Here is a 57,671-nt window from a genome sequence, read left to right as displayed (position 1 = left end):
GTGGTTAAAATCGGGGCCGGCCTCGATCCAATCTCTGCCTGCAGTATCGCACCAACCGTTCCTGAAACAATACAATGTGCACAAGGGTATTCAGGATGCATCGGCGTCTCAATGTATGGCAACCAGGATGAATCCCGTTGCGTGGCCTCATTACCATCAGTATCACCGTTACGGATTGCAGTAACAGGCCGCCAGAAATTATAATGGTATTTGGCATCAAATACCGCAATCAAAGCATCGTTGGTTGCCTGAGTCACAGCGGCAAATAAACGCGCGTTCTGTGTCACTTCACGTCCAGGACTCTCGGCAACAGAACGTACGATGCCATGATAGATTGGCGGCATGACTTCTTCCCAGAAACGGGCAATGTCGGTCTGCTCTATCGTGCGGTGTGTACTGTTCTTGCCACCCAGGTTCTTTACCTCATCGTAATCGCGCGCCCATCGCTCACTCGTCAGCGCCGGTGGCGGACCGGGGCGGAATTGATCTGCACCAGTCATCAACCAAGGTTGCATGCCTCCCCAATACGGTGCTTCTGGAATAACCGTCGGCACATAACTACCCGGAGTAGTATAAGGGCGGTATTGTTCATCTGCCTCAGAACCATCGTTTGCACGCATTGCCAATATTAACCGCGCGGCTTCTTCACCTGCTGTGATGCCACCGGCTTTCATTGAACTATCCGGTATTTTGGCCAGCGCTGCCTGATAAGCAGCAATAATCACTGCTTGCTGGCTGGGCACCAGCTCCGCCAGTACCCTACGATTAGCAGCCGCAATGGCCGCATCCACTGAGGCATCTGATACTGCTTTCAATTCTAAGTCACTTACTGGATAACGCTGGGTAATCGCATTTGTTGCTTCATATACTGCTGTAGAGGCAATTGCCAGCACTCGGTCGGCGGGAAGCGGTCCCAATCCGGCATTCACAACAGCATCCCCTGCAATACGGTTCCAATCAGTCACCGCATCAGCCTGCGCTGCTGAGCACGCAAATAACAAAGCCGATATTAACAATATTATGCTTATGTACTGTCTCATGTGACGATGCATTACCTTAATCCCTTTTTATTGAAAATTTACCATTACAGATGCAGATATAATCTTTTCTTTGAAATCACAACGCTCCAATAACCTATTCTCTCAGATTCACAGTGGCATGCTTCATTAACAACTACTAACACCTGTTTTAACATCATACCCATGAAATACAGACAAGATAAGCGCCAGAATTCGAATCAGATTGTCTCGTATCAAGGGACAATTGAATTGCAGATACAAAAATAAACCTTGGATAGGATGCTGATTCAGGACAAAAAAGTAATCTGACAATGATTCCTGTCAGCAATCAATCACTGAGCCATGATTGTACAAGACATGTGCCAGCACATCCATTCCAGCCCGCCTCTCAACATATTTATCGAACGCAGAGATCCCATTGGCAAACGCCGGTTGATCTGCTTTGTCACCATTTAAACAGCCCTTGATAATCGTGTTTATCGGGTCGATTCCATCTACACCGAGTGATAGACTGTGACAATGCATAAACCCACCGCTATCCAGATTTTAAAAAATACCATTCAATTAGCCGATGCTGATTTCGAAGGCTCAGCAATGGAAAGTAAAGCAATCTATCGGCGCAAACTGAATAAATTACAGGAACGCATTTCACATATCCAGCAGGCTTATTACCATCAAAATAAACGGGCCATTATTATTTTTGAAGGCTGGGATGCCAGCGGGAAAGGCGGTGTAATCCGCAGACTAACTGAGAAACTGGACCCACGTGGTTATCGTGTCATTCCGATTTCTGCTCCAAAGCCGGATGAACAAAGCCGGCATTATTTATATCGCTTCCAAAAAGAATTGCCCAAGGCCGGGTCTATGACCATATTCGATCGTTCTTATTATGGCCGGGTACTGGTTGAAAGAGTCGAAGAGCTGATCAGCAATAAAGAGTGGCAACGGGCCTATTACGAAATCAATGAATTTGAACGCCTGCTATCTGATGATGGCGTCTGCATTATTAAAATCTTTCTACATATTACACCCGAAGAACAATTGCAACGCTTATATGAACGATTGCATAATCCTTACAAACGCTGGAAAGTGACCGAAGAGGATTTCCGGAATCGCCTGAGATGGAAAGATTATGAAAAAGCCATCAATGATATGTTCAAACAAACCACTACCAATATTGCCGCCTGGCATTTAATTGCTGCCAATAGAAAATGGTACACTCGCATACAAACATTAGAAATTATTTGCGCTCACCTGGAAAAAGACGTTGATATCATTCCGAAGCCGCTGGATCCAAAAGTGATCAAAGCAGCCGAGCAAATGCTGAGCATATCGGATATTAAAAACTAGCCATTTGGCAACTCCGGGTACGGCGGCGTATTTACAAAACATAACCCGTGCATCATCATTCAATCATGCTGCGTTCATTTACTCAGATACGGTATAAGTGACACCCGGGCGCAATGTGGATAAGCAAGCGATCGGCAATGATAGTTTCAACCGCCACTAAAAAACAATAGACCCCGAAGCATGCGATCATTTGAACAAGTGATCCAGCATGCCGACAGATTATCAGCGTATTCAAGTGAATATCGTTCCTATAAACAGGATTATGCAGGATGAGTAAAACATTACTGGCCATTGATCAGGGCACAACCAGCTCCCGGGCCATTTTATTTTCTAACAAGGGAGAAATCCTGGCACTGCGCCAAAAGGAGCTCACCCTGCATTATCCCCAACGCGGCTGGGTAGAACAGGATCCGGAAGATATCTGGGAAGACACACTTTGGGCCTGTCGCAGTGTATTGGAAGAAACCGGTGAAGAGAATATCGCGGCCATCGGCATTACCAACCAACGTGAAACCACGATTATCTGGGATCGCAAAACGGGAAAACCCATCTACAATGCAATTGTCTGGCAGGACCGCCGTACAGCGGATAGATGCGCCCGTTTGAAAGAGCAGGGCCATGAAAAAGTCATCACGGAAAAAACCGGACTATTGATTGATCCTTATTTTTCCGCCACAAAAATTGCATGGATTCTTGATCACGTTACAGGCGCGCGTGCCCGGGCAGAACAGGGGGCACTCGCTTTTGGAAGCATTGACTGCTTTCTGCTCTGGCGACTCACAGCAGGACAGGTGCATGCCACTGATGCTTCCAATGCCGCGCGGACGATGTTATTCAATATTCAGTCGCAGGAATGGGATAAAGAACTACTGGCTTTACTGGATATTCCTGCCGCTCTCTTGCCAGAAGTCAAGGATAATGCTGCCAATTTCGGACAAACCACGCTACTGCAACAACCTCTCATGATTGGCGGCATGGCCGGCGATCAGCAGGCAGCACTCATCGGACAAGCCTGTTTCAAAGAAGGAATGATTAAATCTACGTATGGTACGGGCTGTTTTGCACTGATGAATATTGGCACCCACTTTAAGCGTTCACAGAATCGGCTGCTAACCACGGTTGGTTACCGCCTGAACGGACAAGTCACCTACGTGCTGGAAGGATCTATTTTTATCGCTGGCGCGGCGCTGCAATGGCTACGGGACGGATTAGGTCTGTTCACAGATGCAACCGAGAGTGAAGCACTGGCTTTATCAGTAGCCGATAACAACGGCGTCTATTTCGTTCCCGCCTTTACCGGCCTCGGTGCTCCTTACTGGCAGCCCGCAGCACGGGGACTGATCACCGGATTGGGGCGAGAAAGCACAGCCGCCCACCTCACCCGAGCCGCACTGGAAGCACAAGGCTACCAGACACGTGATCTGATGGATGCCATGTGTCGCGACAGCGGAGTCGATCCATCGTTTATCCGCATTGACGGTGGGCTGGTCGCCAATGAATTCGTTTGCCAGTTTTTGGCTGACATGTTGGACAAACCCATTGAAATTCCACAAGTCACTGAATCTACCGCCTGGGGTGCAGCCGCATTAGCCGGATTACAGGCCGGTGTTTTCAATGGGCTGAGCGATATTGCCGGCCACTGGTCGGCAGCACGGCGCTATGCACCACAAATGGATGCAACACAACGGGCAGCACTTTACAAGGGATGGAAAAATGCGATACAAAAAGTGCTGTAAGCTATTTTCCTACCCGCCTCTCCCTAAAGGGCGCACCCCGCTTTTCTGTTACATCGTTCATAGCCCGCTACGAATATAGGCGCGCCAACCACCATAGTCTGTAATATCTTTACCTTCTGCGCAGAGCAGCCCTTCCCCAAGCACACCGAGAACCATGGTGCCATTTGCCAGCTCAATTTTACCGATGCACAGTCCGGCAGGTTCACCGAGCAATACGGAAATCAAGCCCGGCATGGGTACCGCCCATAATTCAAGCTCAATCGATCTACCGTCATCCGCTACCCGCTGCATCGCCGGATGAATGTCGCCGATCGTATAAAGGCGATATTCACCGGATGTGGCATCCTCACGCACAAATGTGGCCCCGACGTCGGTCAGGTTCTTATTCAGCACCAGGCCACGCATTAATGTGCCATTTACCGCCAGCAAAATCGTTTCATCTGTCATCACCCATTCTCCATGATTAATGTAACGCAACTGATTCGAAACAGGCCAAAAAAAAGCAGACCGGATTTGCACACAGCCCACCCAAAAACCCACCTCTGATCAGGCATTATTACTCCAGAATATTGTCAGTAATTGACCATTAATTACACTAACAAGCCGTCCATTACAACCATTTAATACTTGAAGTTTACGCTTGACAATTCAGAATAATCCACAACCACAATAGAACTGTAAGATAATTTACATCAAACTGAAACAAATGCTTGCAATTATTGCAAGTATATGTTTTATAAAAAATAATTAAACGTATAAAAATTAGGCAAACTATAAAATATCGTTATAGCATGGCAGGTTAATAGCGTAATTTACAAACTATCCACAAACTTATCCACAGGAACTGTGGATAAAATTCGAGCTGATATCGCATAATCAATCGCAGGAAAAAATCAGAACACGGCATCGCACAAAATCCACACCCGGCTCTTCACGAATTGATGGCTGCCGACTCCCTTTTTATCTGGCCACAACACAAAAATAAAACGGAACAGCAGAAAACAATCATCCACAATTCCGTGCCAAAATACCTTCACCTTTCCGAGAAAATCAACACGATTTTCCCTGCCTCAATAATTCATTGCTGCAACCGGTTAACGGTTCAGTCCAACCAGCATTTCCCGAAAAATTTCCCGAAAATAATTTAAACCCGCTTCGAGATTTTCGATAATCTCTTCAGCTAATTCATCCGGCTCAGGCAAATTCTCGAGATCAGTCGGGTTTTTATCTTTCAGCCAGAACAGATCAAGATTGGTTTCATCCCGTGCGATCAACGCTTCGTAGGTGAATTTTCGACAGTAACTTTCAGGGTTGTTCGTTTCATCCCATGTTGCTTTGCGTTCACGACGGTTTTTCAAGATAATTCATCAATGTCCGATCTCAAATAGCGACATTACCCGGGCAGTGCAATCCTGGATTGTGTTAGGTGTACTGCAAATACGGGATGAGCTATCGTGAATCGGAAGAAATGATGTTGGAACGGGGATTTGAAGTAGATCATGCAACGCTGGGCTCAGCATTATGTGCCGGAAATGGATCTATTGAGACCTTTGCAAAACCCCAATAGTTAAAAAATTAACCCTTTATAATCAATAGTCGAAAACTTCTGGCGAGGACTTTTGCAAAAGTCTCCTATTGATACCGGGCTATAGTTGACTGCTCCCCTCCGTAAACGAAGGGGATTCCCAATTCAACGAATCCAACCCGGACGCACCTAAATGCAAACAGGACTTATAGATTCTCCAAGGGCTGACACCGCCAGTCCAGCGGCCAAAACATTACGCGCTGCGTTGATGTCTCGATCATGGATTGATCCGCATTCCGGACAAGTCCATTCACGCACATTCAAAGGCATCTTGTTTACGGTATGCCCACATCCCGAGCAGCGTTTGCTGCTTGGATACCATCGGTCAATACCTACAAGCTCTCGCCCGTACCACAGCGACTTGTATTCTAATTGCCGCACAAATTCACCCCATCCTGCATCGGAAATTGATTTTGCGAGGCAACGATTTTTCTTCATATTGCTAACAGCTAAAGACTCTACAGCTATCACTTGGTTTTCGTTCACTAGCCGTGTTGAGAGTTTATGTAGAAAGTCTTTACGAGCATCAGCAATTCCTGCATGTAGTCGCGCTACTTTCAGTCTGGCTTTTTGTCTATTGGCCGACCCTTTGCGCTTTTTAGATAGCTTGCGTTGCAGCTTAGCAAGCCTGGTTTCATTCTTTCGTAGCGTGTTAGGAGACGCAATCTTCTCGCCCGTAGAAAGAATAGCGAAGTGCGTTAATCCTAAGTCAATGCCGACTTTGCCGCTAACCCTTGGCTTTCGCGCAACAGAGTCGTCGCAAAGCATAGAAACATGGTATCGACCCGCTGAGTCTTTAGAGACTGTTGCAATCGTTAGTTTTGTTGCCTTAGGAAGGGTGCGCGACCATCTGATATTCAGTGGATCTTTCATCTTCGCCAGTTTCAGAGACTTACCGTCCCACTTGAAGGCGCTGGACGTGTATTCAGCCGATTGCTTCTCATGCTTGCTTTTGAATGACGGGTATTTGGCTCGTTTGGCAAAGAAATTACCAAATGCCGTTTGCAGGTGGCGGAGAGATTGCTGCACAGGAACACTGGAAACTTTGTTCAGCCATTCAAATTCAGGCTCTTTTTTTAACTCGGTCAACAAAGAGGAGGTAGCATGATACCCGATTCTTTTTTTCTCGGTATACCAAGCATCAGAACGAACGCGCAACATGCGATTATAGACAAACCGAGCACACCCGAATGTTTGAGCCAGAATAGTTTCTTGCTCAAAAGTTGGGTAAAACCTGAATTTGTATGCGCGCTTAATTTCCATTAACACACTGTAACAGAAATAGGTGAAAAAACAGGCTTTAGTATCAGCGAAGCTGACTCCCTATCCATCCCCGGCCTTAAGACCGGGGTTTTCCGGAAGTTGAGATGATAAACTTGGGAATACGATTGATTTCTATCTTTCGCCAATCCGCAATAAGAAAGCAGCCAAGCCGTTTCCAGGCAAAGCGCTCAAATCCACATTTACACCACATAATCAAACATATCAGAAGCTTATGCTGGTCAACGCTATTTTTTGCAACAGAGCCAATTTTAGATCGCTTGTGCAGTTACATTGGTTTGACGATTGGAGTTTCGTAAGTGTCTTGTCAGCTTTTCAAGACATCATGCAATGCAGCTTTCAATTCGGGAAATTTGAACTGAAATCCCGCGCCCTGCATTCGCTTGGGAATGACTCGCTGACCTCCGAGCAAAAGTGCCGACATTTCTCCTAGCATAAGCCTTAAAACCCACGCGGGCACTGACAAGAATGCAGGCCGATTGAGTAGATCAGCCAATGTCCGGGTAAAGTTTTTATTAGTGACTGGATTGGGCGCTGTCAAATTAAATTTGCCGTTAAATTCAGCATTATTGATCAGTGCCAGGCAAATGCCAACATGGTCCTGGATATGAATCCAGGACATCCATTGCATTCCGCTACCCAGCGGGCCGCCGAGACCTAGCTTGAAAGACGGTATCATTTTCTGCAAAAAACCACCCTTTTTCCCGACTACCAACCCGGTGCGTAACAGGCAAACTCGTACGCCGTATTGTTTTGCTTTTTCAGCCTCGTTTTCCCACTCAGTACAAAGCTGATGACCAAAATCGTCATGCCCCGGCGAAAACTCGTCAACAGTCTTGTCGCCTTGGTCGCCATAAAAACCGATTGCTGAACCACTGAGAAAAACATTGGGTTTGATTTTAGACCTGGCGATAAACTTAACAAGCTCTTGCGTTATGTCAATGCGACTGTGAATGAGGATTTGCTTGCGTTTATCAGTCCACCTTCCGCCAAAAATAGGTGCACCAGCAAGATTGATAATAGCGTCAAAATGATCTGAATCTTCGAGCGCCTGTAACGTATTGAGTGGCGTGACTCGATTGTCGAACAAAGTAATAACCTTATCCGGACTTCGACTTAAAACAGTCAGCGCGTGTCCAGCAGCAAGCAGTGTTGGGCATAATGTTTGACCGATAAAACCAGTTCCGCCCGTTATCAGAATTTTCATTGCGGCTCCTTTTTATCATTCCACCCTGATATTCGTTATGTTATTGGTGGATTCGATATAACAATAAGTCAGAAAAAAGGCCCTGTTGCAAAAAAAATAGCATTGACCAGAATAAGTCTCTGATATGTCAGATTATGCAGTGTAAATATCGAATTGTCTTTTAATAAAACGAATTTCTCCTATGATACCTGCCCATATTTCCACACAGCTATCTATCCTTTCTTCAACCTATGCATGCGTTCAAACCGCTTGATCGTTGTATAGGCGGTCCTCATGAATTTAAAACCGCGCACAGGATTTATCAGCTGTTTGAGTTTTCCACGACCTACTTCGACAATATTATTCAGATATTTCACCTGCCGAGGTACCGTATCCTTCCAGCATTTCCTTTTAACCTTTACATCGGCTTCATCTGCCCGTCAGCTGTAGCCCTTCGTCGGCTTATAGTCCCACCGCAGGCGTTTCTCCATTTCTGGCATATAAATGCTGAGCCCAGTAGTAAAGCATTGTATGAGCCACTCCAAATCCCCGCTCCAACATCATTTCTTCCGATTCACGATAGCTCATCCCGCATTTGCAGTATCACCTAACACAACCCAGGATTACACTGCGCTAGTAATGACGCCGATTTGAAATCAGACAGTGATGAAGACTTCTGTAAAAGCCCTCGCTAGAAGCTTTCTTCTATTGATTATAAAGGGTTAATTTTTCAACCATTGGGGTTTTGCAAAGGCCTCACTTTATTTAGAATTTCAGAGGAAAAATCTGAATGCAAAGGCAATATATGCCTTATTGAAGCTTTCTCAAGAATTAATGATGAAGTGATGTCGTTAAGAAAAAAAGGGCGCGGTCCATCATTCCTCGCCGCTGTGCAAATCAGATGTATCACTCTCTGGGCAAGTATCTCACGACTACGCTATCTAGATTAAATTAGGCATTTTGCCTATATTATTTTTATTCTGGAAGCATATTATCGTATTACCTCAGAAATATAATATATAAGGCTTATGACATTTATTTTATTTTTGTCGTTTGTTTTTCCCAATAAAGTTCATAGGAAGTTGATCGAATTGGGGTGGAGGGATTACGCAACGAGAATTGATTTTTAGAAGCATTCTTCACAGATTATCGTAGAAAACTGTTTTATGCTGATTTTTTTACAAGTAAATCAAGAAGGGAGAAGATAATGTCTTGGACTACAGGTACAGTTACCCAAAATGGTAATACAACACTATGTTGGACCATAACGGGGTCCGCTCTTTCAACGCATGACAATGTCGTCGTCGGCCCAATCGCTGGATGCTCAAGATTGAGAATCAATTCCATAGATGTAGGTCGGTGTCCAAATCAATACAGAGTTTGCGTACGCGTGTTAGGTAGCGGGGCGATGTCGTTTCGCTTTTATGCAGAACAAATGGATTAGAGTGCCATACGTTATCATCCAATACCTTATATACAAAGGAGTTACATCAAATGAGAATGCAAATTTTAAAAAACTCAAAGGGTGAAATTGTTGCTGCTTACGAGGCAACCCCTGGCGCATCTGTTTCGATCGAAGTCGAACCGAGTATAGGTCAAGAGCTGGACGAATTAGATGTACCAGAGCAATTATTAAGAAGTGAGGAAGACATCCTTGGTGTTCTCTCGATTAAACTTCCTCGTGACCAGCCATCAAAAGGCTGATTCGTTTAAGAACCAATCAGAAGGCAGAGTAAAGAAATTGGCTTCGCCATCATTAGGGGCTGTCTTATCAGAAGCGGGAAACTGCCTCTGATTTCTACAGAACGTTTTAGCATGCGGATTTCCCGTACTATGTTTTTCAATCATTGATTCACGGCACAGCAATTGCTAGCAAGCTCGCCATGGATCATCAGAAGTATTTGAACAGAATATTTAAAGGAAAAAACCAAATGTCTGAGATTTTCAAGATGTGCTATGACAAAATTGTACCCAGTGACCTTCGCCGTCTCGTTCGCCCGGAATACTCGGATGGGAAGGCAAGAATGGCCTTGTTTATGGCAAAGAAGTGGCCAAACGGATCAACGCTTAAAGTACGGTTTATGGGTGGTACGCCCGAACAACACGACATTGTCAAGCAATTTGCTCCACGGTGGAGTGACCATGCCAATTTAAGGTTCGACTTTAATAACGCACCTGATGCGGAAATTCGCATCACTTTTCTTGACGATGGAGCGTGGTCATACATCGGCACCGACTCTCTCAATATTCCCTTGAATACAGCAACAATGAATTTTGGTTGGTTGGATGAAAGCGTTGTCCTCCATGAATTTGGACACGCGATTGGCCTGATCCACGAACACCAGAATCCGGTGGGCGGTATTCAATGGAATAGAGAAAATGTAATCCGTGATCTCTCCGGTCCGCCAAATAATTGGCCCCTTGAAACAATCGAGCACAATATATTCCGGAAGTACAATGTTAATCAGATGAATGCCACTGCGGTCGACAAGCTATCGATTATGATGTACACCATTCCCCAACATTGGACCTTGGATGATTTCCATACTGAATCTAACAATATTTTGTCAAAAATTGATAAAGATTTCATCGGTGCCTCAATAAATTATCCCAAGGACTCTCCGAAGGAACCTATTGAACTCACCATTGTTGAAATGAAAGCCGTAGAAGCCGAAATCGGACAGCCTGGAGAACAAGATCTCTATAAGTTTATCACGGTGGCAGCCGGTCGTTATACCATTGAAACCACAGGCCAGACAGATGTGACGATGTCACTTTATGGTCCTGACAGCCAGACTACTCTCATTGCCGAAGATGATGACAGTGGCACTGGCCGTAACGCAAAAATTGTCGTCGATCTGACAGTATCCGGCACTTATTATGTCCAAATTCGACATTATAATAGTGCGGGAGGTACCGGGTCATATAATATATGGGTGATTAAATAGCAGGCTCATTCCATTACTAATCAAAAAGTGACTCTCCATATATTTAATGGAGCTGTCTCGTAATATGTTCTAGACACCTGGCCCGCTAAGGAAGCGCTGAACAAACGAAAATACAGTGAGTGCTCTCTAAAGGAAATCCTCTTATTAGTTGTTGTATAAATACGCTCCAAGGTAAGTTATGGGATTGAAATCAACAGAGACAGATAATGCTTGATATCATTATTGATGAGCATGCAATACGGATTGGCCGCCACTTTGCTGTTGCCTTCCACCGGACCCTTCGTATTCCAGATGATGGGCGGATCTATCCACTGCCACCCGGCCTCGGTTTGCTCCCAATACTGAAGGTGGAGGATTACTTGGATAGCGCCCCGTCCTTATGGCGTGAGCAGGGAGGTGCCTTTATTCCCATGTACCAACGAGAGGCGCTGTGGCTCGGTTTCAACGCGGCGCCTTGGGAGCCCAATGCAGTTAAGATAGCTGTTGGTAGAATTAATGTGATTTCAGGAAAACCTGATAGTGGCAAGCTTCATGCCGATCCGCAAGATTATGTTATTTGCCCCGATCAGCTATGGCTAGATGGTATCAATACGGGACATGGTTCAATTCGTCAGTTCGTGGCCATGCCCCTGGGATTTGGTTACACGCTCGAAGCCACCCTTACCGACACAGAGAAATTCGGTGGTATTCAGATTACGGTCTTTGAACCGAAGCCGGGCAGATTCCCAAAGAAACCGTCCATCCAGTCCAAGCTGGGTACCGAGCAGCTCGCTACGCCGAAACCAAGCGCTGCGGCTACGCAACAGATGGGCCTGGGTGCCGGGGGTACGATGAAACAAAAAATCTATCCCGACCCGCATGGCCTCGACACCTGGGACCAAGACGTCTATGGTCGCGTAGTTATTCACATTGTTAACAGCGCTCAGTTTCTCGATATAACGGGAATCGAACCACCGCCGACGCCTATCGATGCCAAAACCTATACGGAACATCGGTTGCCCTGGTTTGACCTGTACGATGAAACTAAGGGAGATATCGCTCCCCCTGGAGAGCTGATCGAAGCAAAGACTATCACAACAAGGGATAGGGAATTGGGCGAGCCTAATGAAGGCGATACCTCGATCGATATACCTGAGTTCCAAATCAAGCAATTGCACAATGACGAGCCCGAAATGACTCACCGCCAGTCTTCCTCGTGCACCTCGACAAAACACTCACCTAAAAAAGGGTGAATTTGACATCCTCTTCCGCCTAAAGACAGGGGAGATTTCTGCTGCCTCTATCCCGGAATGGGGTAGATGGCTTCGGTGAATTCCTGTTGCTGACGACATGACTGCATCGTTCACTTGGCAGGCGAGCTGGGCATGTCCTGCCCTTAGAGCCTGCTCAAAGTCTCCAAGTTATGAGAAGATTGGGAGATGAAAAAAGATTATCCAAGTGATATCAAGCCGGAGCAATTCGAGGTTATCAGGCCTTTGCTGGAGAATGTCCGCAAAAGGACAGCGCCACGTCAAGTAGATCTGCACGAGGTATTCTGCGCGGTGCTGTACCTGCTGCGCACGGGCTGCCAGTGGCGCGTCCTGCCCGATGACTTTCCCAAGTGGTGCACAGTACATTCGTACTGGGCCGTCTAGAGTGAGCCCCGCGAAGGAGGTAGCCTGCTGGAGCAGGCATTAAAAAAATCAGGTTGGCGTGGCCCGCGAGAAACGGGGGCGCAACACCTGCAGCGCGTTCTTGATTGTGGACGCACAGAGCGTGAAGAACACGGACACGGCAGGCCAGAAGGGCTATGACGCGGGCAAGAAGGTTTCGGGCATCAAGCGCCACATCACGGTGGACACGCAAGGGCTACCGCACGCGGTGGCCGTAACCACAGCCGAGGTGACAGACCGAAAAGGAGTGTTACAGGCGCTGCGACGCTGTAAACCTAAGCTTCAGTGAGTGCAAAGCCTGCTGTGTGACAGCCGCTATGTGGGCCAGCCCTTTGCACAGGGTGTGCGCGAAATCCTGGGCGCGCATGTGCAAGTACAGATTGCCAAACGCAGCGAACTACACACCTTCAAGGTCATGCCCAAGCGATGGATCGTCGAGCGTAGTTTCGCCTGGCTGGAAAAGAATAGAAGACTGTGGAAAAACTGCGAGCGAATGATCAACACCAGCTTGCAGTTCATCCACTTGGCCTTCCTGACCCTTCCACTCGAAAGACTTTGAACAGACTCTTAGAAAGATTCTATTGAGGAGCCAGCATCGATGTTGAAAATGGCAGCCTGATTTTTTTATAGAAACACCTCACTTTTTTATCAAATAGCGCGTAAAACTTCGTCCTTCAGGGCGGAGATATAAGCGCACAGGCGAAGCCTGTTTAATGCGGTCTTTGCTGTTGTTCAATATATTGCTTAATAATCGAGAGTGGTGCTCCACCACAACTACCCGCAAAATAGCTTGGACTCCAAAGCATATTACCCCAAAGCTTATTTTTAATTTCGGGATAATTCTTTTTGCGAATAAGTCGGCTTGAAACGCCTTTCAAACTATTTACCAAGTTAGAAATAGCAATTTTTGGTGGATAGTTAACTAAAAGGTGAATATGATCATGCTCATCGTTAAATTCCACCAATTCTGCTTCAAAATCCAAACACACGTTTTTAAATATTTCTTCCAAATCAATTAATACCCTTCCGGAGAAAACATCTCTACGGTATTTTGTTACAAAGACCAAATGAACATGAAGATTAAAAACGCAATTTCTTCCTGTTATTACATCGTTATTAGCTTGCATAGACCAATTCCTTTTTGTATAATTATAACCATGAAGCAGATTATACGCAAAGCCTTTAAATTTCGACTCAATCCAAATTCTGACCAAGTACAGAAGATGGTTGAGTTTGCGGGTGCTAATCGGTTTGTTTGGAATAAAGCCTTAGCAATGAATCTGTTCAGATTAGAGCAGAAACAGCCATTGCTTTGGTACAACGAGTTGTCATTTTGGCTAAAGCTATGGAAATCCTCAGAAGATTATGGATTTCTAAAAACCGTTCATTCTCAACCGTTGCAACAAGCCTTAAAAAACTTAGAAAAAGCGTTCAAAGACGGTTTTGATAAAAAACAGCCTTTAAAACGGATTCCAAAATTCAAGAAAAAAGGTTTGAGTGACAGCTTTCGTTATCCACAAGGATTTAAGCTGGAGCAAGAGTCTAACAAAGTGTTCTTGCCTAAAATCGGTTGGGTGAAATATCGTAATTCACGCCAAGTCATTGGTGACGTTAAAAATATGACGATTTCCCGTAAAGGCGGTTATTGGTACGTGTCGATTCAGACTGAGTACGAGACCGAGCTAAAGCGTCATAGCTCAACCAGTATGATTGGTGTTGATATGGGCGTTACCCGCTTTGCAACCTTGTCAGACGGCTCATACGTAGAACCTTTAAACAGTTTCAGAAAGTTATCAAAGAAACTGGCTTTTGAACAGCGTAAGCTGTCTAAAAAAGTCCGTTTCTCTGCTAACTGGAAAAAGCAGAAACAAATCATTACCCGACTGCATGAGCGTATTGCCAATGCTCGTTTAGACTTCTTACACAAAACCTCAACCGAAATCAGCAAAAATCACGCAATGGTCGTAGTTGAGAATTTAAAGATAGGAAACATGTCTAAGAGTGCCAAGGGCAGTGTTGAAAAGCATGGTAAAAACGTCAAAGCGAAATCGGGTCTAAACAAATCCATTCTTGACCAAGGATGGGGAATGTTCGTTTCGTTTTTGGAGTATAAACAGGCTTGTTCAGGCGGGGATGTATTGAAGGTAAACCCTCAATACACCTCTCAAACCTGCCCTGGATGTCAACATGTTAGTCGTGACAATCGCAAAAGCCAAAGTGCTTTTGAATGTACAGAATGTGGATTTAAAGCCAATGCCGACTTGGTAGGTGCCTTGAATGTACTTGAGCGAGGACATCGCTTGTTAGCCTGTGGAGTTGAAACGTTAGTTTCGTCTAAGAAGCAGGAACCAGTAGGCAGTAGCAATACAAACCTACTCTTAACGGCTTAATAAGTCGCTAGGAATCCCCTTCGTTTAGGAAGGGGAGGATGTCAAGCTCTCCTAGATGCCGTCAGGTTCTCTAGGGGTTCTAACTTAATTCGCGTTGTTTACCCTGCTCCCCGGAGGGAGGGGGCGGCCATACCATCTTCGTCATTGACAATAACGAGCATCCATTGCATTATTTCAATTGTATAAATAGCCAAGCAACGTTCATTAAACTATTTTACAGCCATAATCTATAAAACATGCCAAATGGGAAAATGGTGGGCATGGTTAACCAGTCTCGTCTTGCTCGATAACTCAAGGAGAAAGCAATGGATTATCGTAAAAATAAGTTTTCACGTCGTGACGCTATAAAAATTGCGGCAATAGGTGCAGCTGTTGTGCCGCTTCTCGGTACAGGGCTATTACAGGCGGCAGACTCTTCGAAAGCTTCTAAATCAGAGATGCAATACCGCGACGAGCCAAATGGTAAACAGGAATGTAGCAACTGCATACAGTTCATCCCAGGCAAGACATCAAAAGACGACGGTGAATGTAAAGTGGTAGCGGGTAGCATTAGTCCGCAAGGTTGGTGTAACGCTTATGCTCCAAAATCATGACAGAGCAAAGGCAGATACCCAACGTAACTTTTAAAACCCGCGTACGTGATGAGTCGATAGGTGGTGATAATCCATTTCGCTGGCAGGACGTTACAACAGACGATATTTTTAAGAACAAGCGAGTTGTATTATTCGCGTTACCCGGCGCGTACACGCCGACGTGTACAACTGCTCATCTGCCTGGTTACGAGAAACACTATGATGATTTCAAAGCATTGGGTATTGATGAGGTGGTTTGCTTGTCCGTAAATGACGCATTTGTTATGTATCAATGGCGCAAACATCTTGGAGTCGAGAAAATATTTCTGCTACCCGATGGAAATGCAGAGTTCACTCGAAAGATGGGAATGCTTGTAGACAAATCGAACTTAGGTTTCAGTATGCGTTCATGGCGGTATTCCATGGTTGTTCAGAACAAGGAGATAGAAAAAATGTTCGTTGAACCCGGTTATGCAGACAATTGCCCCGATGATCCTTTTGAGATTTCTGGTGCCGACACTATACTGGAGTACCTAAGGTCTAAATGACCAAGCTATTATGGTACAGGAAAATCTGATCTGATAATTCGTACTCTCCATGCAGGTTAAAACAGTTTAACAAGAAGCTCAAAATCGGGCTCTGTTGCAAAAAAATAGCATTGATCAGAGCAAGTCTCTGATATGTTGTATTATTCGGTGTAAGAATAGAATTGTCTTTCAATAAGACGGATTTATCCTGTGAAGCCCTGCCTGTATTTCCAATTATCCATTTGCCCTTCCTTGAACATGCGCATGATTTCAAACCCCTTGATCATTGCATAGGCGGTCTTTAAGGATTTAAACCCACGCACTGGGTTTATCAGTTGCTTGAGTTTTCCGTGATCGGCTTCGACAATATTATTCAGGTATTTCACCTGCCGATGTATCGTATATTTTGGGCATTTTTCTTCTTCCTGCAATTCAGTAATAGCGGGGCCGAAAGTCGGTGCTTTGTCTGTATTGATCGTCTTTGGATGTGCCCATGGCTTTATGGGCTTGAATGCCTTGCCGAGGAACCGCTTAGCCGTTTTAGCACTGCGAGTAGACGACAAATAAAAATCAATTGTGTGGCCACACTTGTCGACAGTCCGGTATAAATACGCCCATTCTTCTTTAACTTTTACATAAGTCTCATCTACTCGCCAGCTGCGAGCAATCCCCGCCTTATAGTGCCATCGCAAGCGCCTCTCTATTTCTGGCGCATAATGCTGAACCCAGCGGTAAAGCGTTGTATGATCGACTTCAAACCCGCGTTCCAGCATCATTTCTTCTAATTCCCGATAGCTAATCCCGTATTTGCAGTACTACCGGACACACCCGAGAATCACACCACTATGGTGATGCCGCCATTTGAAATCCGACATTGCGATATATCCTTAAAAATTCAATAATGCACCAACTCGTTTATTTTTTGCAACAGAGCCTTAAATTTCATGAGAAAGGAAAGAGCTACAATTTTGCATACTTTAAAACTTTGATGTTGAAATTTCACTTTGGTTATTATTGAAGATACTTTCACAAAAACGTTTCTAGGTTTTTGTCTGGATTAGCCGCCTATTAGGGAGAAACATCATTAGTAATCATTTGACCCAGACTATGCTTGGTTAAATAATTTTGACGCTATGCACACTAGATCAAAAACTATGAAAAAGCCGGAAAATAGGAATCAAGTTTTATTTTGGTGCAGAACAAAACAGAGCTTGATTATTCAACTAATTTTAAGCATAACTGTAGTCGGGTGTGCTACGCCTCCTCATCAGCAGAGCTCATCAATCACAAACCAATCTCGCCTTGAGATGACTCCATTCCGTTCCAGTGTCTCTTTGTCCGAGAATATTAATTCACCATCAGCTCTTTCTCTGACTGAGCAGGGAAATAACAAAGCATTTCGCGAAGAAGGACCGCTTACTCTGGATACGCTGGTGAATCTCGCTAGGCAATACAATCCTACATTAACACAAGCCTGGTCTCATGTTGAAGCTGAACGTGCTAAAGCACTTCAGGCGGGATTATATCCCAATCCTGTTATTGGGTATTCTGCAGACCAAATTGGCGTAAAAGGTACAAGCGGGGAATTTCAAGGGGGATTTATTCGCCAGGAAATTATCACAGCAGGAAAGCTTGATCTGAGTCGTCAAAAATATTTAGCGCGCGCTTCCGCAGCGGAGTTCCAATCACTGGCACAGGAATATCGGGTAATAAATGGTATCGTCATTCAATTTTATCGTCTTGTAGGGTTTCAGGAGCGAGTCAAAATTCAACAGGAGCTTCTCAAAAGTTGGCAGGATTATTTTTTAACTGTGCAAGAAATGTTTAATGTTGGCCAGGCCAATGAAGCGGATATTCATCAAGCAAAAGTGCGACTTCAGCAACAACAGTTAAACGTACAAAGGACCGAGAATGAATTAGCGCTGGAAAAAGAACGCTTAATTACCATAGTAGGAACATCGCTCCCCTCAACGCAGGTTTCAGGAGATTTAACAGAAAGCGAAACCCCTCTGAAATTTGAAGAGGCACTGCAACGACTCTTACAAGAAAGTCCAGAGCTGGGCCTTGCTCGCGCCAATGTAAAATCCGATCAAATTACAGTTGAGCGGGAACGAGTGGAACCCATTCCCAATATAAATGTGCAACTGGCCAGTGGACGCAATAATGTAGCCGACGAAACAGTGTTTGGCGTACAAGCTTTCATCGAAATCCCTATATTTGATCGAAACCAAGGCACTCTTAAACAAGCATATGCCGATCTGGCAAGACAAGAGTCCGAAGTTAAACGTATGGAGCTTCTGTTACGCCGGAGCTTAGCTGAACAATTTCAGCAATATCTCACGGCACTTCAACATATTAATAGTTACCGGGAAATAATATTGCCAGAATCAGAACAACGCTACAAAACTCAATTGCAGAGCTATCAAGCTGCGCGTGAGACATGGCCTGCAGTACTGGAATCTCAACGCGAATTTTTTGCAAACCGGATGGAATATGTGGATCAATTGATTGTCTGGCGCACAAGTAGAGTCGCCATAGAAGGGCTATTGCTGACTGACGGTCTACAAGCGCCACAAAATGTGACGTCGCCCGGTCATATCGGTGCCATTCCGAAACCTAGATGAGGATGAAAAATCTGATATGGCGCCATTTTTTTAGCAATGAGGAGTCAGGATGAAAGACGATGTAACGCGACGACAAGTTTTACTTGCAGGTGCGGCTGCAGCTGTCGGGTCATTATCTCCCCGGCTGGGAAAAAGCGAAACACTTAACCAATCTCAGTCGCGCGAGAATTCTGTTAATGACAACAAAAATAAACCGCAGTCTGCTAATTCAGAATTCTCCGATTACTCACGATATCGGCCCAGTTTTGGTGGTCCGCCTGACTCCGATGAGTATCTTGGCAAGCTGGTTCCTGGCCTTCGAAAATCAGGTCTTGAGGCCGTTCCATTCGAGACCCCTGATCTTGATAAGCTACCTTGGAGAATGGTTAATGGTGCTAAAGAGTTTGAGCTTCGCTGCACGCCTGTTAAACGTGAGTTTCTTCCTGGCCAATACATGAATGTCTGGGGGTTTAATAACAGTATGCCAGGCCCTACGATAGAAGCCGTGCAAGGAGACCGTGTACGAATTGTGGTTCATAATGAACTGCCGGAACCGACTTCTTTGCATTGGCATGGACTGGAATTGCCGGTGGAATTCGATGGCGTTCCAGGTCTGACGCAACACCTTATTCCGCCCGGAAAAAGCAAAATTTACGAATATGATCTGCACCAGACCGGCACTTTTTTTTATCATAGCCACGTGGCCATGCAAGAAGCATTTGGCATGGTCGGTTTTTTTATTATTCATCCCCGCATCGCTTACGACCCGCCCGTTGATCGTGATTTCGGGTTGATCTTTCAAAACTTTTTTATTCCTCCCAATTCGAATACGGTGGATTCCATGCGCATGGACTGGAACTGGCATACTATTAACGGGCGCAGTGGCCCATATACCACGCCTTTGGTGTGCAAACACGGTGAACGGGTGCGCATACGATTAGTGAATTTTAGTCCGATGCAACATCACCCCATTCACATTCACGGCCATACGTTCTGGTTGACGGGTACGGAAGGCGGTAGAATCCCTACCAATGCATGGATTCCGAGAAATACAACTTTGACGGGAGTGGCAATGGCTCAAGATTTTGAATTTGTAGCTTTTAATCCTGGTGACTGGATTTTTCATTGCCATATGGTGCACCACATGATGAATCACATGGTGCCACAAATAGGGCCCCGCATTCGTGGAGAAGAGAGTATTTCACAATACCTGGACTCTCTTCCAAATCGTCCGTTAGCGGAATCGGTACTTGAGAAGCCTGCTTTTGAAGTGCCCGGCTACCCGCAGAAAATGAAAGCTATGCCCATGAGTCAAGCAGCGCTAAGAAAGATCAACGGAAAGCGGGAGACTCGAGGAATGAGAAAAGAATGGCATATGGGCGTAAAAGGATTAATGACCGTGCTTCGCGTATTGCCCGATGAACTATTTCATCGAGTCATGCATAGTGATGAAAACATTGTGCCGGGAGAAATCTTTGAAGCAATCGTTAAAGGAAAGTATCGTATGCATGATTCTTAGATGGCGTTAACAGAAACATTAAAAATGGATCAGATAATTAGATTTCTGTTTTCAGGGTAAATTCCAACAAAGGTACGTAATGCGTCATTCATAGTATGAATTTCGGCTCTGTTGCAAAAAATAATTTTTGATGAAAAGTGGCTTTAAAAGATATCTGAAAAACAATTGTTTAAAAAATAAAATACAACTGGTTTTATTTTTTGCAACAGAGCCGCCACCCTCCTCCTCTACAAGAAAAAACAACTTAGAACCAGAAATTAAAACCCGCCCTCTCCTCATTCAAACCCCCAAGAATGAAAAAACCCTTCCCTTCATTAACTGCCCTTCCATTGTGCTAGACATTGATCTATCCCTGTTCAAAAACGATCGTTTTCGGACAGGCTGCTTTTAGCTGTCCTAATAATAGCTTTTCTGGTTTTGTACACGTGTTAACATACGAACACCCATTTTGGACAGTTTATAGTCCGCTTCTATCAAAATTTAAGATTAGAACCTTAAGAGATTAAAAATGAGTCGTGTATTTGCCTATTGCCGTGTTTCAACTTTTGACCAAACAACCAAAAACCAAATCATTGAAATTAATGCCGCAGGATTCACCATTTCCTCAAATCGGATCATTGAAGAAAATATTAGCGGCTCAGTGGCCGCTAAACAGCGGCCTGGTTTTTGTAAATTAGTTGATCGTTTGGAATCGGGTGACATCCTGGTTGTAACAAAGCTTGATCGTCTGGGGCGTAATGCAATGGATGTGAGATCAACCGCAGAATTTCTTGAAAAAGAAAACGTACGATTGCACTGCTTAGCCCTTGGCGGTGTTGACTTAACCAGTGCGGCAGGAAAAATGACGATGGGCATCATCACAGCAGTGGCCGAGTTCGAACGCGATCTTTTGATCGAGCGAACGCAATCTGGTTTGAAACGGGCTAAAGAAGAAGGTGTGTCACTAGGAAGACCAAAAATACTCAATGGTGACAAGCTTGATGAATTGACTGCTCCCCTCCGTAAACGAAGGGGATTCCCAATTCAACGAATCCAACCCGGACGCACCTAAATGCAAACAGGACTTATAGATTCTCCAAGGGCTGACACCGCCAGTCCAGCGGCCAAAACATTACGCGCTGCGTTGATGTCTCGATCATGGATTGATCCGCATTCCGGACAAGTCCATTCACGCACATTCAAAGGCATCTTGTTTACGGTATGCCCACATCCCGAGCAGCGTTTGCTGCTTGGATACCATCGGTCAATACCTACAAGCTCTCGCCCGTACCACAGCGACTTGTATTCTAATTGCCGCACAAATTCACCCCATCCTGCATCGGAAATTGATTTTGCGAGGCAACGATTTTTCTTCATATTGCTAACAGCTAAAGACTCTACAGCTATCACTTGGTTTTCGTTCACTAGCCGTGTTGAGAGTTTATGTAGAAAGTCTTTACGAGCATCAGCAATTCCTGCATGTAGTCGCGCTACTTTCAGTCTGGCTTTTTGTCTATTGGCCGACCCTTTGCGCTTTTTAGATAGCTTGCGTTGCAGCTTAGCAAGCCTGGTTTCATTCTTTCGTAGCGTGTTAGGAGACGCAATCTTCTCGCCCGTAGAAAGAATAGCGAAGTGCGTTAATCCTAAGTCAATGCCGACTTTGCCGCTAACCCTTGGCTTTCGCGCAACAGAGTCGTCGCAAAACATAGAAACATGGTATCGACCCGCTGAGTCTTTAGAGACTGTTGCAATCGTTAGTTTTGTTGCCTTAGGAAGGGTGCGCGACCATCTGATATTCAGTGGATCTTTCATCTTCGCCAGTTTCAGAGACTTACCGTCCCACTTGAAGGCGCTGGACGTGTATTCAGCCGATTGCTTCTCATGCTTGCTTTTGAATGACGGGTATTTGGCTCGTTTGGCAAAGAAATTACCAAATGCCGTTTGCAGGTGGCGGAGAGATTGCTGCACAGGAACACTGGAAACTTTGTTCAGCCATTCAAATTCAGGCTCTTTTTTTAACTCGGTCAACAAAGAGGAGGTAGCATGATACCCGATTCTTTTTTTCTCGGTATACCAAGCACCAGAACGAACGCGCAACATGCGATTATAGACAAACCGAGCACACCCGAATGTTTGAGCCAGAATAGTTTCTTGCTCAAAAGTTGGGTAAAACCTGAATTTGTATGCGCGCTTAATTTCCATTAACACACTGTAACAGAAATAGGTGAAAAAACAGGCTTTAGTATCAGCGAAGCTGACTCCCTATCCATCCCCGGCCTTAAGACCGGGGTTTTCCGGAAGTTGAGATGATAAAAAATCAATTAGCCCAAAACCCTAATATTTCTCAAGCCGCACGAGATTTTAAAGTCAGCAGGCAAACAATTATGAGGATTAGAGATAGTTAGCGGAATTTTGGGTGGTTTGAGCTTAGCCTGTAAGTTCATAACAAGTGCAATAAACGCATTTCACGCCTTTATTAGCGAAGCAAATACATTATCTAGGTTTATTTTGGCAATGCTCACAAAATCCATGCAATTCCAATTGTTTTTTGCTCAACGTGAAGCCAGTACTCTGAATACCGCGCTCCAGCTCGGACATAATCTGCTTTTTGATGCCAATTTCTTTCACTGTATGACAGCGATCGCAAATCAGAAACTGTGGCATTTCATGCGGGTGATCGCAGGTAATATGAGCGCAAATCATGTACTGGCCGGATGTTTCAAGCTTGTGAACCAACTTTTCCTGAATCAGGAAATCCAGCATGCGATAGACCGACATGACCGGTAGTGCCTCATTAAACTGGTTTTTATATTTTTCGACAATTTCATAGGCAGAAAGAGGAATCGATGAGGTCAATAGCGCCGTAAGCACATTCTTTCGCTTGCTGGTTAATTTAGCCCCCGTCGATGCGCATGCTTCTTGCGATTTCTTAATGATCTGATCAATGTCAGCTGGCATTCTATTTAGCTTCCAATGGTATATAGTAAGTGTGTAAGAAAATTTTCTGTGTAATTATAAATAGTAATCTGCGTGTTTATAATAGATCTACACTTTAGTATGGATGTTTTCACTACACAATAACTAAAATTTAAGCAAAATCGAGAGTAAGCAGTAACCGTGTTTCATTGTCATTAAGAGATGGCGAGCGATGAATAACACCCAACCCATTACTTCCTTCCCATCCATTCCCCTTGAGCAAGGCAATATCCCCTTCACTTAAACGTTGAATAGTATCGTGTTCAGCAATTGATTCTTTGCTGGTTTCTAACGATGAACGATCTATTCCATCAATGTCTAGCCATTCTGTGCCTTTACCTGCATAAGTCGTCACCAAACGGCACGGCACTTTATCTGTATGAAAACGTGGACACATGGTTTTATTTAACACCAGCAACCGTAAGCCTACTTGATCAAGCTCGAAAAGACAGGAAAACATATCAATTGCCATTGCAACATCTTCGATAAAGCTAACGCGCATTGAATGCGCAGGCAATGATCCCATTAACACAGCAATCACGCTCTGAACACTGACCCGCCGCGTCAACTGGAAATCAACATGTTCTTGCTGTAAATACGCCACATACGTTCTAACGACAGGCGCAATAGCGCGTTTCAAAATGCACATATTGACCTGTGTATCATAGATCTGCGTCAGCACTTCAGGCGCATGACCGATAACAGAAGTACTTTGCGTAGGCGGCACTGGGTTCAATAAATAATTATTCGTTAGATATGTTTGCATATCAAACATCATCCCAAGCAGGAAAAGGATCTTCCAAGGTAGTCCAGTATTCCTTTCCAGCAAGCAGTTCTGCATCGGTCAACAAACATTCATCCAACCATTGACAGACTGCTTCTTGGTTAAGATTCTGGCCAATAAAAACCAATTCCTGCCGCTTATCCCCAAATGGTTCAATCCACTTCGCTGCAATAGATGCCAAATATTCTTTATCGGTAGGCCATTGTTTTTTTGGTACAGCTTTCCAAAACATACCGCTATAGCTGTAGCCTGCAATGCCACCAGCCTGATTCCACTGCCCTGCACAATCTGGCCGGGTCGCGAGCCAAAAATACCCTTTCGAGCGAAGTAATTTACCTGTCGGCCATTCATGGTGTAGAAAATCATAGAATTTCTGCGGGTGAAATGGTTTCCTTGCGGTGTAGACAAAGCTGCTGATTCCATATTCTTCCGTTTCCGGAATATGTTCTCCACGTAACTCCTTCAGCCAACCAGGTGCTTGCTGAGCTTGCTCAAAATTAAATTTTTGAGTATTCAATAGCTTGGATAAATCAACCTGACCATTCTTAATCGCTATGATTTCTGCCTGCGTATTGAGACAGCTTAAAATACCGTGCAACCGGGTTAGCTCCTGCTGCATGATCAAATCTATCTTGTTAATCAAAATGACATCGCTAAATTCAACTTGATCGGTCAATAGATCTGCAACGCTACGTTCATCGCCTTCTCCCAGGCTTTCCTCAGTTTCCTGAAGCATTCTTGCTTCTTCAAAATCTTTAAGGAAATTGACCGCATCAACTACAGTTACCATGGTATCCAATCGTGCAATATCTGATAAGCTGATGCCCTCCTCATCTGCAAAAGTGAATGTTTCTGCAATCGGTAGTGGCTCCGATATTCCGGTAGATTCAATCACCAGATAATCAAATTTTCCTTCGGCGGCAAGTTTGCGTACTTCAACCAGTAGATCCTCGCGCAAAGTACAGCAAATACAACCATTACTCATTTCAATCAGTTTTTCTTCGGAACGATTGAATGAAATTTCCTGCTCAATAATTGATGCATCGATATTGATCTCACTCATATCATTCACGATGACCGCAACTCGTTTTCCTTGCTGATTATTAAGAATGTGATTAAGTACAGTTGTTTTCCCCGCGCCTAGAAAACCGGACAACACAGTCACGGGTAAACGATCAACGAGCGTATTCTGAATCAGATTTGTTGGCATATAAATAGACCTAAAGCACTTAATATTTGATATGTTACATCATATCATTTTAAAAAAGCAATATTAAATGAGACCTTTGCAAAACTCCAATAGTTGAAAAATGAGCCCTTTATAATCAATAGCCAAAAACTTCTGGTGAGCGATTTTTCAAAAGTCTCGACCAATCTGACTACAATTCATGTTTTGCACCATTACCAGGAAGAGTCCTTGTTGCTGGATTAAGGGCTGATTTTTAGCCTATTAAATAGTTAATCAAGTTTGCAGAAAAATCCGGAAATAAACATACAGAACGGCTTTGATTCAAGAAGACTATTTGCCGATCAGAATCAATTTGCCCGTTTTAAGGTCACGATAAACTTGCCCAACTGATTCAAGCCCATCTGTGCCGCCCTGAGCTTCAGTAGGTAATTTGGGTAGCTCACTACCGGTTTTAATCACCTGGGTATTGGACTGGCCGGCCGTTTTCTGCGATGTTTGAAAGTGTTCTTCCAACTGACTGCTCATTGCTATCAAAGTGGCAATGAGTCCGCAGGCAAATACCAGCATCAAATCCAGTAAATTGGCCATCGGTCCAAGTGGCTCCTCATCACCTGAATTAAAACGGTCGTGTTGCCAGCGCCTAGCCATGAATGCCACCACAAGCATTTTGAGCCTCCATACAACGCAAGGCTTCATCGTACCAACGGCGTCGAACTCGGCCCAGCACAAATCCGATAATACCCACCAACAACCCCAGGACGGTCGTGTCAAAAGCTACACTCATGGCTGTTGTCAGAATGCTTAATTCGCCTGATCCCAAGGCAGCTAATCCAGGACCTAGCGGTATCAGAGTGCCCATTAATCCCAGCATGGGTGCGATCCGCGCCAGAAAATCACTGCGCTCGATACGATGCATGGCTAAGCGCTCTAGTCCGATCATATCGCCGCTGGACACCCAGGCAGGAATTGCTTTGAAACGTTCAGAAAATGCCATGCCAATTTCAACTATTGCAAGCGCTGAGAGCAATAATAATATCCAAATCACGGGCGTCAATAAATAACCAACCAGATTGTGCATAATGCCAATTGAACTTGAGCTAAACATCGAATTAGTCTCTCTTGCTTGTGATATTGGCTGCTGGCAATCTTGCCCCGCGTAACCAGCCAATCATTAATAATAAAATGAGCATTACTGATAAGGCATAAAGCAAAATATGATCAGGTGATGCGGTATCTTGCTCGGCATCATGCTCAGACTGTGAGTCCGCAGGTGTTTCAGTCGTATCGCCCTCCACCGTGATTTCAGTAATCATGATTGGCGTATCGACGACTTCTGGCGTCACTTTGGTTGCCTGCAATAAGGCTTGTAGCTGCGTATACTGATCTGTCGCGGTATACCCCTGCAACCATTGGTAAATTGGGTGATCTTGTGTGGTATGGCCACTGCCGGGCAGACCATGCGCCAGAACAAGAGCGACAAATTGTTCAGCAATCTGTTCGAGCGTTTGCTGATCAGCATCCCAGAAATCCTTTTGGGCCGCGACCAACATCAAAGCCAGCATATTAGTTTTTACATGTACGTTGTGGCCCTGTTGCAGAAATTGATCCAAACCCAGATTTAATTTGTCATCAATATAAACCTGCTTGACTTCATCCCAAACCCAGCTCTTAACCACACCAGGATTGGTGACCTGCCAGCCCCAAAGGTACTCAAGGAATTCGCTGCCCATGGTTCTGGCACCGGCATAACCTTCATCGATGAGCGGCTTGAGCCACTGGGGATTAAAAAAACGACCACGTAGTTCTGTTAATAATGCGGTTTGCAGCGGTTCGATTTTTAAATTATGGCTATCTGTATGTGACAGGATAAAATTATTGGGTACCTGGCCTGTCACTGTTTCCACAGCGAGACTCAATCCGCCCAGATAATCAAAAGAATCATTATTGTCGAGCAAACCATACAGGTTACTGGCACGCCCTAAATAGGTATTAGCAACCGTATCCAGGCGTTGGCGAAATAAATCTTGAGTCGCATCACCGTGTAAATCGATGCCATAGGCATGGCCCATACGATCAATATATGTTTTGGCTATTTGGCCCCTATCCTGCCAGGAACCCGAACGTTCAACCATACGATTAACACCCGCACCGTAGGAACCAGGCGGCGCACCAAACACGCGGTAAGTCGCTTCGCGCCCAGCTTGCGCGGGCTTAATTCCCGCATTTAAAGCAGCGCGGGCATCCGCAATCCAACGCGCGGCAACGCGGTTAATAACCAGTGGTTCGCGGCCGGGCTGAGCAATATGATCGAGTGGTGCCAGAGCGCTGTTTAATGCGTAGGTTAAAGCAGGATATTGTTCACGAATCAGATCGGAAGAAGCATCCAGCGCCATCAGTACGGCACGTTCTAACCAAACCAATTGTGCACCGTAGAGGTCACGAAATAATCCTGAGGTAGTAAACAAGGTATCACGCCGCAGACGAGGCGTTTTTTTGCCCTGCGGCCCGGTATCAATTAGATTGGTTAAATCAAGGCGCTCCAGCCCTTTAAAAATTCCCCTGCTATTCCATATTGGCCGCACACCGAGCATGTCAAAACCAAATGCAATCATGGCACCTTCGTCGCGCACCACATCAGATGCCCAAAGTACAATAGCATCCGCTTCCGCATCTTCCGCCTGATAAGTGCTTATGACAGTAGCAGCACGGGCTTTGGCCGCCAACTCAACACCGATCTGATAACCCAGCTGTGATGGAATCAGACTACCGTCCAATGCATAAAAATTACGCCCTGTTGGCAAAGCTTCGGGAGTTCGAATCGGGTCATTACCTTGACCAGCCAAGACATATTGACCGCCAAGCGCGGCCAATAATGCTTGTATTTCTGCTTTTGGCGATGCGCGTAACAATTGCGCCCAATCACTGCCCGCAGGTTTATTCTGGCTCATAGACCGCAGCATGGTTGCTACTGCATCACTAGACCAATCACGCCCAAAAACATGTAAACCTAATGGCATGAAATCTTCTTGCAGTATGGTCAAATAGTGCCCGACCTCATGCACCAATAATTCATCATCAATCTGATCAAATTCAGTAATACCGCGAACATCCAGCTCGTCGGACATGTTGGCAATCAATTCTTCCTTTAAATTTAACTCATCAATGACACGTTTGATATCACTGATGGCGCGCTGACGTATCGCTTCTGCATTAAAGGGCGCAGCTTCATAGCTTTCCACCAGCTGGCGTAGCGCCAATAAGCTGTCATACAGTTCAGTACTCTCAAGCGGCGGCGTTAGATGATCAATAATGACCGCTAAGCCGCGGCGCTTGGCTTGTATCCCTTCACCCACGCCATCTACAATGTAAGGATAAATACTGGGCAGATCACCTAATATGGCACTCGGATAGTCTTCCTCACTCATGCCAACGCGATGACGCGGTAAAAACTCATATGTGGAATGCCGCCCCAGGTGAATGACTGCATCCGCGCCGAAAGCCTGATTCAACCATTGATAAAACGCCATGTACTGATGCGGCGGTGGGAATGATAGGTTGGCATGCAGCAGCTCCTCATTGATCTCCCAGCCACGCGGTGGTTGGGGCCCCACAAAGATATTGCCAAACTGAATCCCGGGCAAAACAATCTTGCCGTCATGCACCATGACATAGCCGGGCGCATCACCCCAGCCACGAATGCCTTCTACACCTTGTGTAGTGATGGCATCAACCAGTTCCGCTGCATGATGCCAATCAATGTGATTAACATCATCATTGGCATAGACTGCATCCAGTTGATCAAGTAATTTCAATACGCGTTCACGCGCAGGGTGGTCTACGCCATCCAGTGCATGGTAAAGATTCTTGATAACACGCGCCATCAACCGCTGGCTAATGGTTTTATCTTCCAGTTGCACAGCCCGTTGCAATGTACTGTGTAGATATCCCAGCGGACCATGAACCATTTCCTGCTGTAGCGTTATAGGTAGCGTTGCAAACCATTGCTGATACTGCTGCTTATTCACCACCTGCACTCTGGTCGCCATATCGGCCAGTGCTTTTCCGTCTTCGGGCAGATTGACGCCATTCAGTTGCAATAAATCAAGCAATTCATCCGAGCTGGCAGGTAGCGTGCCCGTGTCATAACCTTCTGCCTGCAGCGCGGTTAGTATTTCAAATAAAGATTCGGGAACATTTAAGTTGTCTGCGCCAATATTATGGCGGCCCGGTGGATGGTTGTAATAGACAATCGCCAGTTTTTTATCCTTGTTGGCCTTGGTCTGCAGTGTCAGCCACCGATTGACCCGTTGCCCCAGCAGCTTGACTTGAGACGGAATGGTTTGTGATAAGGCAAGTTTCGCACCTGTCAGACGGTCGATGCTCGCATCACCCAAAGCAGCAACCACCATCGGCTGCGTAACGCCTTGTAATTCAGGCATAGCAACACGATAATGCACGGAGTCCCAACTGAGTCCTTCTTCCGATAACAACCAATCCGTCTCGGTATTACTGCTGAGTCGGATCGCCTTAATTACGGGCACATTCAAAGCCTCAAATTGTTCAGTGACCCGCTCACGACCTTCGCCACCACCGACAACAAAATTCTGCAATGATATTAACGCGCGAATGCGGCTGCTCTGATCAACCAGTGTTTGCATAGCAAGTACACTGGCCGTCCCCCAGCCAGCCAGTACCGACATGCACCCAGTTGATGCTTGTTCTAATAAACCACACAACTCATCCAGTAATTTTTTCTCACCAGGCCGATCACCCATTTCATAATCCAGCAGTACCACCCAGGATGATTTCTGCGAGAAATCGAATTGATCTAACCGATAAAACGCATCGCGATAATAGGCCCGGATAGGCGCCACCAGATGCGGCCTGCCTTTTGTTTCTGAATTGTTCTGCAAATGATTGAGATGAGCGAATAAACCCTGCATATTGGCACTGCTGCGCCCCAACCAAAACAAACGTGACAGCAACCAATCGTGTTGCTGAGGAAATTTTTCTAAGCGGGATTCGAGCCACTTATCAGCATCTTGATCAGGATCGGGGTTTTGCATAAGTGCCTCAATATCAGCACTAACCAGTAATTGTTTACCACGTATCTGTGAGGCGGTTACTAACTGACGATCACTATGTACAGCAACAAAATTATCAACCATATTTTGCTGCAAAGAACTGCTCAGCAATGTCGCTACATTACCAAATACACCGCCAGCAAATACCAGTTCAGCCGATTGCAATAACTGTCGTTGCTCACCAGGATCAAGATCAAGCCATTGCTCAGTAGTACGTACCTGTATCGTAATATTTGAATTCTGTTGCAGAAAAGTATGTGCACCACTGACAACATCAGGTGCATTCTGAGGTGAAACAATGGCGACAATAGTGGCTGCGTGAACAGGCACAACTACTATCAGAAAAAATAAGGCGCAAAGCAATCGTTTAGTCACAGGTAAGTTCCAAATGAGAAAAGAACAGAACTGAGAAACGGGGGGATTGAAGACAGAGAACTGGAATAACGCTGACAGATCGTTCATATGACAATCTGATTATCAATTAGCGTCAAGCGGAGAGCCTCTATGATTGCACCCCCCGGCAATCAGAAAATAATGTTTTTATGGCAGGTCTTCTGGCTCACGTATCGTCATTAAGTACCAACCTTCCCAAAATCTGTTTGACAGACTTCAGTGGTTATTCAGTATCACTGCGGTACTTAACTCCACGCATACAGTTGCGGGGACAGCTTCGTTTAAACGAATTCCCTATTATCTCGGCAAGAGACCATAGAAACTGCGGTTATTATACGTTTTTTAGACTACAAATGTGAAACGGCTGTTTACAACCGACTTTTAACCGCTCTATATAGCCTACTCATTTCTGACTAGCTCTACTATTTCTTACTTCTCTTTCTATTCAATCATTGCATTGCTGTCATAATCGCGATCTACCAGCAAATAATCCGCATCAGGTTCCTCGATCAAGGATCAGCCTGCGTTCAATCCGTTGTGGTACCTTGTATAATAGAAATGCTGACCGGCGTCCCTGCGATGTGAATGTGTCATATGAGATCCTTTCGTTTTTATAAGCGCCTCATATTTCTCGTTTCGTGACTATATTATTTAACAAATCTCATAGATGTAATCACTATTTAGTCATTGTTTACGCGGTATCCAGGCTACTATCTTAAAAAAACAGTAAATCTTTGCATCAAGGTGAAAATAATTGAATTACATGACAGCCCCATTGTATATAGCATAGCAAGACTTGATCCCCTATTTATTTCGGCCGAGCATTTTAATCACATTTTGAGTTTTTTATGAGCACTGACATTACTACATTAGAAGAAATGCACCAGAAGAAAATCTTTGAACCATTCATTAGATCTATAAGATTTCCTCTTTATAGAAACCTAACCGAAAATATAGAAATTAAATTCGACTTTCCCATCACGGCTATAACCGGCCAGAATGGCTGTCATAAAAGTTCCGTTTTAAGAGCTCTATTTGGCTGTCCTGAAGGCTATAGTATTAGTAACTTTTGGTTTTCAACTAATATAGATCCAATAGTAGAGCGCTCTAGATATATTTATAAGACTTATAACGAACACTATGATTGCAACGCTGAAATTATACAGTCTCGCATTACTAAGCCTAACAATCCTGATTACTGGGAAACGTCTAGACCATTAAAAGGTGACGGCATGAGTCCTTTACCAGAAGATAAAGATGAGGAAAGTTTTGCAGCTAAAGGGAGATCACAAACTAGATGGAAAAAAATCAATAAAAACATTGTGTTTATTGACTTCAGAAGTGAAATAAGTGCTTTTGACAAGGCTCTTTATCACGGGAATCTGTCGACAACCTTAAGTGGGAAATCAAAACAGTGCTTTATTAGATCTAAAAGCTCTTTATTAAAAAAAGTTATTGAAAATGATCTGGCAAGCTATAAGCCGTACAATGGTAAAAAAGAAAAAGTTCAAAACAATATCTTATTAAACTCTAATCAAATTAGCAAAGTGTGTGAAATACTTGGAAAAAATTATAGTGAAATAAGACTAGTAAATCATAAGCTTTTTAATAAGGATGGTGGATATTCAGCTATTATAAAAGTTGATGATTTGAACTATAGCGAGGCTTTTGCTGGCAGTGGAGAGTTTGCAGCGATAATGCTTGTTTACAAAGTAACGAGCTCCAATCCTAAATCACTTATAATTCTTGATGAACCTGAAGTGTCATTACACCCGGGTGCACAGGAACGAGTAATGAATTTTCTTTTTGAAATGGTAAAAGCTAACCATCATCAAGTGGTATTGGGAACACATAGTCCCTTTCTAATAGAAAAATTACCAGAAAATGCCATAAAGACTTTGTTTCTAAATCCAACTACCAATAAAGTCGACATAATTAATGAAACGCTAAAAAGCAATGCATTTCATTACCTTCAGGTAAATTCACATAAGAAATTAACATGCTATGTTGAGGATGAACTTGCAAAAGCTTTAGTAGATAAAGCGTTAGAATCTCTTGGTGAAGGGGTTGCTACTACTGGCATACTGATTGAATACTTACCTGGTGGAGTTAACTATTTACAGTCTGCTATAATCCCTCCAATCGTGTATATTGATAGAAAAGATGTTATTTTCCTTCTTGATGGCGATCAAGAACCGGGCTTCGTTCTTGAAAATGTTGATATAAATTTGCTTAATATATCCAAACTTGAATGTCATGTTGAAAAAATTTATAAGTCGACTCCTAAAACCCCCGTTGATAGCAACAAGAAAAGTGGTTTAAATGAAATTCAGAAAAGAGAAGCATACATAAAGCTACTGAATTTTGCCAAAAGTAGCATCGGCTACCTTCCAGAAAAAACTCCTGAAGAATTCATCTGGAAACATATGAAAAAGGACGATTTAACTGCAGAAATAGAGCATATTTCTCCTCATCCCCATAATTATAAAAAACTTTTTAGTCAGCTAACGGAAAAAACGCTCGGCCTCCCCTCATATAAAAGCGCAAAATCGCAGGATATTTTGATTGTGCAAAAGATAAAACTGACAACACTAGACCCAAAACTACTTGAGCCCATTTCAAACTGGATAAAAACACATTTAACGTGAGGATGTTATGAAAGTTAAGGTGTTCGACTTCTTTTCTGGCTGTGGTGGCACCAGTGTCGGCATGCAAGAAGCTGGCTTTGAAATAACATTTGCTGTGGACATCGATAAAGATGCAACTGATACATTCAAGAAAAACTTTCCAAATACAGTAGTTGTCACTAATGACATCAAGAAGATTCCAGAATCATTTCTAAAGGAACATATAGAACCAAAAGATTCAATCACACTGTTTTGTGGTTGCGCACCTTGCCAACCATTTTCTAGACAGAATAAACAAAAAAAAGATGATGACCCCAGGAGAGAATTACTGGCTGAATTCTCTAGATTTGTTAAGTTTTGGCTGCCCGATTTCGTAGTGATTGAAAATGTTCCTGGCTTACAGAAACTAAAAAATAATGAAAACGGTCCTTTTGCTAATTTCTTACAGCTGCTAGATAATCTTGGTTATAAATATGGCTATTCTATTTTACCTGCCGCTGCATATGGTGTACCTCAAATTAGAAATAGGCTTGTTTTAATTGCATCTATAAAAACAAAAGTTACCCTTCCTCCATTTACTCACGGGAAAGGCTCTGATACGCCATATTCTACTGTTAAAGATTGGATTGATAACTTGCCTCCTTTATCTGCAGGAGAAGTAGATAGTCACGACCCTGACCATCAAAGCGCTGCACTATCTGATGTTAATTTAGAGCGTATAAAATTGACTCTCGAAGGTGGTGATAGAAGGGACTGGCCTGATCATCTAAAGCTTGACTGTCATAACAACTATACAGGCCACAGTGATGTATACGGACGCTTAAGTTGGAGTAAACATGCCAGTGCGCTTACTACAAGATGTATAAGCTACTCTAATGGAAGATTCGGTCATCCTAATCAAGATAGAGCTATTTCAATCAGAGAAGCGGCTTGCTTACAAACATTTCCTCGCGACTATAAGTTTTGTGGCACACTCAACTCAAAAGCTAAGCAAATAGGAAATGCGGTCCCGCCATTAATGGCTCAAAAAATAGCTGAGCATATTATTTTTCTGTTGAAAGAAAATAAAAAATATCCGTAGCTTTCTAAATTCGCTGAGTGCGGGTTTTTCTATACCTATCATCCTAATGTTCCGAGTTATAGTCAAAATCTGGTGTATGGAAGATTAAGCAGCGTCCGTCCATACTTCGTCTGATATATCATGCCTGCGATGTGAATGTGTCATATGAGATGACTTGCATTTTTATAAGAGTTTCATATTAAGACCGCTGCATAACTGGTTATCTCGGACTGGGCAAGGTTTTTAAGTGTTTGATTCATCAATGCTGCAAGTAATCAGAAAAACTCAAAAACACAGTTATGCAGCGGTCTTATATTTTTCATTTCGTGACTAAGTTATTTAACAAATCTCGTAGATGTATGATGCACAGGATCATCCTGCCTTCAGATCATAATCACAGCCCCAGGTCGCTCCACATCGCATCGACTCGCTGCTGGATAGCTGTATCCATCGCAATGGGTCTGCCCCATTCACGTGTCGTTTCACCGGGCCATTTGTTGGTGGCATCCAGTCCCATCTTTCCACCCAGACCTGAGACAGGGCTTGCGAAGTCCAGATAATCAATCGGGGTATTTTCTACGATTAAAGTGTCACGAGCAGGATCAACGCGCGTTGTAATGGCCCAGATGACTTCTTTCCAGTCACGAATATCCACATCATCATCCGTCACAATGATGAATTTGGTATACATAAACTGGCGCAGAAAACTCCAGATTCCAAACATGACCCGTTTGGTATGACCGGCATATTGCTTTTTCATACTGACCACGGCCATGCGGTAGGAACAGCCTTCCGGTGGCAGATAAAAATCGGTGATTTCCGGAAATTGCTTTTGTAATAGCGGAACAAAAACTTCATTCAAAGCGACACCCAGAATAGCGGGTTCATCCGGTGGCTTGCCCGTATAGGTAGAGTGATAAATGGGATCACGCCGCATGGTTATGCGCTCAATGGTAAAGACGGGAAAAGTTTCCTGTTCATTATAGTAGCCGGTATGATCGCCATAAGGCCCTTCCAAAGCCGTTTCATCAGGATAAATCGCACCTTCCAATATCATTTCTGCACTGGCCGGCACTTGCAGGTCATTACCGATACACCGGATCACTTCAGTTTTAGAGCCACGCAATAATCCCGCAAATTGATATTCGCTTAAACTATCGGGTACAGGCGTTACGGCACCCAGTATGGTTGCGGGATCGGCACCCAATGCCACTGATATTGGATAAGGTTGACCCGGATTGGCCAAACAGAATTCACGAAAATCCAATGCCCCGCCACGATGCGCCAGCCAGCGCATAATCACTTTATTGGGCCCGATGACTTGCTGCCGGTAAATACCTAAATTTTGTCGCGTCTTATGCGGGCCCCGTGTGACCGTTAAGCCCCAGGTAATCAATGGCGCAATATCACCGGGCCAGCAAGTCTGAATGGGCAATCGACTCAGATCAACGTCTTTTCCTTCCCAGACCACTTCCTGGCAGGGGGCACGACTCAATTCTTTGGGAGTCATATTCAGCACCTGTTTGAGCACCGGAAACTTGTCCCAGGCATCTTTCAAACCCTTGGGTGGGTCCGGCTCCTTCAGATAAGCCAATAGTTTGCCGACTTCACGCAGGGCGGCTACCGATTCCTGCCCCATACCCATTGCAACCCGCTGGGGGGTGCCAAATAAGTTGCCCAATACGGGTATGCTGTGCCCTTTCGGCTTTTCGAATAAAATGGCAGGACCGCCCGCTTTTAAGATCCGATCACAGATTTCGGTCATCTCCAGGCAAGGATCAACCTCAGCGGTCACACGTTTAAGCTCACCTTGTTTTTCCAGTTGCGCGATAAAGTCACGCAGGTCTTTATATTTCATTTCAAATCCAACTATGTGATCAAATCAAGGGCAATACCGGCAAACACGACCGCTCCCACCCAGTTATTATGTAAAAATGCCCGGAAACACTGTTTAGCGTTTCGATTCCGAATCAGACTATATTGGAAAATAATCAGACACAACGCGACAGACAGCCCTGCATAGTAGGCGACACCCATCTCTATCAGTAATCCGACAATACCCATCATGCCCAGAAAAATGAAGTGGCACAGCATTACACCCCATACATCAAAACGCCCAAAAGTAATGGCTGAAGTCTTAATTCCGATTTTAAGATCATCAGCCTTATCTACCATGGCATACTCGGTATCATATGCAATCACCCAAAACAGGTTTGCAATCATCAGCAGCCAGACTGTTACCGGCAATGCATTCGTTTGTGCAGCAAACGCCATGGGAATACCAAAACTGAATGCAATCCCTAAATAAGCCTGTGGCATGGCAAGAAACCGCTTGGTAAAGGGATAGCTGGCGGCCAGAAATAAGGCACATACCGACAGCATTATTGTCAGCTGGTTTAATGGCAAAATAAGCAAAAACGCACAAAAACTCAGGCCGGCTGCCAGCAATAAGGCTTCCCGGGTCGTCACAGATCCGGTTGCAAAAGGCCGATTTTTAGTGCGCTCAACATGCAGGTCAATTTTTCTGTCAGCATAGTCATTGATGACACAACCGGCTGAACGCATCAGGATTGTACCCATGATGAATATCCCCAGAACGAGTCCATCCGGTAACCCGCCGGCCGCCAGCCATAATCCCCACAACATGGGCCACAAAAGCAGCAAAATACCAATGGGCTTATCCAGCCGCATCAGGCGCCCGTAGACTTTCAAACGATTCGTTGTGATCACAGTGTTAATTCCAGAATTGCAGGTAGATAGACTTCCGTAACCAAAATAGATTGTCCCTGTAAAGTAAACAATGAACGCCGTGCCCATAGATTAGATGGCCTGCTTTGTAATTTCGAGCAAGCACGCACGAAAAGAAAATGGCCGGCATTCAGCTTTTTAAATTCGAGTGGCGTACGCTTTATTCTGGGATTTGTAAACAATACCGTTCCGAGTGATCGGTTACCCAGTCCGCTGAGTCCTCGCCAGGCGCCCCGTAAATCTTTCCGGGCCACGACCGAATGCGCAAATATCACGGGCGTATCGCCACAATACAAATAAACTTCCCGCACCATGGCCAGTTCACCATAGCGTAGCCCCATGATAGTCCATTCATCCTTGTACACTTTCGCGAGTGACTGGAATACAGGTCTGACATGAAAATCATTGCAACGGGCTTGTATACGACGTGTCAGCGAACCACGGTCTTGTAACCAACTACGATTACGGCAAGAAATCGAGATCAACGCGGGATGCCATGCCGATGGCTGGAGAATATTCATCGTAACAAACAAAATGGGGGATTATAAAGCAGCAAAACAAAAAGCTGACGTCCACTTTCCTAAAAAAGTATCTTCTGATTCAAATTACCAGATAATGCAGGCGGTCACAATGACGCGCACCTGAATCCGGTCAGGGATGCGCCCAAATTACACGCGCAAATAAAAGTGCTTTTCTCCCAGCCAGCGCCGTATATGCTGCGAAGCAAACTGAGGAAAATGGCGGAGAATCTCTTCTGCGGCATTTTTAACCGTATTGAGCAATGCTTTTTCCTGTTCCAGATCGACAAAGCGCAGCATGGGTAAGCCACTCTGACGCGCACCCAGCAGCTCTCCCGGACCACGCAAACACAAATCCTGGCGGGCAATCTCAAAACCATCCGAGTGTTCAAAAATAATTTTGAGTCGCAGGCGCGCCATTTCTGATAATGGTTTCTGATACAGCAAAATACAAATACCAGCGTCTACTCCACGTCCGATACGCCCGCGCAACTGATGTAGCTGTGACAGCCCCATCCGCTCCGCATGCTCAATGACCATCAGGGAAGCGTTGGGAATATCCACGCCCACTTCAATGACGCTCGTGGCAATCAATAACTGAATCTCACCCTGTTTGAAACGAGCCATGACCTCGGATTTTTCCTGCATCGTCAACCGTCCATGTATCAGACCTGTTTTCAACTCCGGGAAGATCAGATTCAGGCGTTCAAAAGTTTCCAGGACCGTTTTCAGTTGCAGTGTTTCAGATTCTTCAATCAGCGGACAGACCCAATAAGCTTGCCTGCCCTCACGGCAAGCGGCTCGTATGCGCATAATGATTTCATCCCGACGATTCTCAGCAATCAGTTTGGTTATCACAGGACGCCTTCCCGGCGGCAACTCATCGATCACCGATAGATCGAGATCCGCATAATAGCTCATAGAAAGTGTACGCGGGATGGGTGTGGCGCTCATCATCAATTGATGCGGTAGAAAATCGGCTTTGGCACCCTTGCCACGTAACGCCAGACGCTGATGGACACCAAAACGATGCTGCTCATCCATAATAACCAGCCCCAATCGGTTAAATACGACCGTTTCCTGAAATAAGGCGTGCGTCCCGATCGCAAGCATGGCTTCTCCTGTCGCAATCGCAGTCAGTGCCGCATGGCGTTGTTTCTTCTTCTGACTACTGGCCAGCCAGACCACCGTCACACCCAAAGGCACAAACCAGCCGGATAATTTCTGAAAGTGTTGTTCGGCAAGAACCTCGGTAGGTGCCATCAACGCGACCTGGTATTCATTTTCTATCGCCTGTAATGCAGCCAGCGCAGCCACGGCAATCTTGCCACTCCCCACATCACCCTGCAACAAACGCTGCATGGGATGGGGTGTTGCCAAATCGCGACTGATCTCAGAAACGGTTCTTTTTTGCGCACAAGTCAGCTCATAGCCAAGCAGATCTAATAATGCCCGGGTCAGTCTGTTCTGTTTTAACAATAACGGGGCATGGCCGCGCCGGCGCTGATGATAATGCAAGCGCATGGATAATTGTTGCGCCAGTAATTCATCAAATTTAATTCGATACCAGGCCGGATGTCTACGTGTCTGCAATAAATGAACCGACGCATCTGGCGGAGGATGGTGTAGCAACAGAACGCTCTCTTTAAAACCGGTTAACCGGTAATGTTTGAGAATCTCATCGGGTAACGTTTCAGAAAGGTGATTTTCGTGGGTGGGGCAACTCAACGCTTGCCTGATTAACTTGCTGAGCGTTTTCCGGGAAACCCCGGTTATCACTGAGCAAACCGGTGTCAGCGTGTTCGCGAGCGGATCGCCTTTCTGGACGATACGGCATTTTGGATGAATCATTTCGATACCCCGGAAACCGGTGCGTATTTTTCCCAATAGCCGTACCCGTGTTCCTATGGCGTAAGCTTTAATCTGACTGCTGTAAAAATTCAGGAATCGAATAAAAAGCATTCCGCTACTATCTTTTACCTGACACACCCATTGTCGCCGGGGTTGCGACACTATTTCGCTAGACACAATCACGCCTTCAACCTGAACCACCTCACCTTCAGACACATCCTTGATCGTACAAAGGTGCGTCTCATCTTCATAACGTATCGGAAAATGAAGAATGAGATCCGATGCATTGTCGATCCCCAGTCGAGAGTATTTTCCCCGCACAGACTGATTACCGGGTTTTATGACGGCCGACGCGATTAAACCGACCCGTTGATCCTGTTTATTCCCCCGCACCCACACTAACCATGGATGACCATGACCGCATCCATTTCAACCAGGGCGTCGCGCGGCAATGCTTTCACACCCACTGCTGCACGCGCTGGATAAGGCTCAACGAAATAACCGGCCATAATCTCGTTTAATCTGGCAAAATCTTCGAGATCGGTTAAATAAATATTTAATTTAACGATATCACTCAGGCTGCCCCCGCTTGCAGCCGCCACTGCTCTCAAATTCAGAAACACTTGCTGAATCTGTGCGTCAATGCCATCGACCATTTGCATGGTAACCGCATCCAGTCCAATTTGACCCGAAAGATAAACAGTCTCTCCCCCACTCACACGCACTGCTTGAGAATAAGTCCCGATAGCTTCGGGGGCATCTTTAGTTTGAATAATTTGTTTTGTCATTTCATTTCCTGAAATCGTAAAAAGAATGTTTCCCCATTTTAGTCTTATTTCAAATACCAATCTATTATCAGACTTATCAGTAACTATTTAATTTACTGTAAAATAATGAAATGTTATTCACCAACAATGTATTTTTATCCATAAACCCTGCATATTCAAGGATTAACACGATTTATCAGTGATTTAAATACAATACAATTATTCAAAAAGCAGCACAAATTCGGCCTTACAATCATTCCTGTTACGCCATGATGCAGCAGATTCTGGTCTATTTCAGTAAAGCTAACTCTTAAACTGTGCTCATTTTCATCATTACTCAGTCAGGCAATATTGACCTCATTCTTCTAAAGTTTTTTTCTAATCAATGCAAAAACTAGTTATCCAGGGTGGCTCACCTCTTCGCGGTGAAATCAATATCTCCGGTGCAAAAAATGCGGCGCTGCCTGTCCTGTGTGCCGCTTTACTCACCAGCGATACATTAAGAATTGAAAACGTTCCCTATCTCAAGGATGTGACAACCATGTTGATACTACTTGAACAAATGGGGATCTCTGTTTTAAATAGCAGTGAATCCGAAATAGAGTTAACCGCCGCACAGCTTTCCAGTCTTGTCGCGCCTTACGAGATGGTTAAAACAATGCGAGCAGCCATTTTAGTTCTGGGGCCCATGCTTGCACGTGCGGGAGAAGCCACTATTTCCCTGCCCGGTGGCTGTGCCATTGGTCTACGACCTGTTGATCAACATATCAAAGGCTTACGGGCAATGGGCGCAGAAATCAAGATTGAACATGGCTATATTCACGCCCTGGCAAATCAGCTGCAGGGTGCACATATTGTGATGGATATTATTACGGTCACCGGCACTGAAAATCTCATGATGGCCGCAACACTGGCCTCAGGCACAACTATTCTCGAGAATGCTGCACGAGAGCCAGAAGTCATTGATCTGGCCAATTGTTTAATTGCAATGGGTGCAAAAATTCAGGGCGCGGGCAGCGATACTATTACCATTGAAGGAGTCAAGACCCTACACGGCACAACCCATCGTGTGATGCCAGACCGTATTGAAACCGGCACCTTTCTAACCGCAGCGGCTGCCAACAGAGGTGACATTCATCTGAAAGAAACACGGCGTGATTTACTGGATGCCGTACTCGATAAACTGACCGAAGCGGGCGCAACCATTAAATCAGGGGAAAACTGGATCAGTTTAAAAATGGACACAACCCCCCGATCAGTGAATCTGCGGACTGCACCCTATCCAGCCTTTCCAACCGATATGCAGGCACAATTCATGGCTATGAATTGTATTGCTGACGGCACCGCTATCATGACTGAAACCATATTTGAGAATCGCTTCATGCATGTACAGGAATTAAAGCGCATGAATGCCAATATCAAGGTAGAAGGTAATACCGCCATCGTGAAAGGCAATTTAAAACTGGAAGGCACTAACGTTATGGCAACAGATCTGCGTGCATCCGCCAGTTTAGTTATTGCTGGATTGGCTGCTCAGGGTGAAACAATCATAGACCGCATTTACCACCTTGATCGTGGATATGCATGCATTGAAGAAAAATTATCACATTTAGGCGCAAAAATCAGTCGTATCAACTAAAAAAACCCCTGGAAATATCCAGGGGTTTTTTCGGTAACATCATCTGACAAGGTTTGTATTTTAACTTCAGCTAACCTCTATCATCAATTGATATTAATTTTTCAGCACTGCCTGATTGTAGCTCACTACAATGGTACCCAAACGGGTATTCAGTCCCATGACCGGAACAACCAGTAATTTTTTGCCGTTAACATTAGACTTCACAGTAATGCGCTGCTGATTTAAAACTTCGGCGGGATAGAGCTCAGAGCCAGCCGCTTCTTCAAGCCGCTTATCCGTTGAAATCAGCAATTGACCATCATCACCAATGAGTACGACTTTTTCAGTATCCTTGAGCTTAACAACTTCATTTAGATATTGGCTAATCTGATCAAGATTGTTACGAATCAGCTCACCACGTACTGCCCAGGATAAAACCAACCCAAAGCGCTCTTCTTCTTTATTATATTCTTTATCGGCATGCTCAAGAGCTTGCTGGGTTATCGTAGCCCGTTCATTTTCAAGCTTGTTAGCCAGTTCCGACTCGAGTTTACTGACCGCAATTTGTTTCCAGGAGAAAATAATGATTATCAATGCCAGAAATACCAAACCGTACCAAATGGGTAATTTCATCTGTGGCAATTTGGCAAGCGGCTCAAACTTGTCGCTCAATATGGAATAAAGTGTGGCAACCTTTGATTGTCCGGCCTGTTCATTCTTTGATTGTCCGGCCTGTTCATTTTCGTTTTGCTTGTTCTGATCCGTCATAGATAACTCCTTGTATATGTGCCAGGGGAAAAGGTTCCAATTATCCACTAATCCGTATAGAAGGGAAAGAAGTGGACGCTAAAATTTGATGCCACGTATTTTTTTCCCGGAAAAATAAAATTCAAAGGCAATCTGGTCATCCTGATGGTAAAAAATATTGCAAAATAAATGTATCCGTATTTTGTTTTATACTTGTACTTAGTAAAGAACAGCCTACAAGCCAGTAAAAAAGTAAATCACACCAGATTAATTCGGAATTTTAACCCTCCGCCGGACTGAAACAATCACAACATGCAAGGCGGGGGGAAAAAGCAAAGATTTCCTAATCCGGCCAGTGAATCTTTGGATGTGTTGTGGCGCACTATGTGATAGAAATGCGGGCAATTCGGCCAAGCACTCTTCCTGTGATAAAAAACAAATCGACCTTGTGGCTGGCAGCCTCCTGGCACAGAATGATAACCCCTACTAATGGAGAAAAACACAGCTGTGAAAAACAATCAAAAAAACTGGTCTGGACGATTCAATGAACCCGTCTCAGAGTTGGTACAACGCTATACCGCATCGGTGGACTTCGATCAGAGATTAGCCGCATATGATATCCAAGGATCGCGGGCGCATGCACAAATGCTCTCAGCTCAGGGAATTATCAGTACTCAGGATTTAGCCGCCATTGAGCAGGGTCTGGATCAGATTCACCATGAAATCCGTGTCGGAAAATTTATTTGGCGACAGGAATTAGAAGATGTACACCTTAACATCGAAAAACGCCTGACCGATTTAGTCGGTGACGCAGGTAAACGGTTACATACGGCACGTTCACGCAATGATCAGGTGGCCACAGACATACGATTATATCTGCGCACATCGATAGATGAAATTATCAGTCTCATTAGACTAATGCAAAGGGCCTTATTAGATCTTGCTGAAAAACATACTGATACAGTCATGCCAGGTTTCACACATTTGCAGGTAGCGCAGCCTGTCTCCTTAGGCCATCATCTCATGGCCTACTTCGAAATGCTCAAACGCGATATTGGCCGGTTATCTGACTGTAGAAAACGGGTCAATCAACTGCCATTGGGGGCGGCTGCATTAGCCGGAAGCAGTTACCCCATTGATCGCGAACAAGTTGCACGGCAGCTTGATTTCGAAGGTATCTGCGAAAACTCGCTCGATGCGGTCTCGGACCGGGATTTTGCTATCGAGTTCTGTGCCTGCGCAACCCTGATCATGACACACTTATCACGTTTATCTGAAGAACTCATCTTGTGGATGACACCCGCATTCAGCTTTATCACACTCGCGGATCGGTTCTGTACAGGTTCATCCATCATGCCGCAGAAGAAAAATCCGGATGTGCCTGAGTTGGTCCGTGGTAAAACCGGACGTATTAATGGCCACCTGGTTGCGCTGCTCACATTAATGAAAGCCCAGCCGCTGGCTTACAATAAAGATAATCAGGAGGATAAAGAGCCCTTATTTGACACGGTCGATACGCTGGTTGATACATTACGGATTTATACAGACATGTTGGCAGGTATCCAGGTTAATCAACACGCAATGCGTGCCTCGGCAACACGTGGCTATGCAACTGCTACAGATTTGGCGGATTATCTGACCAAAAAGGGTTTACCATTTCGTGATGCACATGAAGTCGTTGCAAAAACGGTTCAGTATGCGGAAAGAAAAGGCTGCGATTTGAGCGAATTGGATTTATCAGAATTACAAACATTTTCACCACAAGTTGAGGCGGATATCTTTGCGATACTCACACTGGACGGCTCAATGAAAAGCCGTGCGCATGTGGGTGGCACCGCTCCACAACAAGTACAGGCAGCAATCAAGCGTGCCAGAAAGTGGTTATCCTGAAAGCAGACAATCAATTGATCAGGTTCTATTTATAGCCATCCTCATCTTCTTATATGATTTACTGTATACTTCAGAAACTCCAACAACAGCATTGGCGGCGCCTTATTTTCCATATCCAGGATGGATCCATACCTTTATTTCCCTGTCACTATCAGGATAATAGAATATGATCGCATGGCCTGAGATTGCCGCGCAAATTTCAACTGCAACACAGCGTCCCTTCACTGCAAAAGCAATTTCTGTCATTAAAGGCGGGTGCATTAATGAAGCCTACCGTGTTGCAGATGATAACCAGCGCTTCTTTATCAAGCTTAATACATCGGATAGCCTACCCATGTTTGAGGCGGAAGCCGCTGGACTCATGGAGATCCATCATTCCCATACATTACGCGTACCGCTACCCATATGCTGGGGAAGGAATGAATGCCATGCATGGCTAGTACTCGAATACCTGGAGATCCGCAGCCATACGCAGGGCAATGCAAAAGATCTGGGTGCAAGACTCGCCGCAATGCACCACACTGGCTCAACCCAATTTGGCTGGGTACGCAATAATACCATTGGCAACACGCCTCAGATTAATACGCCTTCTTTGGATTGGCCACAATTCTGGCGCACACACCGATTGGGTTTTCAATTGGACCTTGCCAGAACGAATGGTTACACGGGGAAATTACAAGCACTGGGCGGACAACTGATAGCTGAGCTCGATGCTTTTTTTGTGGGTACATCACCAACACCATCATTACTACATGGTGACTTATGGAGCGGCAATTATTCTTTTGATCTATCAGGACAACCGGTACTGTTTGATCCGGCCGTATATTATGGTGATCGCGAAGCAGATATCGCCATGACTGAACTTTTTGGTGGCTTCCCTGCCAATTTTTATGCTGCTTATCGACATGCTTACCCGCTTGATTCCGGGTATAATATACGTAAAATAATCTATAATCTCTATCATATTTTGAATCATTTGAATTTATTTGGTCGCAGTTATCTTAACCAGGCTGAACAAATGATGCATAAATTGCTTGCTGAAATTCGCTAATAACCACGGGATAACTAAATCGAATTCCATGTTTTATAAACACCCGCTAATCTGTTTCATCCAACCATTTGAATTACTGTAATTGCTCATGACCAAATATGTCTTTGTGACTGGTGGCGTTGTCTCTTCATTGGGAAAAGGTATTGCTGCTGCCTCCCTGGCGGCGCTCCTCGAAACCCGTGGGATTAAAGTCACTATGCTCAAGCTGGATCCTTATATTAATGTAGACCCAGGTACCATGAGTCCATTCCAGCATGGTGAGGTATTTGTTACTGAAGATGGGGCAGAAACCGATCTCGATCTGGGCCATTACGAACGCTTCATCAGCACCAAAATGACCCGGCGTAACAATTTTACTACAGGTCAGATTTATGACAGCGTCATACGAAAGGAAAGACGCGGAGATTATCTTGGCGGAACAGTACAGGTTATTCCTCATATCACCGATGAAATCAAGCGACATATTGAAGTGGGCGCTGGCAATGCACAGGTAGCCATCGTTGAAATCGGCGGTACCGTAGGCGATATTGAGTCTCTCCCATTTCTGGAAGCCATTCGACAGATGGCAATCCAGCGTGCGCGCAATGATACCTGCTTCATTCATCTGACGCTATTACCTTATGTTGGCTCAGCCGGCGAGCTAAAGACCAAGCCAACACAGCATTCTGTCAAAGAACTCCGTGAAATCGGCATACAGCCGGATGTATTGTTATGTCGTTCTGATCGCGCATTACCCATGGATGAGCGCCGCAAAATTGCCTTGTTCACTAATGTACGTGAAGAAGCCGTGATTTCTGCAATTGATGTCGACAGTATTTACAAAATACCCGCGCTTTTGCATGAACAAATGCTGGATGAAATTATCTGCCACAAGCTAAATATTCTTGCAAAACCGGCAGTCTTAAGTATCTGGAAGAAATTAGTGGATGCCCTGGAGCATCCCAAATATACCGTAACAATTGCGCTTGTCGGCAAATATGTTGACTTGACTGAATCATACAAGTCATTATCTGAAGCCCTCATCCATGCAGGTATTCATACCTGCAGCAAGATTAATATCAGCTATGTAGATTCCGAAAGTATCGAAAAGCAGGGAACTGATTGCCTTGCCGGTGCAGATGCGATACTGGTACCCGGTGGTTTTGGTAAGCGGGGCGTTGAAGGCAAGATTATGGCCATTCATTATGCGCGCACAAATGGTATTCCCTATCTTGGTATTTGCCTCGGTATGCAACTGGCAGTCGTTGAATATGCCCGTAACAAGGCAGAAATGGAGGGCGCGCACAGCACTGAATTCAACCCCGACACCCCTTATCCTGTTATTGGCCTTATTACTGAATGGCGAACGCGCGAAGGTCGTATAGAAGTACGCAATGAAAAATCCGATATCGGTGGCAGCATGCGCTTAGGGGGACAGGAGTGTTTGTTGAAGCAAGACTCACTGGCATGGAAAGTTTATGCTGCCGATAAGATTACTGAGCGACACCGTCACCGTTATGAAGTGAATACCACCTACCTGCCCGAATTGGAAGAAGCCGGGTTACGTGTCAGTGGCTTATCCATGGAAGAAGGCCTGTGTGAAGTCATTGAATTATCGGAAAACGAACATCCGTGGTTTCTTGGCTGCCAGTTTCATCCTGAATTCACCTCCACACCGAAAGCCGGCCACTTGCTGTTTAAATCTTTTATCAAGGCAGCCATCCATTTTTCAAATTATCGTGTTATATCTGGAGAAAACAAAAAAACCTAACAAAAAAACATCACGTAAGTATTGATCTTACACACAGAGCATCCTCGTTTCGGATTGGATTGAATGCACTCAGGTTTGATCATAAACATTGATAAACAGGCTGAGTAACATAACTGCATTTCAAGCCGGCCTTCTTAGAAATATCGTTAACTAACAAATCATACAGGGAAAATGTAGCATGAGTGCAATAGTAGATGTCGTCGCCCGTGAGATCCTCGATTCTCGTGGTAATCCAACCGTGGAAGCAGATGTACTGCTTGAATCAGGTGTGTTGGGTCGCGCAGCTGTTCCATCTGGAGCATCTGTTGGTACCAGAGAAGCCGTTGAACTGAGAGATGGGGATAAACAGCGCTATTCCGGAAAGGGCGTACTCAAGGCTGTAGAAAATGTTAACACTGAAATTTCTGAAACCTTAATGGGATTAGATGCGATAGAACAAAATGCGATTGATCAAACGCTCATTGATCTTGATGGCAGCGAAAACAAATCAAGATTGGGAGCCAACGCAATTCTGGCGGTCTCACTCGCAGTAGCCAAAGCAGCTGCGGAAGAAAGTAATTTGCCATTATATCGTTATCTCGGTGGCGCCGGACCTCTCACCATGCCCGTACCCATGATGAATCTGATCAATGGAGGCGCGCACGCCAATAATAATATCAGCATGCAGGAGTTCATGATTATCCCTTTAGGGATACAGAGTTTTCGGGAAGCCGTTCGCTGTGGCGCAGAAGTATTCAGCACACTCAAAAAATTACTCAATGACAAAAACATGCCCACTACAGTTGGCGATGAAGGTGGATTTGCTCCTAATCTTGCCAGTAATGAAGCGGCGTTACAACTCATAGTACAAGCCATTGATGAGGCCGGCTATCAGCCTGGTTCAGATGTCGCTATTGGTATTGATTGTGCCAGTTCAGAATTTTTTGAAGATGGAAAATATCATCTGGCATCTGAAAACCTGCACTTAACGTCAACCCAATTCACCGACTATCTGGCCACCTGGGTGGATAAGTATCCTATTATCAGTATTGAAGATGGTATGAGCGAGCACGACTGGGACGGCTGGGCAAAGTTAACCAGCCGACTTGGCAAATCAGTTCAACTGGTAGGCGACGATATATTTGTAACCAATTCAAAAATCCTGCAAGAAGGTATTACGCAAGGTGTGGCCAATTCCATACTGATCAAGGTCAACCAGATTGGAACACTCACCGAGACTCTGGCTGCTATCGAAATGGCAAAATGTGCGGGTTATACCGCAGTGATATCGCATCGCTCCGGTGAAACCGAAGATACAACGATCGCTGATATCGCCGTAGCAACCAATGCATTACAAATAAAAACCGGGTCACTTTCGCGTTCCGATCGACTGGCTAAATACAACCAATTGCTCCGTATTGAAGCAGAACTGGGCAATACCGTAAACTATGCCGGACGGAGAGCTTATTATCAATTAAGATAATGAAATCTCTGACTTTCATACTCATTTCCCTGATTGTCTTGTTACAGCATCCGTTGTGGCTTGGCAAGGGAAATTGGTTGAAAGTGCAAGAAATGGATCGGGAAGTAATTGCAGCACGTCAAGTCAATCTTGAACTCAGAAACCGAAATGTGATCCTTGAAGCAGAGGTCAACGATCTCAAACAGGGTTATGATGCAATTGAAGAGCGTGCTCGCAGTGAACTAGGCATGATCAAACAGGATGAAATTCTGTTTCAGATTCTGGAAAGTAGCAATTAACATCCTCCCCCGCCTAAAGACAGGAGATTCCTGCTACATCTAACCCGAAATGGGGTAGATGACTTCGGTAAGTTCCTGTTGCTGACGACATGACTGCATCGTTTACCTGGCAGGCAAGCTGGGCATGTCTTGCCCTTAGAATATTCATGGCCGCGGTGAGGTCTGCATTCGTAGGAGAAATCCGTCTAACTGAAAGACAATTCAATATTTACACCGCATAATCAGCTATATCAGGGACTTGACTCTGGTCAGTACAATTTTTTGCACCAGCGTCTTATTATTGTTTAAAGTTCATTTCATTTTAAAAAAACGATTTCCAAAATCTTCTCCAAAACGAACACAATAAACTCACAACCAGGATCCGGTTTTCCGATGCAACGATCTTCCGCGTAACGAGATCTTCCTTTTTTCGCCGTGAGTTGCTGAACAGCCAGCGCCCTCTCCTTTGCAACTCTGATGAGGATTTCAAGGATCTCCTTGTTATTGTTGCTGCCGCTGCTGTTTTGTACAGAAACCGTGGAAGACGAAGACAATTGCCCACTTCGAATCAGACTGCGCAGCGGACTCAAAACATCGACCAGCGTGCGATCTCCTTCTTGCGCTCCTCCGATTTCTTGAACTGCATCGACACCAGCAGCAAGTCCTTCCAAGAAGAAGTTTTGACTGCCTGAAATGTTTTCCGAAGCTTTTTCGCAAAGTTTGCTCCCACCGACGGCAACCAAAGCGCCAATCATGGGCCCCGAACTGCCCGCGTGGGCATCGGCGATCGCGGAACCAAGTTCTGAAAACGCCTCTCGCATTTTTTCAGAAAAGTTGAGCGTGGGCAAAATGGAGAGCGCGGCTTTCATGCCACGTGAAATGCCTCGCCCCATATCACCGTCTCCGACAGCAGCGTCGAGCTCGTCGAATCTGTCGGCGGCAACATCGATGGCCTTGAAGATGGCTTCGAGCCTGGTTCGGAAAAGCGCGCCTTCTGGAGTGGATTCGACTTCGATCGCTTTTTGCTTTTCTGGTTTTTCCTGTTCTTGGGATGATGAAGACGCACATGCGGGGCCTCCTACACGCAGCGCTTCTTCAATGTTTGAACACACTGAAAAAGAAATTGATGCAGGAGAGGGATTCTTGTTGCTGTCGAAAGCGTCAAGAACTTCTTTCTGAAACACCTCCGGCGGAGAATTGTTGGAGAACAACGCAGTGAGAGAGATACCCTTCATATCAAGCGACGTCAAGAAACGGCCACAAATGAGCCGCTTGATGACGACGTTGCTGTTCTTGTTGAGAAACGCGAGGGTTCTATTCATGACGCTGTTGACGAGAATCCCCATCTCAAGTTCGGTGACACCTCCAAGATTATTTAAGGTAAGGACAACTTGCTGCTGTTGTTGTTTGGTTTCGCTCCTGGGAAGATTCGAGAGAACTTTTTGCACCATCAGTTCAGCTACTTCATCCGCTTTGATGATTGAAGTCAAACGCTTGTTTCCAGCTTCGCCATGAATGCCCAAACCCAACTCCATCTCGTTTCCCTTCAAGTCAACATTGGGTTTTGATTTCCCTGGAAGAATGCAAGATTCCAACGCAACGCCGTAGCTGTGAAAGTTTTTCGCGAGGACGCGAGCGCGCTCCGCAAGCTGGTCAACGGTAAACGAATCAAAGTTCTTGTTGCAGCGGGCGATATGTGCAAGAACAGAATAGAACAAAACTGTGCCGGCGATACCACGGCGCGCCTCTCCATCATACGCAAACGTCACATCGTCGCCGAAAACGATGCACTCGACTTTCATCCCGAACTGCGCTTTTGCCATTTGGGCAGCGAGGTTGAAGTTGATGATGTCGCCTTGATAGTTTTTAATCACGACGAGAACACCCTTTTTGCAATCCTTGAAGTATTTGAGTGTTTCGAAGACTGCTTTGTGCGAGGGTGATGCGAAAATGCCTCCGCAGACGGCACCGCTGAGAGCAAAGTTATTTCCGACAAACCCGACGTGAGCAGGTTCATGTCCGCTGCCGCCACCAGAAATGATCTGGACTTTTGCAGTGTCGATGCTTTTGACGACGATTGCGTCGGTGTTTGGCAGGCGCTGCAAATCCTGGTGGTTTTGCCAGAGAAGGCCCTTGAGAGACTCGCGGACGACGTCGGCATTTTGGTTGATGAATTTTTTCGACATTGTTAATCTTTTTTTGTTTTTTTATGTGACATGGTCAAGTAAAGCCGTACACTCCAGTTAAGCAACTTTTATCATTTTTCGGCTTCTGCTTCATATTGATTTAGACTCTTGTATCCCAGACATCGGAGTAGTTACCCCATTTTGTGCCGATCAAAGATCAAGCCACTGTCCGGTTGAATGTATCGTTGGCTTAGTGGCAGCGCTGTTGAGCTGCTAGTTACAGGTCAGAAGTGGTATGACACCCGAACGAGTAAAAGCGGGAGCGAAGCTGCAATTTTACGACATTTAGAAATCTGTTATTGATGTGTGGAAAGATGATTATCGTGGCACCTTAATTTCTTCTGATTGGTCGCCAGTCGCGATTTTCTCGATGCTGTTGAATAAATTGCGCTGATCTCTTTTACTCATCTAACAATCCATCATTGATTATTTTGCCTATTATCTCAAGTTATTGTGTGTTTTCCGACAGGCCCATTTTTGACTACGCCTTCAACAACGCGACTCTTCCGATAGCGAACCCAGCCCAACTCGGGAAGCCTGATGCGAGCATTATCATCGTCCAACTCGCAACCTTGAGAGAAACAAAAACGACTACTGATACTCTTCCTTTTGAAAGTTGGGAAGTCGACGCGTTTCTCGAAGCGGTTTTTGTAGGCTTGCAAGCACTCCATATTTCCAATTATATTAAATCTATTAAAAAATAACGATATCAAACACGGTAGTAACTATGTTTTAAGATGTACGCTCACTTGGTCTTTTTAACGAAATACCGTCAGGGCGTGTTCACCATCGAGGTGATCGACGACTGGCACGATATTTTTGCAAGCGTCTGTACCAATCTTGAGGCAGAACTGATGGAATTTGATGGTGAGCATGACCACGTTCATCCCCTGGTGAATTATCCGCCAAAACTGCCGGTATCAGTGCTGGTGAATAGTCTCAAAGGCGTGTCCGGCCGGATGATTCGAAAAAAGAACCATTCGTATATTCGCAAGAGGCTATGCAGCGGCGCATTATAGTCGCCATCTTATTTCGCAGCCTTCTTGTGGTAGTGCGCTAATTGCCAACATTCGCCAGTACATCGAACAACAAACGCCAGATTGATCGACAAGAAGCACGCCGGCGGCATCCGCACTATTCATCCGAGGGTATAAATGAAGTTCGTTTTTTTAAAACGCCGCGCACATCACTTGAGAATGAATAAATAGACCACATATCAGACAGTCGCACCTTTATCAAAATTCTTTATCAAGGAGTCATTTAATGAAAAGGGTACTTCTTTTCCTGGCAACAAACCTGGCAATTGTTGTGGTTTTGAGTATTACCCTGCGATTGCTGGGTGTCGAGAGGATTCTCGATGAACAAGGCAGTGGTTTAAACATGAATGCCTTACTGATCTTTGCAGCCGTATTTGGTTTTGGCGGCTCATTCATGTCTCTGGTTTTGTCCAAGTGGACAGCCAAGCGTTTTACAGGCGCACAGGTTATTGACCAGCCACGTAATGCACATGAACAATGGCTCGTTTCAACGGTACAGCGCCAGGCAAGAATGGCGGGGATAGGCATGCCCGAGGTCGCTATCTATGATGCACCGGACATCAATGCTTTTGCTACCGGCATGTCAAGAAATAATGCCTTAGTAGCCGTCAGTACCGGCTTACTGAATACCATGAGTCAGGATGAAGCTGAAGCAGTATTGGCACATGAAATCAGTCATGTTGCCAATGGCGATATGGTAACCCTGGCTTTAATCCAGGGCGTGGTAAATACCTTCGTTATTTTCCTGTCACGCGTGGTCGGTCACATGGTTGATCGTGTCATTTTCAAAACTGAACAAGGACATGGTCCTGCTTTCTGGGTGACCGCGATTATCGCCGAATTGGTATTGGGTGTTCTGGCAAGCGCCATTGTGATGTGGTTTAGTCGGGCACGGGAATTCCGTGCAGATGCAGGTGGCGCCAGTTTAGCCGGACGACATAAAATGATTGCCGCCTTGCGTCGGTTACAATCCACCTCGGAACAGGCACCTTTACCTCATCAACTGGCAGCATTTGGTATCGCAGGTGGCATGGGTTCGGGCATCAAACGTCTGTTTATGTCGCACCCTCCCCTGGAAGAAAGAATTGCAGCACTTGAAATGCATCGATAAATAGCCCTGAATCAATTACCTGCTGCGTCCCAAGATCTTGTCCTTCAGGACAATGATATTAGACGCAGCTAACAGCGTTTCGATGGATTCAAGCGCGTGATCAAGATTTCTGGTACAAGAGGCAAACTGAATAAGCACTGAATCATCAATAGAATGCCATACTGGATGATATCGACTTATTTGTATTACCGCGCAAGCGTACAGCTTTCATTAATCCAGCGAGCACTGGTTTCAGCTGTTGTAAAAACAGGTGTACCCTGCACGACGCTATCGAACTCGGTTTGTCCCGTGAAACGCTCAGGACTTGTAAAAGTACCTTCAGCTACCCCGGTTCCCTGAAACTGAGCATTTGTACAAACAAGCTCCACTTTGTAGTCGTTTCCTGCTCTAGTTGCATTCTTGACAGCACAACCCGATTGATTTTCATAGAAATGAGCGGGCACTTCCTGGGCAGCCATTTCCTGGGTAATGCATACTTTTGAAATTGCTGCGCCATTCTGTATCCGGGGCATCTGCAAGCCGTATTGTTCGATCAAGTGGGTTATTTGCTGCATTTGCTGCGATGGAATATGTGGCACCATTGCCAATAACTCTGATGTTGTGGTGACCTCCCATAAGCCTGGCCTGATATTATTTGTTGCCATGCTGGTTGTTGCTATCATTAATAATGAAATTAGAAACAGGATCTTGCACATAGAGTCTCCCAAAACAGGCTGTTACATCAGCCTTAAGATTTATTCGGTCAAGTTTAGATTATTTACGCTGAAACATACAAACTGATTCTCATCTAGAGAATTAATTGAAAGCATTGATGACTATTTCGAAATAGAAAAAATGGGTACTATCGGTATTTTGTCCAAGCGCTGCCTGTTGTCTCGTGCGTACAAATTCCCCGTTACTGAAATGCGAATAGCCTAAGCTGGTTTCAACGCGATGCAACTTATAGCGTGCCCGGATATCAAACGCGTGCCCAAGAAAGTTGCCACTGCTGCCGCTTTTATCGCGATTGGCACTGGCACCACCAAGGAGATTATTGAAGCGATCACTGTCACTGGCTAACCAGAACCAGCCATAACCACCATCTATACTTAAATCTTTAAATGGTTCAAATTCCAGCTTAACCTTAGGAGCTTGGATATTCTCAAAAATCATGTAGTCATCTGCGGACCAGGGACGCGCGAAGCCGAAAAAGCGTTCAAAGCGATTATTTACGTTGTCATCGGGATTGCGATCGCCACTTGCATAACCGTAAAAAACACTGATACGTGGTTTCCATTCATGTTTCAGGGTATACCCAATTTCGGCCAGGTAAGCCCAGGCCGATTTTTTTTGTAGCCCTTCGTGGCCAAATTGATAAATTATGCCGAAATCAAAATCAACCTCGGTATTAGGCAACTTGCCGTAACCCCGCATTGCAGGCGAATGAACCTTGCGTTCAATTTGGTCAGCATTTCCATCCTGAATGAGTCCCATATAATAGGGTTGCAATGTAATTATGTTTGACCATTTGCGCCAATTAATGATGCCACCATAAAACCATTGATCTTTGTTACGCTCATCAAATTGTTTGATTAAACGCGTAACCGGTTGAACACCCCATAAATCAATTTCCCAATCATTGTTTTCTTGTCCGAGATTGAGACGAAAGCCTTCAAAACTATTTGTGGTATTGCGCCACTGGTTATTGCCGAGTAGACGTCGATCCAGAACCTCCCAGGCCATCCGCCCTGCCCGGATCCTCAGTGGATGATGATTTCCCAAATCATCATGCCCCAGGGCATCTTTGAAATACAATTCGCCAAATGTCTGGATCAGCTCGAATTCGTTGGCATCCCGATTATCCAGTGAAAATTTACCGTTATAACGGCGCGCATCTTCAAATTCAGCAACCAGACGAAATGGATCAAGTATTTCCTTAATTCCCAAATACATACGTGTGCGGAGTAAAAATGGATTATCAGTTGTCAATGCAGGCCGCCGTAAGTCATTGTTTCGATATTCATAGCGCATACGATAATCCAGACCCACATCCAGCCAAATAATATCTTTGAATGCATCAATACCAGTTTTACTTAGATTACGCACGTACCTTGGAGGATCTGATTCGGGATGAGTGGCGTAACTGCGAGCACGTTGGAAATAAGTTGGCAACTGGACGATCTCTTTTACCGTAGACCGGACCGTCTGAGAAGCGGCTAGCTGCTGAATTCCTTTTTCAGCCTGAACCAAAGCATTGGATAATAGATGAACTAAAATAAAAACTATCATTTGCCAATAGAATCTCATTCTGTGCCTTAACCCCTAATGGGATAACTGGATCAAACTAATAAAACAATATCTTATTTAAAATAGGGTCAAATCAAATTAATTTTCACAATGCGGTAAATGCCTTATAGAGATTGTAGAAACTGATAATGGAAATCAACACCCCTACCAAAATAAGCAGGGTACGGGCATGAAATTTTTTGCACAGTACAGCCGCAAATGGAGCGGCGAATAGTCCTCCAAGCACCAGACCAACGATAAGGGGCCAAGTATCCGTTTCCATCAGTAATACAAAAACCGAAGCAGTGGTTAATGTCAGAAAAAATTCCGCAAAATTAACTGAGCCAATAGTTGTGCGCGGATCATTACCCGTGCCAACCAGAGTGGTAGTGACGACCGGACCCCAGCCACCACCGCCTGCCGCATCAATAAAACCTCCAAATAACGCGAGTTTACCAACATGTCTGGGTGCCTCTTTTCGGATACGAAGCTGACGAAATGCTTTACTGAAAATATAGATACCGAGCAGTAAAAGATAGGCAGATATGAAAGGCTTGAATAATGCTCCATCAATATGTGTTACCAATATTGCACCTAATATTCCTCCCAGCATTCCCGGGACCAAGAGACGTGCAAATAACTGTCTGTCTACGTTACCGAATTTGGCGTGAGAAATGCCTGAAATGCCAGTGGTAAAAATTTCTGCAATATGAACGCTCGCACTTGCTGCAGCCGGACTCGCACCTGATGCCAGTAAGAATGTGGTTGCTGTTACGCCATAAGCCATTCCTAATGCGCCATCAATAACCTGTGCAAAGAAGCCAACCGCGACAGCGCTCCAGAAAATCCTGCTGTCTATCGTGTCGGTAATTGTTTGCCAACTATTAACCCAGGTCTGGTTAAGAAAAAAACGCCCGACTAAAAACAAAACTAAAGCAATTAACACGATGGCGGCGAACCAAATAGCCATACGTAAGAATGGGTGTATGCCTGGATGGGATACGGATTCCTCAAGCGGAGGAATCCCAAGCTGTAGATGCGCTTCATTTACCGGATTTTTCGCCAAATCAAGATTTCGGATTTTCATACATGCCTCTACTCTAAATATGAATTCGTGGCACTATATCTGCGCTTGAGAAAAAGCAGAAATACTATAAAAGTATATGCTTATCCTGTTTGGTAAGATTCCTGCACAGTTCCACCACGTCATAAAAATAGACAACGAAAACAATGATAAATAAAAATTAATTGGCGTAAAAAATACAAATAAACTCGGAATTACTGGAATTGAGGCAATGTTTGCGGCCGCAAGGTCAATGTCACAATTGACCGTGAAATATTGCATCTGAAGCTTACGGATTTACATAAACACAAATTGTTAAATGGAGGCGGGCAGGCATTTTTTTATGCGCTGATGAATCATCCGAGAGCGCAATCCGTCCAGGAATGCCACTAAAATAGAAAAATCCACCTGAAAGAAATGGAAAACGCCATTTTTTACCAATAAAATACGGAATAAGCGTCAATCAGAAGTTCTTCCTGTTATTACAAGTAAGATTTTCAGTGCTGACAGCAGCCCTCTCACCCAAAAATACCGTCACCTACCTTATATCTAGCATCTCTTTGATCTAGATCAATGAAACCCATTCCGATTCGGTTCACAATCTCTACACTTACATAATAAGGAGTAAAGGAATATGAGTTCATCAGAAGAAACGAATATTGAAACAGTTAAAAAAATGGGTATTAATTTCGCGCTCATAATCGGCGTGTTGGCGGTTTTAGTTGTTGCATCGGTATATTCCGTTGCTAACATTTCAAGTTGATTTATCGGCATAGACGATATTACAGAGAAATCTACGGTCGAAGGGTTCTGGGAACGCATTATTTAATTTTGATAAAATGCGACCATGGCAAGGCAAGGCAAGGCAAGGCAAGGCAAGGCAAGGCAAG

At 44.8% G+C, this 57,671-nt stretch carries 47 protein-coding genes, 5 pseudogenes and 1 riboswitch (1 of these 53 running past the window's edge); of the genes and pseudogenes, 25 read left to right on the top strand and 27 right to left on the bottom strand.

From position 1 onward, the window contains the following. Both BUQ89_RS06465 and BUQ89_RS06460 read right to left on the bottom strand, forming a co-directional pair. Positions 1-1,040 carry the 5' portion of a vanadium-dependent haloperoxidase gene (locus tag BUQ89_RS06465; RefSeq protein ID WP_245812922.1) on the bottom strand. It extends 181 nt beyond the left edge of the window, so the window shows 1,040 of its 1,221 coding nt (coding positions 1-1,040); it begins with the start codon at positions 1,038-1,040; its stop codon lies beyond the left edge, outside the window. A 300-nt stretch (positions 1,041-1,340) separates the two neighbouring features. After that, positions 1,341-1,544 (bottom strand): hypothetical protein, encoded by a 204-nt coding sequence (locus BUQ89_RS06460; protein WP_028461778.1) that lies wholly within the window; start codon positions 1,542-1,544, stop codon positions 1,341-1,343. On the opposite strand from BUQ89_RS06460, the gene BUQ89_RS06455 reads away from it, so the two are divergent. Together BUQ89_RS06455 and glpK are read left to right on the top strand one after the other, a co-directional pair. Next, a complete protein-coding gene (locus BUQ89_RS06455) occupies positions 1,539-2,369 on the top strand; it encodes a polyphosphate kinase 2 family protein (protein ID WP_028461777.1) in 831 nt (276 codons plus the stop codon). The two genes, BUQ89_RS06460 and BUQ89_RS06455, sit on opposite strands and share 6 nt — an antisense overlap. Before the next feature lie 269 nt (positions 2,370-2,638). After that, complete coding sequence (glpK, locus tag BUQ89_RS06450) at positions 2,639-4,105, top strand: glycerol kinase GlpK (protein ID WP_028461776.1); 1,467 nt, start codon at positions 2,639-2,641, stop codon at positions 4,103-4,105. 57 nt (positions 4,106-4,162) lie between these two features. Here the strand turns inward: glpK and BUQ89_RS06445 are convergent, their stop codons facing one another. Continuing rightward, entirely contained in the window at positions 4,163-4,624 is a 462-nt protein-coding gene (locus BUQ89_RS06445) for an allophanate hydrolase-related protein (protein WP_218612776.1), read from the bottom strand. Between the two features lie 575 nt (positions 4,625-5,199). Further along, entirely contained in the window at positions 5,200-5,463 is a 264-nt protein-coding gene (locus BUQ89_RS06440; protein ID WP_028461774.1) for a hypothetical protein, read from the bottom strand. A 51-nt stretch (positions 5,464-5,514) separates the two neighbouring features. On the opposite strand from BUQ89_RS06440, the pseudogene BUQ89_RS14165 reads away from it, so the two are divergent. Next, positions 5,515-5,643, top strand: a pseudogene (locus tag BUQ89_RS14165) (IS6 family transposase); the annotation flags it as partial. A 176-nt stretch (positions 5,644-5,819) separates the two neighbouring features. Here the strand turns inward: BUQ89_RS14165 and tnpB (BUQ89_RS06435) are convergent. Continuing rightward, complete coding sequence (gene tnpB / locus BUQ89_RS06435) at positions 5,820-6,953, bottom strand: IS200/IS605 family element RNA-guided endonuclease TnpB (RefSeq protein ID WP_074202452.1); 1,134 nt, start codon at positions 6,951-6,953, stop codon at positions 5,820-5,822. A gap of 106 nt (positions 6,954-7,059) precedes the next feature. On the opposite strand from tnpB (BUQ89_RS06435), the pseudogene BUQ89_RS13515 reads away from it, so the two are divergent. Beyond that, a pseudogene (locus BUQ89_RS13515) lies at positions 7,060-7,146 on the top strand (IS6 family transposase); the annotation flags it as partial. 132 nt (positions 7,147-7,278) lie between these two features. Here BUQ89_RS13515 and BUQ89_RS06430 read toward each other — a convergent pair. From BUQ89_RS06430 to BUQ89_RS14565, 3 genes are all read right to left on the bottom strand, one after another. Next, the gene (locus BUQ89_RS06430; RefSeq protein ID WP_028462481.1) at positions 7,279-8,178 is read right to left on the bottom strand and encodes a TIGR01777 family oxidoreductase; all 900 of its coding nucleotides are present in this window, start codon (positions 8,176-8,178) and stop codon (positions 7,279-7,281) included. 212 nt (positions 8,179-8,390) lie between these two features. After that, the gene (locus tag BUQ89_RS14570) at positions 8,391-8,534 is read right to left on the bottom strand and encodes a DDE-type integrase/transposase/recombinase (RefSeq protein ID WP_425434859.1); all 144 of its coding nucleotides are present in this window, start codon (positions 8,532-8,534) and stop codon (positions 8,391-8,393) included. An 85-nt stretch (positions 8,535-8,619) separates the two neighbouring features. Continuing rightward, a complete protein-coding gene (locus BUQ89_RS14565) occupies positions 8,620-8,745 on the bottom strand; it encodes a hypothetical protein (protein ID WP_425434858.1) in 126 nt (41 codons plus the stop codon). 906 nt (positions 8,746-9,651) lie between these two features. On the opposite strand from BUQ89_RS14565, the gene BUQ89_RS06420 reads away from it, so the two are divergent. The 4 genes and pseudogenes from BUQ89_RS06420 (at position 9,652) to BUQ89_RS13220 (ending at position 13,316) form a co-directional block, all read left to right on the top strand. Next, a complete protein-coding gene (locus tag BUQ89_RS06420) occupies positions 9,652-9,861 on the top strand; it encodes a hypothetical protein (protein WP_028462480.1) in 210 nt (69 codons plus the stop codon). A gap of 227 nt (positions 9,862-10,088) precedes the next feature. Further along, positions 10,089-11,105 carry a M12 family metallopeptidase gene (locus tag BUQ89_RS06415; protein WP_028462479.1) on the top strand — a complete coding sequence of 339 codons (1,017 nt, stop codon included), beginning with the start codon at positions 10,089-10,091 and terminating at the stop codon, positions 11,103-11,105. Between the two features lie 206 nt (positions 11,106-11,311). Further along, positions 11,312-12,337, top strand: a complete 1,026-nt coding sequence (locus BUQ89_RS06410; RefSeq protein WP_074202537.1) for a hypothetical protein — start codon at positions 11,312-11,314, stop codon at positions 12,335-12,337. Between the two features lie 186 nt (positions 12,338-12,523). After that, positions 12,524-13,316 (top strand): annotated as a pseudogene (locus BUQ89_RS13220) (IS5 family transposase). A gap of 151 nt (positions 13,317-13,467) precedes the next feature. Here BUQ89_RS13220 and tnpA (BUQ89_RS06395) read toward each other — a convergent pair. Continuing rightward, positions 13,468-13,884, bottom strand: a complete 417-nt coding sequence (gene tnpA / locus BUQ89_RS06395; RefSeq protein WP_074202536.1) for an IS200/IS605 family transposase — start codon at positions 13,882-13,884, stop codon at positions 13,468-13,470. A gap of 30 nt (positions 13,885-13,914) precedes the next feature. Between tnpA (BUQ89_RS06395) and BUQ89_RS06390 the strand changes: the two genes are divergently transcribed. The 3 genes from BUQ89_RS06390 to BUQ89_RS06380 all read left to right on the top strand — a co-directional run bounded on the left by BUQ89_RS06390 (position 13,915) and on the right by BUQ89_RS06380 (position 16,267). Beyond that, the gene (locus tag BUQ89_RS06390; protein WP_074202535.1) at positions 13,915-15,147 is read left to right on the top strand and encodes an RNA-guided endonuclease InsQ/TnpB family protein; all 1,233 of its coding nucleotides are present in this window, start codon (positions 13,915-13,917) and stop codon (positions 15,145-15,147) included. 305 nt (positions 15,148-15,452) lie between these two features. Further along, positions 15,453-15,740 carry a high-potential iron-sulfur protein gene (locus BUQ89_RS06385; RefSeq protein WP_028462492.1) on the top strand — a complete coding sequence of 96 codons (288 nt, stop codon included), beginning with the start codon at positions 15,453-15,455 and terminating at the stop codon, positions 15,738-15,740. Further along, positions 15,737-16,267 (top strand): peroxiredoxin, encoded by a 531-nt coding sequence (locus BUQ89_RS06380; RefSeq protein ID WP_028462491.1) that lies wholly within the window; start codon positions 15,737-15,739, stop codon positions 16,265-16,267. The genes BUQ89_RS06385 and BUQ89_RS06380 overlap by 4 nt, the downstream gene beginning before the upstream one ends. Before the next feature lie 182 nt (positions 16,268-16,449). On the opposite strand, the pseudogene BUQ89_RS06375 reads toward BUQ89_RS06380, so the two are convergent. Next, positions 16,450-17,121: pseudogene (locus BUQ89_RS06375) on the bottom strand (IS6 family transposase). A gap of 432 nt (positions 17,122-17,553) precedes the next feature. Between BUQ89_RS06375 and BUQ89_RS06370 the strand changes: the two are divergent. From BUQ89_RS06370 to BUQ89_RS06360, 3 genes are all read left to right on the top strand, one after another. Further along, entirely contained in the window at positions 17,554-18,870 is a 1,317-nt protein-coding gene (locus tag BUQ89_RS06370) for a TolC family protein (RefSeq protein WP_036574117.1), read from the top strand. A 49-nt stretch (positions 18,871-18,919) separates the two neighbouring features. Then, entirely contained in the window at positions 18,920-20,368 is a 1,449-nt protein-coding gene (locus BUQ89_RS06365) for a multicopper oxidase family protein (protein WP_028462489.1), read from the top strand. A gap of 508 nt (positions 20,369-20,876) precedes the next feature. Further along, entirely contained in the window at positions 20,877-21,419 is a 543-nt protein-coding gene (locus tag BUQ89_RS06360; RefSeq protein ID WP_083399579.1) for a recombinase family protein, read from the top strand. Here BUQ89_RS06360 and tnpB (BUQ89_RS06355) read toward each other — a convergent pair. The 7 genes from tnpB (BUQ89_RS06355) to BUQ89_RS06325 form a co-directional block, all read right to left on the bottom strand. Further along, positions 21,416-22,549 (bottom strand): IS200/IS605 family element RNA-guided endonuclease TnpB, encoded by a 1,134-nt coding sequence (tnpB, locus tag BUQ89_RS06355; protein WP_074202534.1) that lies wholly within the window; start codon positions 22,547-22,549, stop codon positions 21,416-21,418. The two genes, BUQ89_RS06360 and tnpB (BUQ89_RS06355), sit on opposite strands and share 4 nt — an antisense overlap. A 291-nt stretch (positions 22,550-22,840) precedes the next feature. Then, the gene (locus tag BUQ89_RS06350) at positions 22,841-23,305 is read right to left on the bottom strand and encodes a Fur family transcriptional regulator (RefSeq protein ID WP_028461857.1); all 465 of its coding nucleotides are present in this window, start codon (positions 23,303-23,305) and stop codon (positions 22,841-22,843) included. 130 nt (positions 23,306-23,435) lie between these two features. Further along, positions 23,436-24,089, bottom strand: a complete 654-nt coding sequence (locus BUQ89_RS06345; protein ID WP_036573349.1) for a DUF1826 domain-containing protein — start codon at positions 24,087-24,089, stop codon at positions 23,436-23,438. Position 24,090: 1 nt separating this feature from the next. Beyond that, entirely contained in the window at positions 24,091-25,317 is a 1,227-nt protein-coding gene (gene zigA / locus BUQ89_RS06340; protein WP_051537628.1) for a zinc metallochaperone GTPase ZigA, read from the bottom strand. A gap of 309 nt (positions 25,318-25,626) precedes the next feature. After that, positions 25,627-25,944, bottom strand: a complete 318-nt coding sequence (locus tag BUQ89_RS06335) for a DUF2149 domain-containing protein (protein WP_028461860.1) — start codon at positions 25,942-25,944, stop codon at positions 25,627-25,629. Next, the gene (locus BUQ89_RS06330; RefSeq protein ID WP_028461861.1) at positions 25,937-26,401 is read right to left on the bottom strand and encodes a MotA/TolQ/ExbB proton channel family protein; all 465 of its coding nucleotides are present in this window, start codon (positions 26,399-26,401) and stop codon (positions 25,937-25,939) included. The genes BUQ89_RS06335 and BUQ89_RS06330 overlap by 8 nt, the downstream gene beginning before the upstream one ends. Before the next feature lie 4 nt (positions 26,402-26,405). Continuing rightward, complete coding sequence (locus tag BUQ89_RS06325) at positions 26,406-30,755, bottom strand: cobaltochelatase subunit CobN (protein WP_074202533.1); 4,350 nt, start codon at positions 30,753-30,755, stop codon at positions 26,406-26,408. 152 nt (positions 30,756-30,907) lie between these two features. Beyond that, a riboswitch (cobalamin riboswitch) is annotated at positions 30,908-31,106 on the bottom strand. Positions 31,107-31,621: 515 nt separating this feature from the next. Between BUQ89_RS06325 and BUQ89_RS06320 the strand changes: the two genes are divergently transcribed. Both BUQ89_RS06320 and BUQ89_RS06315 read left to right on the top strand, forming a co-directional pair. Continuing rightward, on the top strand, positions 31,622-33,421 hold the full coding sequence (locus BUQ89_RS06320) for an AAA family ATPase (protein WP_028461863.1): 1,800 nt from the start codon (positions 31,622-31,624) through the stop codon (positions 33,419-33,421). A gap of 7 nt (positions 33,422-33,428) precedes the next feature. Continuing rightward, complete coding sequence (locus BUQ89_RS06315; RefSeq protein WP_028461864.1) at positions 33,429-34,481, top strand: DNA cytosine methyltransferase; 1,053 nt, start codon at positions 33,429-33,431, stop codon at positions 34,479-34,481. 373 nt (positions 34,482-34,854) lie between these two features. Here the strand turns inward: BUQ89_RS06315 and ubiD are convergent, their stop codons facing one another. The 5 genes from ubiD to BUQ89_RS06290 all read right to left on the bottom strand — a co-directional run bounded on the left by ubiD (position 34,855) and on the right by BUQ89_RS06290 (position 40,365). Beyond that, positions 34,855-36,318 (bottom strand): 4-hydroxy-3-polyprenylbenzoate decarboxylase, encoded by a 1,464-nt coding sequence (gene ubiD / locus BUQ89_RS06310; RefSeq protein ID WP_028461865.1) that lies wholly within the window; start codon positions 36,316-36,318, stop codon positions 34,855-34,857. A gap of 11 nt (positions 36,319-36,329) precedes the next feature. Further along, positions 36,330-37,190 carry a 4-hydroxybenzoate octaprenyltransferase gene (gene ubiA, locus BUQ89_RS06305; RefSeq protein ID WP_036573345.1) on the bottom strand — a complete coding sequence of 287 codons (861 nt, stop codon included), beginning with the start codon at positions 37,188-37,190 and terminating at the stop codon, positions 36,330-36,332. Then, the gene (locus tag BUQ89_RS06300) at positions 37,187-37,729 is read right to left on the bottom strand and encodes a chorismate--pyruvate lyase family protein (protein WP_028461867.1); all 543 of its coding nucleotides are present in this window, start codon (positions 37,727-37,729) and stop codon (positions 37,187-37,189) included. Before BUQ89_RS06300 ends, ubiA begins: the two co-directional genes overlap by 4 nt. Positions 37,730-37,876: 147 nt before the next feature. Continuing rightward, positions 37,877-39,934: an ATP-dependent DNA helicase RecG gene (recG, locus tag BUQ89_RS06295; protein WP_028461868.1), complete on the bottom strand. Its 2,058-nt coding sequence runs from the start codon at positions 39,932-39,934 to the stop codon at positions 37,877-37,879. Positions 39,935-39,975: 41 nt separating this feature from the next. Further along, the gene (locus BUQ89_RS06290) at positions 39,976-40,365 is read right to left on the bottom strand and encodes a Rid family detoxifying hydrolase (protein WP_028461869.1); all 390 of its coding nucleotides are present in this window, start codon (positions 40,363-40,365) and stop codon (positions 39,976-39,978) included. 364 nt (positions 40,366-40,729) lie between these two features. On the opposite strand from BUQ89_RS06290, the gene murA reads away from it, so the two are divergent. Beyond that, a complete protein-coding gene (gene murA / locus BUQ89_RS06285) occupies positions 40,730-41,983 on the top strand; it encodes a UDP-N-acetylglucosamine 1-carboxyvinyltransferase (protein ID WP_028461870.1) in 1,254 nt (417 codons plus the stop codon). Between the two features lie 93 nt (positions 41,984-42,076). Here murA and BUQ89_RS06280 read toward each other — a convergent pair whose 3' ends face one another. Further along, complete coding sequence (locus BUQ89_RS06280; RefSeq protein ID WP_028461871.1) at positions 42,077-42,730, bottom strand: hypothetical protein; 654 nt, start codon at positions 42,728-42,730, stop codon at positions 42,077-42,079. A 468-nt stretch (positions 42,731-43,198) separates the two neighbouring features. On the opposite strand from BUQ89_RS06280, the gene argH reads away from it, so the two are divergent. From argH to ftsB, 5 genes are all read left to right on the top strand, one after another. Next, positions 43,199-44,599, top strand: coding sequence for an argininosuccinate lyase (gene argH / locus BUQ89_RS06275; RefSeq protein WP_036573347.1), 1,401 nt, complete (start codon positions 43,199-43,201; stop codon positions 44,597-44,599). Positions 44,600-44,765: 166 nt separating this feature from the next. Next, positions 44,766-45,650 (top strand): fructosamine kinase family protein, encoded by an 885-nt coding sequence (locus BUQ89_RS06270; RefSeq protein ID WP_028461873.1) that lies wholly within the window; start codon positions 44,766-44,768, stop codon positions 45,648-45,650. 88 nt (positions 45,651-45,738) lie between these two features. Beyond that, positions 45,739-47,400: a CTP synthase gene (locus tag BUQ89_RS06265; protein WP_028461874.1), complete on the top strand. Its 1,662-nt coding sequence runs from the start codon at positions 45,739-45,741 to the stop codon at positions 47,398-47,400. 178 nt (positions 47,401-47,578) lie between these two features. Beyond that, a complete protein-coding gene (eno, locus tag BUQ89_RS06260; protein ID WP_028461875.1) occupies positions 47,579-48,862 on the top strand; it encodes a phosphopyruvate hydratase in 1,284 nt (427 codons plus the stop codon). Further along, entirely contained in the window at positions 48,862-49,140 is a 279-nt protein-coding gene (gene ftsB / locus BUQ89_RS06255) for a cell division protein FtsB (protein WP_028461876.1), read from the top strand. The genes eno and ftsB overlap by 1 nt, the downstream gene beginning before the upstream one ends. 296 nt (positions 49,141-49,436) lie before the next feature. Here the strand turns inward: ftsB and BUQ89_RS06250 are convergent, their stop codons facing one another. Further along, a complete protein-coding gene (locus BUQ89_RS06250) occupies positions 49,437-51,305 on the bottom strand; it encodes a dihydroxyacetone kinase subunit DhaK (RefSeq protein WP_028461877.1) in 1,869 nt (622 codons plus the stop codon). 708 nt (positions 51,306-52,013) lie between these two features. On the opposite strand from BUQ89_RS06250, the pseudogene tnpA (BUQ89_RS06240) reads away from it, so the two are divergent. Together tnpA (BUQ89_RS06240) and htpX are read left to right on the top strand one after the other, a co-directional pair. Next, positions 52,014-52,409, top strand: a pseudogene (gene tnpA / locus BUQ89_RS06240) (IS200/IS605 family transposase). Between the two features lie 159 nt (positions 52,410-52,568). Beyond that, positions 52,569-53,453, top strand: coding sequence for a protease HtpX (gene htpX / locus BUQ89_RS06235; protein WP_028461879.1), 885 nt, complete (start codon positions 52,569-52,571; stop codon positions 53,451-53,453). Positions 53,454-53,638: 185 nt separating this feature from the next. Here htpX and BUQ89_RS06230 read toward each other — a convergent pair whose 3' ends face one another. The 3 genes from BUQ89_RS06230 to BUQ89_RS06220 form a co-directional block, all read right to left on the bottom strand. Further along, positions 53,639-54,148, bottom strand: a complete 510-nt coding sequence (locus tag BUQ89_RS06230) for a DUF3617 domain-containing protein (RefSeq protein ID WP_028461880.1) — start codon at positions 54,146-54,148, stop codon at positions 53,639-53,641. Positions 54,149-54,248: 100 nt separating this feature from the next. Continuing rightward, positions 54,249-55,721, bottom strand: a complete 1,473-nt coding sequence (locus BUQ89_RS06225; protein WP_245812920.1) for an alginate export family protein — start codon at positions 55,719-55,721, stop codon at positions 54,249-54,251. Between the two features lie 103 nt (positions 55,722-55,824). Then, positions 55,825-56,805, bottom strand: a complete 981-nt coding sequence (locus BUQ89_RS06220; RefSeq protein WP_028461882.1) for a sulfite exporter TauE/SafE family protein — start codon at positions 56,803-56,805, stop codon at positions 55,825-55,827. A gap of 610 nt (positions 56,806-57,415) precedes the next feature. Here BUQ89_RS06220 and BUQ89_RS14370 point away from each other — a divergent pair. Continuing rightward, positions 57,416-57,544 carry a hypothetical protein gene (locus BUQ89_RS14370; protein WP_256205455.1) on the top strand — a complete coding sequence of 43 codons (129 nt, stop codon included), beginning with the start codon at positions 57,416-57,418 and terminating at the stop codon, positions 57,542-57,544. The last annotated feature ends 127 nt before the right edge of the window (positions 57,545-57,671 follow it).

It is taken from the genome of Nitrosomonas cryotolerans ATCC 49181, from assembly GCF_900143275.1.
In the GTDB taxonomy this organism is placed as follows: domain Bacteria; phylum Pseudomonadota; class Gammaproteobacteria; order Burkholderiales; family Nitrosomonadaceae; genus Nitrosomonas; species Nitrosomonas cryotolerans.
This window is presented reverse-complemented; position numbering and strand designations above follow the sequence as displayed.

Bases quoted from the DNA above. Each gene is read 5' to 3' on its own strand.
- BUQ89_RS06455 (WP_028461777.1), top strand. From the start codon at position 1,539: ATGCATAAACCCACCGCTATCCAGATTTTAAAAAATACCATTCAATTA.
- BUQ89_RS06460 (WP_028461778.1), bottom strand. From the start codon at position 1,544: ATGCATTGTCACAGTCTATCACTCGGTGTAGATGGAATCGACCCGATA.
- glpK (WP_028461776.1), top strand. From the start codon at position 2,639: ATGAGTAAAACATTACTGGCCATTGATCAGGGCACAACCAGCTCCCGG.
- tnpB (WP_074202452.1), bottom strand. From the start codon at position 6,953: ATGGAAATTAAGCGCGCATACAAATTCAGGTTTTACCCAACTTTTGAG.
- BUQ89_RS06430 (WP_028462481.1), bottom strand. From the start codon at position 8,178: ATGAAAATTCTGATAACGGGCGGAACTGGTTTTATCGGTCAAACATTA.
- BUQ89_RS14565 (WP_425434858.1), bottom strand. From the start codon at position 8,745: ATGAGCTATCGTGAATCGGAAGAAATGATGTTGGAGCGGGGATTTGGA.
- BUQ89_RS06420 (WP_028462480.1), top strand. From the start codon at position 9,652: ATGAGAATGCAAATTTTAAAAAACTCAAAGGGTGAAATTGTTGCTGCT.
- BUQ89_RS06415 (WP_028462479.1), top strand. From the start codon at position 10,089: ATGTCTGAGATTTTCAAGATGTGCTATGACAAAATTGTACCCAGTGAC.
- BUQ89_RS06410 (WP_074202537.1), top strand. From the start codon at position 11,312: ATGCTTGATATCATTATTGATGAGCATGCAATACGGATTGGCCGCCAC.
- tnpA (WP_074202536.1), bottom strand. From the start codon at position 13,884: ATGCAAGCTAATAACGATGTAATAACAGGAAGAAATTGCGTTTTTAAT.
- BUQ89_RS06390 (WP_074202535.1), top strand. From the start codon at position 13,915: ATGAAGCAGATTATACGCAAAGCCTTTAAATTTCGACTCAATCCAAAT.
- BUQ89_RS06385 (WP_028462492.1), top strand. From the start codon at position 15,453: ATGGATTATCGTAAAAATAAGTTTTCACGTCGTGACGCTATAAAAATT.
- BUQ89_RS06380 (WP_028462491.1), top strand. From the start codon at position 15,737: ATGACAGAGCAAAGGCAGATACCCAACGTAACTTTTAAAACCCGCGTA.
- BUQ89_RS06370 (WP_036574117.1), top strand. From the start codon at position 17,554: ATGACTCCATTCCGTTCCAGTGTCTCTTTGTCCGAGAATATTAATTCA.
- BUQ89_RS06365 (WP_028462489.1), top strand. From the start codon at position 18,920: ATGAAAGACGATGTAACGCGACGACAAGTTTTACTTGCAGGTGCGGCT.
- BUQ89_RS06360 (WP_083399579.1), top strand. From the start codon at position 20,877: ATGAGTCGTGTATTTGCCTATTGCCGTGTTTCAACTTTTGACCAAACA.
- tnpB (WP_074202534.1), bottom strand. From the start codon at position 22,549: ATGGAAATTAAGCGCGCATACAAATTCAGGTTTTACCCAACTTTTGAG.
- BUQ89_RS06350 (WP_028461857.1), bottom strand. From the start codon at position 23,305: ATGCCAGCTGACATTGATCAGATCATTAAGAAATCGCAAGAAGCATGC.
- BUQ89_RS06345 (WP_036573349.1), bottom strand. From the start codon at position 24,089: ATGCAAACATATCTAACGAATAATTATTTATTGAACCCAGTGCCGCCT.
- zigA (WP_051537628.1), bottom strand. From the start codon at position 25,317: ATGCCAACAAATCTGATTCAGAATACGCTCGTTGATCGTTTACCCGTG.
- BUQ89_RS06335 (WP_028461860.1), bottom strand. From the start codon at position 25,944: ATGGCTAGGCGCTGGCAACACGACCGTTTTAATTCAGGTGATGAGGAG.
- BUQ89_RS06330 (WP_028461861.1), bottom strand. From the start codon at position 26,401: ATGTTTAGCTCAAGTTCAATTGGCATTATGCACAATCTGGTTGGTTAT.
- BUQ89_RS06320 (WP_028461863.1), top strand. From the start codon at position 31,622: ATGAGCACTGACATTACTACATTAGAAGAAATGCACCAGAAGAAAATC.
- BUQ89_RS06315 (WP_028461864.1), top strand. From the start codon at position 33,429: ATGAAAGTTAAGGTGTTCGACTTCTTTTCTGGCTGTGGTGGCACCAGT.
- ubiD (WP_028461865.1), bottom strand. From the start codon at position 36,318: ATGAAATATAAAGACCTGCGTGACTTTATCGCGCAACTGGAAAAACAA.
- BUQ89_RS06300 (WP_028461867.1), bottom strand. From the start codon at position 37,729: ATGAATATTCTCCAGCCATCGGCATGGCATCCCGCGTTGATCTCGATT.
- BUQ89_RS06290 (WP_028461869.1), bottom strand. From the start codon at position 40,365: ATGACAAAACAAATTATTCAAACTAAAGATGCCCCCGAAGCTATCGGG.
- murA (WP_028461870.1), top strand. From the start codon at position 40,730: ATGCAAAAACTAGTTATCCAGGGTGGCTCACCTCTTCGCGGTGAAATC.
- BUQ89_RS06280 (WP_028461871.1), bottom strand. From the start codon at position 42,730: ATGACGGATCAGAACAAGCAAAACGAAAATGAACAGGCCGGACAATCA.
- argH (WP_036573347.1), top strand. From the start codon at position 43,199: ATGGAGAAAAACACAGCTGTGAAAAACAATCAAAAAAACTGGTCTGGA.
- BUQ89_RS06270 (WP_028461873.1), top strand. From the start codon at position 44,766: ATGATCGCATGGCCTGAGATTGCCGCGCAAATTTCAACTGCAACACAG.
- BUQ89_RS06265 (WP_028461874.1), top strand. From the start codon at position 45,739: ATGACCAAATATGTCTTTGTGACTGGTGGCGTTGTCTCTTCATTGGGA.
- eno (WP_028461875.1), top strand. From the start codon at position 47,579: ATGAGTGCAATAGTAGATGTCGTCGCCCGTGAGATCCTCGATTCTCGT.
- ftsB (WP_028461876.1), top strand. From the start codon at position 48,862: ATGAAATCTCTGACTTTCATACTCATTTCCCTGATTGTCTTGTTACAG.
- BUQ89_RS06250 (WP_028461877.1), bottom strand. From the start codon at position 51,305: ATGTCGAAAAAATTCATCAACCAAAATGCCGACGTCGTCCGCGAGTCT.
- htpX (WP_028461879.1), top strand. From the start codon at position 52,569: ATGAAAAGGGTACTTCTTTTCCTGGCAACAAACCTGGCAATTGTTGTG.
- BUQ89_RS06230 (WP_028461880.1), bottom strand. From the start codon at position 54,148: ATGTGCAAGATCCTGTTTCTAATTTCATTATTAATGATAGCAACAACC.
- BUQ89_RS06225 (WP_245812920.1), bottom strand. From the start codon at position 55,721: ATGATAGTTTTTATTTTAGTTCATCTATTATCCAATGCTTTGGTTCAG.
- BUQ89_RS06220 (WP_028461882.1), bottom strand. From the start codon at position 56,805: ATGAAAATCCGAAATCTTGATTTGGCGAAAAATCCGGTAAATGAAGCG.
- BUQ89_RS14370 (WP_256205455.1), top strand. From the start codon at position 57,416: ATGAGTTCATCAGAAGAAACGAATATTGAAACAGTTAAAAAAATGGGT.